Source organism: Aquimarina sp. I32.4, from assembly GCF_002924285.1.
Lineage (GTDB): Bacteria > Bacteroidota > Bacteroidia > Flavobacteriales > Flavobacteriaceae > Aquimarina.
In genome coordinates this window covers 1-57,671 of the sequence record NZ_PGUB01000016.1, presented here as the reverse complement: position 1 = coordinate 57,671, position 57,671 = coordinate 1, and the positions used below count along the sequence as shown (strand labels likewise).

The following is a 57,671-nucleotide window of genomic DNA, read 5'->3' as shown; positions in this document are numbered from 1 at the left end:
AATGCTTTATTGAAATTAGGAAAAAATGTTATTGGTTATCTATCAGATACTAGTAATCTGTCTGAGATCGATACCTTGGTAGCGCAACTTAAAAATACGTTTGGCAAAATTGATGGTTTGTTTATCAACGCGGGGATATTCAAGGCTTCTAGTTTTGAAGATACTTCTGAGTCCTTGTTTGATGAGACTATGAGTATCAACTTTAAAGGGGCTTTTTTTACGATTCAAAAATTTATTCCAATTCTTACTAATCCATCTAGTATTGTACTTAATACTTCTATTGTTGTTTTTAAAACTTTTGCTGATACAGCGGTGTACACTGCAAGCAAAGCTGCTTTAGAGAGTATTGCTAAAGTCTTGAACATTGAATTAGCACCAAAAGGTATTCGAACCAATGTAGTAAGCCCTGGGGTTACAGAGAGTCCTATTCAGAAAAAATCTGGTATGAGTGATGAAGCGATTACTAATTTACTGGATCATTTTTCTAGTACTTCTCCTATCGGAAGAATTGTTCAACCTAATGATATTGCTCCGATAGTTGAGTTTCTCATCTCTGATAAATCTCTGGTTTTACGAAATGAAAAAATAATTGTAGATGGAGGTACTACTTTGTAATATATCTTATCTTTTCTCTCTTAAACTAGTTAAATTAAAACCTGTCAATACTTATTGGCAGGTTTTATCTGGTTGCTCTATTTTTCTAATATTGGAATTAGATGTTCCCAATTTAACAATTTCGCATAATCAAGTGCTGTTTTTTCATCATCAGTTTTTACATTGACGTCTGCCCCTGCTTTGATTAATATTTCTACAGAACTTTTATTACCTGCGATGGTTTCATTGATAAGCATGGTATATCCATTATCATATTTTTTGTGAATTTCGTCTGGATTTTCTTGTAAAAATTCTTCTAGCTTTTCTTTCATATTGATAGACATTGGGTGTTCTATCAAGTTTTGAGGGTTTTCTTTTTCTTCAAATACAGTAAGAATATCTTCATAATCTCCAAAATCTAATCCCCAAGCTTCATCGTGGGCTTTTCTTTCTTGTTCACTCATATCTGATCTCATAGCTTGAATGGTAAACCCTCCGTAGGTTTTTCCTGCTATAGAGATCATCCAATCTGTGATTTCTTCCATAGAAATCGTTACTGCATCTCCTTGTTTTATATTGGTAAGTGCATTGGGTTGATTAACCAAAATACCATATATGGTTGCACCATCAAAGCTAATCTCATTAATCCACATATGCTCTGTTACAGGGGTGTCATCTCCCTCAAATTGTTGTGTAAAAGTTACTTTTACACAGGCAAAACCATGGGCTGGAATGATTCTTCTATGTTCCCATGATAATTCTCTCCAAAAATATTTAAAAGTTGATCGCGCTTTATCTATTGCTTGTTGCATTTTTGAATCTTTCTGAGCATAAAATATTGGTAGCTCTTCTTCTGATTCTTTATCTTGATCGTTTTTGTTTTTATTGAATAGATTTGAAAAAATCCCCATACTATTGATTGTTGTTATTGAAGTGATTTAAAACTTTTTTCAATTCGTTATAAAAATGTTCTTTTCACTTCATTGTATTCGTTTATTTAATTCCCTAATCTGACAGGTAAAGCTATGATTTTTTCCTGTATTTACTAGCCTCATGTTTCTGCTATTCCTCCTATAGCTACAATTTGATTATTTTTTACTCTCAATTCAAGTCCATGTTCACTATCTAACTTATAGTGAATCAAAATTTTAATTTCGTCGTTTTCTAAAATTCTGATATAATTAATGGTTGTTATGTATTTGAAATGTTTCTCTACAGAATCTATTTGCAGTGGTTTTTCTCCTGATTTGCTTTCATTTTCATAATAATGTGCATACAATTTTTTGTACCTATAGAATGTTTCTTTTTTTATCTTTTTTATGATATCTTCTATATGATCAAGAAACCGCATATACGTTTTTTGATATGCTGTAAGCTCTTTATCTGTAGGAGTGGTTTCTATCTCTTCTCCTTCTTCATCATATTCTTCTCCCAGAAATAGGATAACTTCTTTATCAAAATAATTTGAAACAAAGGTTATTCCTGCCGAAAACCCTGCCCAATCTTCTTCTACTCTTCCCCAAAAAACATGTTCCTTTTTACTCATTTGACATCCTCTTCTTTTTTATTTAATTGACTTATAATAAAAATGGTTATCAAGCTCATTTTCAGAAAAATATTTTGCGGGTGTCTTATTTGAAAAATATTTGAATTCTTTTATAAAATGACTTTGGTCGTAGTACCCATTTTCTAATGCTTCATGCAAATAACTTGTGTTTTTATTGAGTAGTATTTTTTTTGTAGTGTCTTGAAATCGTGTTATTTTTTGAAATATTTTTGGGGTAATACCAAACTGATCTTTAAAGGTTCTCTCAAATTGCCGAAGTCCTATCTTTGTTTTATCTGATGCTTCTTTGATAGTCATCTCATTAAAATGGTAATACAGATCATGTATTACAGTATCCCATTTATCATTTTTTGTTTGATGATACGTATTGAATGCGTGTAATAAGAATTTTTCTATTTCTTTTATTTTACTGGGTATTGCTAGAATGTGTTCTAGTTTACAGAGCAACTCCTTTCCTCTATTACCCCATATATCTTGTACAGATATATATGTGTTGTTTAATTCTGAAAAAGGGATGGAGGTAAAATGTCTAAATGCCCCGCTTTTGAACCTCACAGCTATAAATGCTGCGTTATCGATGTGATCAAAATAAGAGATGGTTCTTGGGCATACTATATGTCCTTTTTCTAATGGTTGCGAATCAACTGATACAGTCTCATTTATATGAAACAACAATTCTAAGCCTGTTCCTGGTAAAATAGGAGGTAGCCCAGAATTGTTATTATTGGAATGTTCTACGATATAAAACCGATCTATATATTTTGATAAATATGAAGTGGGTCTATATGTTCTTTTTGTGATCATTAAAAGGTTTCAATAGTCGGTTTTTTTGTCAAGAGTGGCATGACACTATTTAAGAATTCTTTAAAATGTCCTGATGCATTATGATCTGCAATTGCTTTTTCATTTTTATATTCTTCATATATAAAGAAGTCATTCTCTTTATCAAAATCATTCAACAATTTATAGGTTAAACATCCTGCTTCTTCATTACTTTTTGCCACCATTATTTTGGCATGGTCTAAAAAAATATTGACTTTGTTTTCTTGCACACTCAATTGAGCAATAATTACTTTTTTCATCTGTATGTTTTTATACTACAAATATGAGTGTTTGATATTGTATAAGATTGTAAAAAATCGACACCTATTGTTTTATGCAATATACCACAAGTATTCTTTATGTATACAAAGCAGTATGGCTATCTGTTTTTTTCAATTACTTCAATCCACTTCTGTGCATTTTCATTTTTTGGATTAAGTTTTACTGATTTTTTATAGCTTGTAAGTGCTAATGTATTATTACCTGCCAAAAAATATGCTTCTCCTAAGCTATCATATGCATTTGCAGATTTTGGATTTTCTTTTGTATTCATCTCAAATAGTGCTATTGCATTATTAGTTTTATTAATTGACAAAAAGTAATACCCCATTTCATTAAGAGCTCTTTCAAAATTTATTTCAGGGTTTTTACGTTTCTTTTGCTGGTATGTTTTTAATGCTTCATCATAAGTATTCAATAAAAATGCAAGTCGAACTTCTTCATTTAACATTCTATCTTTTCTGACTAGACTACTATCTACTACTCCAGAAATATAAGTTATCGCATTACTAATAATTGGTCTATTTTTGAATCCATTTGACAAAATGATTATGGTAATATCTTTATCAATAAATTTCATAAAAGCACCTACTCCGCCACCTGCAAATCCATAGTACTGCTTATCTTCTGGCCCATAAATCCCCCAACTATATCCAAATGGAGTGTTTTTACCTTGATATTCATAAGCTGTCATCATTTGTGTTTTTGTTTTTTCTGTAATAAGAATATTTTGATCCAATTGAGCATTCCATTTTATCAATGCATTCAAAGTTACATTCAATCCATTACCTGCATGAGATCGTTCTCCTGCTTTATGAGTGGTGATTTCGTAAGCATTATTTTTTTTATCAAACTTATATTTAGGGGTTCTATTAGGAATTGCAAGTAGAGAGTTTGAAGCATATATGGCTTGCTTTTTTACTTCAGAAAATTGATTTTCTATGCAGTAATCATGAAATTTCTGTTGTGTTACTTTTTCTATTATACGCTTAAGGAACCAAAAGTTGGTTTGATTATATTTAAATCGATTTCCTTTCTCAAATTGTAGCGTATCATCAAATATTTTTAACAATAATTCTTTATCAGACATACCTTGAGTTTCTTCTTTATATTCGGGTAGCCCAGAAGAGTGAGTCAAAAGATGGGCTATCGTTATGTCTTGCCAAGATTGAGGAAGGTCATCGATATATTTTGAAATCGAATCCTCTAATGAAAGTTTCCCTTTTTCTATAAGTTGAAATACGGCAACCGATGTGATTAACTTAGAAACCGAATATACCCTAAATAATGTACTATCACTTACTGGTACATTATGTTCTATATTTCCTAGTCCATAATTTTTTTTATGAATGACCTTTCCTTTTTGAATTACTGCTACCGCCATTCCTGGGATTTGATCTGCTTTTATCAAATCAGAAAGATAGGTGTCAATTTCTGTGTTGAATAGATTGCTTTCTGGTATTGTTTTTGGCTTTTCTGAACAAGATAGTATGATAGTTATTACAAAAACAGTCACTATAATTTTTGGTAAAGTGATGTATCTTTTCATGTTAGTATGATTTTGATTGATGATGAAATTAATAGTTATTGGTCTTACACTATCAAACTTTGTTACACTATGTTAGATCACATCACGCTAAAAGAAATCCTGTATATCAAGCTTTAATATACTAACAACATCAAAATCATCTTGTATGGATATACTCTTTTAACCTTGCTTACCTAATCAATAAATGGATACTTATATTATTTCTTGTTGCATGTATACTTATTCACTTTTTTACACCCTACATATATTAACAGGGTGCAGCCCCATATTACACCTATATCAATCATCAAACTTTTAAGATTCCAACCAAATCGAATATCATTATCATCTACAAAAAACCGATAATAATAGATACAAGGAAAACCTATTTCTAATCCAAGGTTATTGTTATTACAAATATAATCCAGAACACTAAAAAAAGACATCGTAAAAAACACTAAACTTGATAGTATTGTTATTTTAAGAAGTTTTTTTATTTCTAACATGACCTGACATTGTAATTGGATCAAAAATAGCACATACTATTTTCTTTATGTAGGATACCGTTTTCTCTAAGACGAATGGTTACTACTTGGGCTACATGTGAGTTATTGCCTTGCGTTTAATTTCTAAGCGGATTACTGCCTATTCTTTTGAGTTAAGCATTTTTTCAATCTTCAATAATCGATCGGATAATGATTTTAGTTTGTGATTCTCCTGTTCTAACTTTTCAAATTTCAGACATCGTTCCTAATTTAGACAAGGAGAAGGAAAATCACTTATATAGCCATCTGTTGTAATACTCATTTTATCTGCCCTAATTTTGAGTTTAGCGCGCATCTTTGTTTCTGAAAAATTACTATGCTCAATAGACAGATCAATACAATATCCTTTTTGAAAACTCAGAGAAAATTTTATACCTGTTTCATCTTCGTTAAAAAAAATGATTCTACCATTACGAGTAGCTGTATCACTTTCTGCCCAATCAACAAGTTCTTTTTGTTTATCAAAATCAATCAAAACAATAATGCTATTCTCTTTTGATTTGACTCTCTCTCTATCAGTATCATTTCTAGGCTTAGAGAAGTTAAAAAAACATTCCATTAGATTATACCTTTTATGATCAATGATTAGTTGTGTTTTTATTGGCATATTATATTATCGGTTTTACTATATTACATTAACTAATACTATCTTATTTCTAAAATGATATCAGGTTCAAAAAGTTTTGGAATGAAATAAATATAACTCAAATTCAGGTTTTATACTATCTTTCTATTTTAAATTTTGTGGTTTTTCATTTCTTTTCGTTATTTAATATTTCTACAAAACTATAATTTTAAGCTAAAAGCTGATCGATTGATACAAAAAGTATCTTAGTAAATACTTTTAGGTTATAAAAAGAAGGAAAAAGGTTATTATTTTAACCTAAAAGGTTCTTTGAAGAAGCAAAAAGCTTATAAAAAGAACCTAAAAGTATCTTCGAAGCACCAAAAAGGTTCAAATTAGCAGCTTTTTGGTTAAAAATCAGTTGGTTCTAAAAAAACTGGAACACTTAGCTTTTTCTTCTTTTAGAAAATCTTTGTTTTAAATCTTCATAGATAGGTTTTGCACTGGTTACTCCTTTGTTATCGGCTTCTCGTATTTGTCCGTAATACAAAAGAGAAGCTTTTAGAGCCTCACTACCTGCTAATAAGCGAGTATCATCTACATCAGAAAAAAGTTGCTCTGCAAGGTTGGCTATGGGAGTAAGTTGTGTTACCACGGCTTCGTCTTTTAAAAACTCTTCTTTCTCCATATATGCAGGTACAAATTCTGGATTGGTCTGGATATAGGATTTTACTTTTTGCACGGTAGATAATGATTTATCTCCCATTTTGAGCAACCCCATTCTGTCTTCTCCTGTTAATGCTTGTAAATAAGGAGCTAGATCATTTCTACATTCTTGTAGTTTGGTTGTGATATTGTCGATTATTTCTTGTGGGATCTCAATACTTATTTGATTTTCTGTTGCCATTAAAATGTTTTTTTAAGTGAATAATTATTGTTATAAATACTTTCTGTTTTTTACGCCAGTTTAAGGACGTATAGAAGTATATGTATAAACAATAAAAAATGTTACCTTATGATTACTAAAGTTTTACATTTTAAATAGCAATAAAAAATCAGTATTAAGTAATGAGAAAATGATATTCGATGTTTTTATAGTTCCCCACTTTACTCACTAAGTGAGGTTTTAATAATTTGAAGCTTGCCTTAAAAATTAAAGGTTTATTTCAAACGAATGCTTCATGGGCTTTACGTTATAATTTACACGTTGAGTTTACCGCAATAAAATTCTCTTTTCGTCTATACTTCAAAATAAAAATTAATCGTAACTATGGCTATACTGAATTTTCCTTTCTTCAATGCAATAATAATAGATGGGGCTACAAAAAGAAATTCCATACCACACCAAATCGTAATACGGCATCACGAGTAGCATAGCCTGGAGCAGAGAATTGATTGTTCTGACTAAAGGCTTCTCCTATATTTTCATATTTAAAATAGATACGTGTTTGGCGTACTTTGGCATTAAAAAAGATATCAAATTGTGGGAATCCTCCTATTTCTTCGGTATTCTGAACATAAAATTCTGATAATACGGGATCGTATGCGTCTGCTTTATAACTAGTAAAGTATTTGAGTGTTACTCCTGTTTGCAAAAACAATGCTTTCTTGAACCAATGGTCTTGATAATACAAACTGTTTCTGGTTACTATCTGCGGTACATTATATACCTGTTCTCCTCCTTGTGCATCCTGATACATTACGGTATTATCCAAACCTAGTTTCCAATACTCTAATCCTTGTGTAAGTTTTACTTTTAATAGTTTTATATCATTTGTTGCTTGCACAGGAGTTATCTCTGCATCTGCATTTTTGGTAAAATAGGTATAGTTATTTATGGTAGCATAACTAGCTTCTATAGTAGCTATTTTCTTTGCTTTGACTGCTACTTGTATTTTTTGAGTCTCTGTATTAGAAAAATCATTTTGCCAATTATAGTTTACATAATCACTTTGATACAGTAGGAAGTTGTAATTGGGCGCTACTGATTCTGAGCTTATTTTTGCCCACAACCCATAGTTGTCGTTCAACTCATATCCTGCTCCTGCATTAAAATAATTACCCGTAAAATCGCCAGATACAATCGTCTGTCCATCTGCAAACACTTCAAACCCTTTATAATTATTCTTATAGGTTCCTCCTACAGTATATATATCTCCTTTGATACGGTTTGTAATACTGGTAATATTTCCAGATTCATCTGCTTGATTAAGTATACTGTTATAGCCATAGTTATAATTAGAGCTTCCTCCTGATATACGCAAATCCCCCAACCATTTATTTTTAAACCCTAGAAACACCTGATTGTTAAAATCTTCTAATGCTACATTATCTGATAAATTGGCTGCTACATAGGATTGCCCCAAAAGATTCTCTGGTGCTATTGCCGTTTGCTCAAATTTAAATCTCTTATCGGTAAGATTCATAATATGCCCTATTGATAGGCTTGTACTACTACTATCAGTCTTTTTGAGTATATCAAACTCATGATTGAGATAAAATCGCTTACCCAAAAGGATATTTTCTGCATCTTCAAAATTTACAGATACCGATCCTCTATCTGCAAATTCATCTCCTTCTCCTACAAAATTTCCTGTAGCCAAATATTGATTTAACCCCTCTGTAGAAAGTCCTCCATTTTCTTCATTAAGCAAATCCTGTGATACAAAGTGTGTGCGTATCTTATACCGATCGTTCTTTGTTATATAACTTGCTATTGCCCTAAAATTACCAGTACTGGTTAATGCATGTTGATATTTACCCAATGACCGAACTCCTTTGTAAGCAATGGTAAGATTAAGCCTTGGTGAGGTATTAACCGTAAAAAAAGCGTCTAATTGTTGTCCTTGCTCAAAAGTGGTCTTGAAATACAATTCGGTAAATGGTGTGGCAACCTGATAATATTTGATATCATCTGCCTCCATAAAATTAAAATGTCTGGCCCTCGCACCAAAAAGTGGTAACAGATGATTTCTTTCTTCTCGTTTTGCCAAACTATTATAGGTTTGCCCTACATTATGAATCGGTATTAACTCAAAATCATCTCTTCGCAAATAATTGAACTTATAATCTTTTTGTATAGTCAGTGTAGTATCTACATAGGTAGTATCATTATCTATTGTAATGATCTTATATGCAGTTATCAGTGGTTTTTCTTTTTTTTCTTTGGACTGTCGTAATGACCTTCGAGGTTCTTTGGATTCATTATCTCCTATTGGAGATCGTTCTTTTATTCTTCCTTGATTTCTATCTTGCGCCCAAATCATCGTTACCGATAGTAGTGCAACTATAAATAATATGTGTTTTCTCATTAGCTTGTTGAACTGTGGCAAAAATATGCTTTTTTAACGAAATTAAATCATACTCATTGTTCGTTTAAATTAACTTTTCTAACAATTTCAAAAAATAGTTTTCAGGTATTCTATTCATACTGTATCTTCGTACTATGCTTACATTACAATTAAATCCAGATATTCTTGAGTGTGGCACTGATGAGGCTGGTCGCGGATGCCTTGCAGGACCTGTAACTGCGGCAGCTATTATCTTACCTGATGATTTTAGCAACGACATCCTCAATGACTCTAAACAATTGAGTGAAGCAAAAAGAAATACACTAAAACCACTACTAGAAGACTGTGCATTGACCTATGGTGTGACACATATTTTTATGGATAAAATTGATAAAATTAATATCCTCAATGCTTCGATCCTTGCAATGCAAAGGGCTATCAAACAATTGAATCCTGAACCAGCACATATTATTGTTGATGGAAATCGTTTTAAGCCTTATCATAATATACCCCATACTTGCGTTATAAAGGGTGACGGAAAATATTTGAATATTGCGGCTGCCTCTGTATTGGCAAAAACATACCGTGATGAGTTTATGGAAAAAATACATGAAGAGTTCCCTATGTATAACTGGAAAAAAAATAAAGGATATCCTACCGTAGAGCATCGAGAGGCTATCCGTAAACATGGAATTACCAAATACCATAGAAAAAGCTTTAGGTTATTACCCGAACAACTCGCACTGAATCTCAAATAATTATATCTTTGACAAATTCAAAGATATCACTTAATATATTGAGTTATATTTTGATTACTTAATTAGACTACATATTTTGCGAACCAGAATACTAAATTTTTTTATTTTGACAACAGAATTCAGGAATACAAAACACACTCTCATACTCAAAAAGGTTGTTACTGTTCTATTAGTTTTCATTGCTATTTCTTGTGATGATACTTCTAAGAAATCTAATTCTTTATTGGATCATATTCCTAAAGATTCTCAGATCATTGTAAAAATTAATAATCTAGAAGGGGCTACCAATACATTGCGGGACAACAACTTGATAAAAAACAATGGGCAAGTTGCTTTTTTTGAATATTTCAAAAACTTACCAGTACTTACTACATCCACTCAACCAGAAGGATTGCTCTGCTTTTCTCCGCTAGGAAAAAATGACTATGAGTATACCTATATTTCAAAATTTGATCCTTCTCTAATCAGTAACGACTCACTCAACACAAAAAAGATAGAGACCATCTCATACTCTAATCAAACGATCTATAAAATTCAAACACAAGGAAACTCATTTTATGCTACGCAAAAGGATAGTATTCTAATTGCTTCTTCTTCTCAATTATTGATAGAAAATGCAATTAGAACTCAAACTACTCCTATTCCTGTTGATAAGGATTTACAAAAAGTATACGAGGTTTCGGGTACAGAAAATGAGCTTTCTGTATTGATCAATGGTAAAAAATTACAAAATATACACAACTCTCTCTTGCCCAATATCGAACTTAAGAGTTTGCAAAATTTTAGTGGGTGGATTGCCGCTGATGCTACTGTAGATCAAAATGCAATCTATATGGATGGTATTGCTATAGAAAAAGATTCTTTATCCAGTACTATCGGAATTTTTGATAATACCACTCCTCAAGAGAATAAAATCGCAAAGGTAACCCCCATTACCGCAAAAGGATTTATATCATACACTTATGACAATTTTGATGTTTTAAAAAAGAATTTATCTTTTGCACAAGACAGAGCATTAGAAGATATTCCTACAGATCTGGATAATGTTTTATCAGGTGTATCAGAAATAGGTATGATTTTTTTAGAAAAAGAAAATGTATTGGTCTTAAACTCTCTCGATATTCCTGCAATAGAAGAAAGTCTGGCTGGTGATAAAATCGAGACATATAGAACTATCCCTATTTATACATATAAAAATATTGCAGATTTTGCACAAGTACTACACCCTTTGGTACAAGATTTTGCATCCAAATTTTATTTTACTCATAATGAATTTGTGATTTTTGGTTCTTCTATCAAAAGCCTCAAAGATATTATTGCTAATATACAGAATCAGACGTTACTCAACGATCAAGAGTATTACAAATCTACGATCCAGAATTTATCTGATGAATCTTCTATATTGATTGCTGGTACTGTAAAAAACATAAAAGAATACATTTCTAAAAATGCCAAAGAAACATATACCAAGCAATGGGAAGATTTGAAAGACAAAGGATATCAAATTGGTATTGTACAGATCATAAAAGAAAATGATTTTGCTCATCTGCATAGTGTTTTACAAAAAAACAGAGCCAAAGGAGCAGCTACTTCTGTAACTCAAATAGCATCGACAACACTAGAAAACAAAGTACTAACCAAACCTATTCTTGTAAAAAACCATCGAACCAAAGGAATGGATGCAGCAGTACAGGATATAGAAAATAATTTATATCTGATTTCTGACACAGGTTCTATTTTCTGGAAAAAACAAATTGATGGAGAAATCATGGGGGATATCCAACAAATTGATATCTATAAAAATGGTAGATATCAATTACTATTCAATACTGCTAACACCCTTTATTTGGTAGATCGTAATGGAAAAGATGTAAGCCCTTACCCTAAAGCTTTTGAAAAACCAATGACCCAACCTCTGGCATTATTTGATTATGACAAAAGTAAACGATATCGTATTATTACTACTCATAGTAATGATATCAAAATGTTTGATGCGCAGGCTAAAGTTGTTACTGGTTTCAGGTTTAAAAATACAGAGTCTGCTCTTATCTTACCTCCTAAACATATCAGAATCGGAAGTAAAGATTATATTTTGATTTCTGAAGAAAACGGAAAACTAACTATTCTCGACCGACTTGGTAAAACGAGAGTTAAAGTAAAAGAAAAGGTTGATTTTTCTAAAAATGAATGGTATCAATACCTAGATGAATTCACATCTACCACCAAAAGCGGTGCATTGATTCAGGTACAAAATGATGGTAATGCAGTAGAACAGAATTTAGGTTTACATGAAGATAACAATATCATAGCCACCAACAAGACTCTAGTTACCTTTTCTGAAAATACTCTTTCTATAAAAGGTAAGACTCTTGAACTTGACTTTGGAGTATATACTGCACCTAAACTTTATTATATTAATAATAAAATCTATGTTACAATTACCGATGCACAGGCAAAAAAAGTATACCTATATGATAGTAATGGCGAGTTATTTCCTAATTTTCCTGTCTATGGTAATTCTGTGTTAAGTTTAGGTAATATGGATAAAGATCCTAATCTAGAATTTGTAGTACAAGGAGAAGAAAATGGCATCCTTATTTATCAGATCAATTAATTTATTCTGAGTTAACTACGAAATAGTTTTAACGTTTCCTCAAAGCTAAAAAAGAAATCAAACCGCATGTTTTACTTTTAACATTACATTAGCATTTTACAGTAATTCTCTTTTCTTTTTGTTAAATACCACCCCTTGCATACTAAACGATATGATTTGTAGTTGTAGGCAGTAACTAATCACAAATTCAAACTCAATTATGAAAACAAGTATTTTCAGTAAAATACTAGTATTCAGCTTTCTGCTGTCTAGTATTGGCGCAAATGCGCAACTATGGAGCCCTGCTTCTCCTACAAAAACTCAAGCAAAATCAAAAGAGCTCAGAAAATCAACACCAACTCATTATCAACTATTTAACCTAAACACCAAAGAGTTGATTTCTATTCTGGAAAACACACCGTCTAGAGGGCAACAAAAAAATGCTGGTATTGTTATGGAACTTCCTACAAACGATGGGGTTTTGAAAAGATTTAGAGTTCTAGAAGCTTCGATATTTGAAGAAAGCCTTGCCAAAAAATTCCCTAACATTCGGTCTTTTGTTGGATATGGTATTGATGATCCTACAGCAATTGCTCGATTCAGTTTCTCAAAAATCGGACTGAATGCAATGATTACTTCGGGAACTCATTCTACTATCTATATTGACCCTTATACAAAAGATAGACAAAGTTATATCTGCTATGCTAAATCTAGCCTGCCTTCAAATCCTAATAGCTTTGAGTGCTTGGTTAAGGAGGAAGCAAAATCAGCTATCAATCCTCAACAATTAAATTCTGTAAAAAATGCGAATGATGGTAAACTTAGAACGTTTAGACTGGCATTGGCATGTACAGGAGAATATGCACAATTTCACCTCAACAATCAAGGAATAAGTCAATCGGCCTCTGATCAAGTAAAAAAAGCGGCAGTTCTTTCTGCTATGAATATATCCATGACCAGAGTAAATGGTATCTATGAAAGAGATTTGGCTGTAACTATGATTTTGGTTGCCAATAATGATGATATTATTTTCTTAAACGCCCAAACTGATAGCTATACCAATAATAATGGAGGATCTATGTTAGGTCAAAATCAAACGGTTTGTGACAATACTATTGGTTCTGCTAATTATGATATCGGACATGTGTTTAGTACTGGTGGTGGTGGTGTTGCTTACCTAAATTCTCCTTGTGGCAGTAGAAAAGCTGGTGGAGTAACAGGTAGTGGTAGCCCTATGGGAGATCCTTTTGATGTTGATTATGTAGCCCATGAAATGGGGCACCAATATGGGGGTAATCATACACAAAACAATAGTTGCAACAGGGCTAGTGCTTCTGTAGAGCCAGGAAGTGCGTCTACAATTATGGGGTATGCTGGTATTTGTGCTCCAAACGTACAAAATAATAGTGATTCATATTTTCATGCTATTAGCATACAGGAAATGTGGCAAAATATAACTCAAGGTACTAGTAGTAGATGTGGTACTCAAAGTAATACTGGTAATGCTGCTCCTACTGCAAATGCAGGACAGGATTATACGATTCCTGCTTCCACTCCTTTTGTACTAGAAGGTAGTGGGACCGATCCTAATGCTGGAGACAATCTTACCTATTGCTGGGAACAAATGGATGCGCAAGCTGCGACAATGCCTCCTGTAGCTACGTCTACAAGTGGACCAGCATTTAGATCTCTTACTCCTACTGCTTCTACAGATAGATATATGCCTGCATTATCTACAGTAATTGCAGGACAAACTTCTTCTACCTGGGAGGTTGTGCCTTCTGTAAGCAGAACTATGAATTTTAGACTTACAATAAGAGATAATGCCTCTGGCGGAGGTAGCAGTGCTAGTGATAATTCAAGAATTACTGTTGCGGGTGCAGCAGGACCATTTGTTGTTAACTCACCAAATACTAATGTGAGCTGGGCTGCTGGATCAACACAGACAGTTACCTGGGATGTTGCAGGAACAACAGGCAATGGTGTTAATACTGCTAATGTAGACATCTTGATTTCTACAGATGGAGGTAATACTTATCCTGTTACAATTGCTACTGCGGTAACAAATGATGGTTCTCATAGTATCACTGTACCTAATGCTACTGGAACACAAAACAGAATTATGGTAAGAGGGTCTGGAAATATCTTTTATGATATTTCTAATGCCAATTTTCAAATCACTGGCGGTGGCGGTGGAGATACACAGGCTCCAACGGTTCCTTCTGGATTAACAGCTTCTAATATTACAGCAACAACTGCAAGCCTTAGTTGGAATGCTTCTACTGATAATGTTGCCGTTACAGGATATGATATATATCAAGCAAATACGGTAATTGGCACTGTATCTAATACTTCATATCAAGTTACAGGATTATCTCCTAACACAACCTATAGTTTTAGTGTAAAAGCCAAAGATGCTGCTGGCAATGAGTCTGGAGCAAGTGCCCCTGTAAGCGTTACTACTTTATCAGGAGGAGGAACAGGTTGTAGTGCAGGAGTTTCCTCACTGCCGTATACAGAAGGATTTGAGAATACGCTAGGGTTATGGACTCAAGGAACAGGAGGTGATTTTGATTGGGCCGTAGATGCCAATGGAACTCCATCAAGAAATACTGGACCTTCTAGTGCTGTACAGGGTACTTACTATGTTTATATGGAGGCTTCTGCTCCTAATTTCCCATCGAAAAGAGCTATTCTTACTTCTCCTTGTTTTGATTTGAGCGCTACTACAACGGCAAAATTCGATTTTCAATATCATATGTATGGAGCTTCAAGTATGGGAACTCTTACTTTGGAAGCCAGTACAGATAACGGTGCTACATGGTCTTCTGTTTGGACAAAATCTGGAAACCAAGGAAATACATGGCAAACAGCAAATGTAGACTTAAGTACATATTCTGGTTCATCTGTACAATTACGCTTTAACGGGGTTACAGGTACTACATGGCAAGGTGATATTGCAATAGATGATATACGCCTTACAGAAGGGGGAGCACCTACTTGTAAAGATGTCGTATTATCTCTTACATTTGATAACTACCCTGCTGAAACTAGTTGGGAGATCACTAATATTAACAATCAAGTAGTTGCATCAGGAGGAACGTATAATTCTCAACCTAGCGGATCATCAATAACATTGACTGAGTGTTTAGCTTCAGGAACATATACTTTTGTAATCAATGATAGTTATGGTGATGGTATTTGCTGTTCTTATGGTAACGGGTCATATACTCTTACTTCTGAAGGTGCTACTATTGCTTCTGGTGGTTCTTTTGGCACATCAGAGTCTACGGCCTTTACTATTGGTAATCTTCTTGCCAGATCAGAAACAGGAATTACTATCGTCAATAAAATAACTACAGAACCATTAAAGACTTCTGTATTTCCTAATCCTGTAGGAGATACTCATGTACTAAATGTGGTAGTTTCTAAAAAAGATACTTCTTACGAGATCATCAATCTTTTAGGAAAAACTGTAATGGCAGGCAAAATTATTCAAAAAACGATCAATACAAGCGCATTACCTTCAGGCTTATATATTCTAAAACTAAATCCAGGAGGGCAAGGCAAATATCAATTCATACAATTCATACAAGAATAGATATTATTAGTTAATTACCTATTAAGCGGTACATTGAGAAATGTGCCGCTTATTTTTTATAAAGCTGATTTATCAGACACTATCAATAAAAGATTAATACTTGATTTCTTTTTGTACTCTCATAAGTTTATGAGTAACCTCTGGTATTTTGAAAGACAAATCTATGGTAATTTTATCGTTGGTTTGTAGAAGTAGTAAATTGCCTTCTTTGATCTTATAATATCCTGCTTCTCCTCTACAAAAGCAATGTTTGCCAAAAAGCAATTTTACTTGTTCCAGTTCTTTATTTTTTAAAGTCAGACGTTTTGTTGTTTTATCTATTTCAAAATGGATAGTTTCAGAATAATCACCATCTGCAGTACCTTCAGGGCCTTTTATCAAAAATGTAAATTCTATAACGCTATAATCTCCTTTTTCTAGTACTGGGTAATACTTTCCTGCAGTATCATTTTTTATGTGTATTATCGTATTTTTATGTATTGATATGGTGCAGTCTCCTTCTTTGGGGCAATACGCTTTATTACTTAGATATTGAGAAGTATCTTTTGTATCTGTGAATGTATTTATAAGATCAGAACTCTTGCATCCTGATATAAGAATAAGTATATATATATAAAGATGTGTCTTCATGAGTTTATACGTGTGTTCAAAAAAGTTTAAAGCACTTCTACATATAAAAACCTGATAATCTATTTTTTAGTATCGGAACTATACTATTTACTCAAATTCTGCTTCAAATAAAGTTTTGAAGTGTTTCAGTAACTTTTGTTTCACCTCTTCTTCATCTACTTTTTCTAATCCTAATTCTACATTGAGTGAGGTAACAGCTTTTCCTTTGATTCCGCAGGGAATAATATGATCAAAATATCCAAGGTTTGCATTTACATTTAATGCAAAACCGTGCATGGTTACCCATCTACTGGCACGTACTCCCATAGCGCATATTTTTCTAGCAAATGGGGTTCCTACATCTAGCCATACGCCTGTTTCCCCCTCGCTTCTTGTTGCACTGACACCATATTCTTCCAGTGTATGAATTACCATTTCTTCTAGAAAGCGTAAGTACTTGTGAATATCTGTAAAGAAATTATCAAGGTCAAGGATTGGGTATCCAACAATTTGCCCTGGGCCGTGATAGGTGATATCTCCTCCTCTGTTTATCTTATAAAAGGTGGCTTTTTTTTCTCTAAGCTGATCTTCTGTCAAAAGTAGATTACTCATATCACCACTCTTTCCTAATGTATATACATGAGGGTGCTCTACAAAAAGAAAATGATTTGGTGTTTCTATACCTGCATTCTCTCTTCTATTTTTAATTTTTATATCCAAAATTTCCTTAAAAAGTACTTCTTGATACTCCCAGGTTTCTTTATAATCTTTGAGTCCGAGATCACGAACCAGAATTTTTTTATTCATAGAGATACAAAGATACGATATAAAATGAAGGCTTTATTCAAGTCCATAAACATTAGCATTATTAACTCTCATCAATACTAAAACAATGCTTAGGATAAGTATCAATTATTTTATTGAAATCTAGAAGTTGAAGTTTTAATTATATATTTGAATTCAAAAATTAAATCCCTATCAATGAAAAATTCCTTAGTAACCTTAGCGTTCTTACTTATGAGCCTTCTTTCTTCTGCTCAAAAAGTGAAAGTAAAAAAAGGAGAAGTTTTTATCGACAAGATAAAAGTCGCTCATATTGAAAAAGTAAAAATAGATAGTTCTAAATACTATCAAGTAAGTGATGTTCATAAAAATCCTTTATTTAAAGCTCAGAAGATGTCACAGCAATCATTGCTTTTTCCTAAAGATAAAGAGTATACTTACCGTGCAATATATGGTGATAAGATACCAGATACTATTTCAATAAAAAAGAATTATTGGTTATCTGAAAAACGAGTTATTGCATATGCATTAGAAATTGGATTATTTTCTGCAACTGGTCTAGATTCTTCAAAGATTGAAGAAATTGTTTCAGAAACACCTAAAAAACCCTCTTGGATATTAAAAAACTTAGAAAAAGAAAAAGAATTAATCCAAAATAGAGGTCATAAGGTAGATCGAAAATTTGATGATATTAATATCTATGTAAAATCACATGCCCAAAAAGATGCCATTAGTCAGTTAAATAAAAGTATGGTTAGTCAAATGAAATTTGATATCTATCAAGAAGATCCAAATGGTGATGATATTTTAATAGGCCATGCAATTTATGAATATGGAACTGTAAAAGGAGAATATCTATTTGTTTTAAACACTAAAAAAGTGCCATTAGCATCTTACAGCGGTGCTGTATTAAAAATATATCAGCCTTTTCTAAAAGTAGGGCCACTAGAACATAACATTAGTCTTACCAACAATAAACGTAATGAAGCAGTTCGTAACATGGCAATAGAGTTAATACAAAGACAACTCTTATAGGTTTTCTTTGTATACCAATATGATGAATAAAAAGAAGAAGGTATGTTTAAACATACCTTCTTCTTTTTATTAAATTATTTAAGCTAAAGTATATCCTTTTTTTAGCTTAAAAATTATTTTTCTAATTCTACCTCGATATCCAATATTTTAGGATTATCCAAATACTCCATAAAACCAACTTCGAGAATAAAGGTTTTCATATCTAGACTAAACGTAGCTTTATCAGATGATATTTTCACAATTTTTCTAGGAAAAGTATACTTTAGTGTATACTTAGAAGTAGAGAGAAACATTCGTGCTTCTTTAAGACTATCTAAACTTCTTTTCATTTTTTCTTCATCGATAATCTCTGTAGTTCTACTAAACTTATTTTTCACAAAACTATATCTCACCTCTGTTCCTTCTTCTTCACTTAGCATTTCTAAAGGGTTAACAGCTCCTTTACTTTTAGTTTTTTTACTATTAGCCTCTTCTAGAACCATTCCTGTTTTAAAGTCTGATAAGAGATCACCTAATTTAGAGATATCTTTAAAATCTCTAGACATATCTATATTCATCTGCTTGGATTCAGAGTTCATTACAACATGCATTGTATAATCTTTTAATTTCTGTAATCGCTCTTGCTCTTTCTTTGATAGCTTAGAGATACTATCTTTATTTTTTTCTAGAAAATCTTTAAAAACAACCAGAGAATCTACATTCTCTTTTCCTTCTTTAGAAAATTCTTCTCCCCCCATCTTCATCAACTCAGACCCATCAAAATTGATTGTTATTTTTCCTGAACCATCTTCTTTTAGTTCAAGATTCTCAGAAAATTGACATCCCGTCAATAGCATTGCAGATACAATAGTCAGGACACAAAGACAAATTCTTCTCATACTATATTTTTGTTATTTATTGGGGTTATTTAATATTACTAATGCCGCTATTACTCCAGGAACCCAACCGCAAATAGTTAATAATAAAACAATCACGACAGATCCACAACCTTTATCCAATATGGCCAGTGGTGGAAAAAAAATAGCTAATAAAACTCTCCAGATACTCATAATTTATGTTGTAAAAATAATTTAAAATTTATACTTAGTCATTATATGTCATACGCAAATACATATAAATATATAATAGACATCTACTTATATGTAGGTAACATTTTTATTCTGTTACAATATCATCATAAAATTAATTTCTATATTTTTAGACAATCCTATTATCCTATGATGATACCACAAGTAAAAACACTGATCATCTTGAGAGTAATACGACTAACCATTAAAAAAAATAACACCGATAAACTGATGAAATTTTATTTTCTAATAGTGTATTGTATTGTACTGCTTTTTCCCAAAATAGCATCTTCTCAATACGAGTTTTCTGGCTATGTAGATAAAAAAAACTGGACTGGAGATGTCTACTTATCACTCATCGAAGATTATAGACAGCTATCAGGAGTATATCCTGAACAAATTATTGCTAAAACTACAAGTGACACGACTGGATATTTTAGTTTTACAGGAGATAATCTCCCTGTGCAAAATCATATGTATAGAATTCATATCGAGGGTTGCTCAGAAAAGGATAAAAAACCAATTCATTTTAATGGTATTTGCCCTGATAGCAAAGAGGTGCTTTTTATTGCCAATAATACCGACACCTTAACACTTCCTTTTTCTTTTGACGATGAAATGTTTTGTAGAATCGTTTCTGATAACGAAAAAAGTAATGCTTTTATCAAAGTAGATTCTATCATAGATGAGATGCACTTTGCTTTTGCTTCTTATCGTAGTAATACCAATCGTAAAATAAATACCAAAAAATGGTTTACTAGATTACATAAGTATGTAAAAAATCAAAATGAACCACTCACAGAATTATATGTACATGCTTTTTTATCTGATAAAGCAAATAAATTGTATGCTTATTACCTAAAAGACCTAAAAAATAATGTGTATTATGATCACCTAGCAGAACGGCTAGAGCAAAAATATCCTAACAGCACCTATACAGAGCAATATAGAGCTGAGTTGGCTTCTGATAAGTTTTTAGTCAATTCAAAAGAAGGAACATCAAACATATCATGGTTATGGCTCATATTGTTGCTACTACTTCTTTCTGTACTCATGAATATTTTTCAGTTTCTGAAATATAGAAAAAACAAAAACTCAGAGAGCGTAATAGACATGAACCTGACACAGCAAGAACAAAAAGTATTGAACCTAATTCTTGCTGATAAAACCAATAAAGAGATTGCTTCTACCATGTTTGTAAGCATTAGTACCATAAAAACACATATTAATAACTTATACAAAAAACTAGGCGTACGCACCAGAAACGAAGTTAAATCAATGTATATCAATAAACAATAAAAAATCCACCTGGGTTCTAGTCCCCTTTTCAAACCTGTTTTTATTGTTATTAATCTCTTTTGTTTTGATTTTTGATATCAACTAATCAAAATCAAAGTAAATGAAAAGTATCTCTGCAAAAGTGATAATGGTATTCTTGATTATATCTTTTTGTAACCTACAAGCACAAGATAAACCTGTATTGTTATCAGAAAATATATGGTTGCCCAAGGATTCTATTACTACCCAAGTACTAATCAAATCATTTAATGAGTTTATTTATAGCAAAAACAACCCTGCTACTCAAAATGAGTATGTTTTACCTAAATATATTCTAGAAACTTCTGTATTACTAGACGAACTAAAAGATATTGAGAAAAGTACCAAATACAAAAGTGATACTTTTTATACATGCTATATTCATAATATCCTTAAACTTACTTCTACAGAATATTTGATTCAATTTTATTATATAGGGCAAGATCAAAACACCCCTATACTAAGAGCCAATTATAACATTCTTGCACAGAAAAAGCAGGGTCGATTTTATTTTTACTCTCCTTTAAAACAAAATACAATATCCTGGCAAACAAAAACGATTGATCACACTATTGTTTTTTACAAAAAGGATTTTGAATTCTCTAAAGTAGAAGCATACCTCGCCAAAGTAAATGAATATGATAAGATTCTTGGAGTTCCTAAACAGCCTACTCAATTATATTGTGCAGAAAATTTTAACGAAGCATTAAAATTAATTGGTGTTGACTACAAATCAGATTACAACGGGTATAGCTATAATACACTAGTAACAAAAATAGATGACACTTCACTAATCATTGATGGAATTCTAGCATCTGATTATGAAAATTTTGATCCACACGACCTATGGCATAGTAGATTACGTAACATACTACCTAGGAAAAAAACCTATAAACCTGTTGATGAGGGTTGTGCTTTTCTTTTTGGGGGCAGCTGGGGATATAGTTGGGATGAGATTCTCAATAAATTCAAACGATTTATTATCGCTACTCCAAATACTGATTGGCTCTCCCTTTATAATGAAGGCAAAAATTATGGAGATGAGACAGGAAAAGCACTTAGAGTAGACTATACAATCAATGCATTATTAGTAAAGAAAATAAAAAAAGAACAAGGCTTTTCTGAAGTATTCAAACTACTAAGTTGCGGTAAAAGAGATGAAGATTACTTTCCTGTATTAGAAGAAGTAACAGGCATCACCAAGGACAGTTTTAATCACGATATATCAAAACTGATTCAAGAAATCAACTAATTTTCAAAGAGTACATATTATGACAATAATAAACATGATAGAGATGATTTTTCTATCTCTATCACTTATCAAACAATGTTTTTAACCCTTTTTACTAATCTAAAAAATCAAAGTAATGAAAAAACAAATTTTATTTTTAGCCAGTCTATTTGTAATAACCATGACAGCTTGTACTAATGACAGTACCAAAAAAACAGAAAAAAACACTGCCTCTGTAACTACTTCTCAAGAGAAAAAAAACGCTGAGTATGCGGTATTATCTTTTGCCGAAAACGAATATAATTTTGGTACAATTAGCGAAGGTGATATTGTAAATCACAAATTCTCATTCACCAATACAGGCACAGTTCCTTTAATAATCCTTACTGCCAAAGGTAGTTGCGGGTGTACAGTTTCTAAGTGGTCAAAAAAACCTATTGCTCCTGGAGAAAAAGGAGAAATGTTGGTTACATTTAATTCTAATGACAAGCCAAACCAACAGATCAAGCAAGTAACGATTACTGCGAATACAAAAACAGGAAAAGAAATACTCAAAATCAAAGCGATGGTTACTCCAAAAACCAGAACAGTAACTAGTGCCACTCCTGTAAGTAAATAATTATACCATTTACACTTTGAATTTACCGCAATAAAATTCTCTTTTTCGCCTATGCTTCAAAATAAAAACTAACCATAGCTATAGCTATGCTAACTTTTTCTTCTTTGCATAAACGAAAAAATAGCTGATTTTCTTTTTACAGTAAATTCAAAGTATAACTGGTATTACCTCAGGGTAAGCTTCGTAGTATTAAAGTCTCACTTGGTAAGTAAATTTAATACTAATCAAAGTAATACTTTTTACTATACCAACCACCAAAAAACCAGAAGAGTAATACTCCTCTGGTTTTTTTTGTTTCACCCTAGCTACTATTTCTTGTTCTCAAAAAACAAAACAACCACATAAAACAATAATTATCAACACATTAAACATCCCACCAAAGCACTGTTTAAAAACAAAAATTTAATATAAAATCACAATAATAATTATTAGTTTTAACCAAGGGAAACATTAAATCTTCATGCAAGAAATAAGCATACATCTAAAACGACTTGGGAAAAAGAAAGTTCATTCTACTACAATTCATACAAACGAAGTTGTCAAGACCCTAGAGGACTTGCTGGTAGCTTGTGTAAAAAGTGAGCTTTCAAAGTTTAATGAAAAGCGAGAAAATCCCCACTTACTTCCTTTTTTAACCCCATCAGATATACAAAAACAATCCACATCTGGAAAAATAGGTTTTGGCGAAATCCATAATTTGGACAAAGCAACTATAGAAGAAAGTATACAGGTCGCTATTCAAGGGTTTAAAGATGGACTTTTCATCATTTTTATAAATGACAACGAAGTTCAAGAGCTTGAACAGGAGATACATCTTGACCAAGAGAGTATCGTTACTTTTCTCAGAATGACATTTTTAACAGGAACTTATTGGTAAACGCTAAATTATTATGATAAAATCAGAGCAAGCAAACGCTTTTATTGAAAGTAAAAAAACAAAAAAAATAGAGACCAAAGATTTTAATGGTTTTAGTGAAAAATATAAAGTCCTTGGGTTAATCATTACTCAATTATTAAAAAAACACAAAAGAAGTCACTATTCATATAATGTGAATATCAAACCTTTTATTGAGCAGTTTGGCAACAACCCTCTGGTAAATCCATGGAAAGAAATAGAGGGTAAAAAATTAGCCAAACTACTTTTTGGAGAACATCAAGCTATACATATTCCACAAATATGGGATTTGATTCTTACCACTCCATATCAAAATGGGTATTCTCGCAGGTCTTTTCGATCCAGACCTACTGAGACCTATACTACCAATAGAATAACATACTTGCAAAATATGTATCAATCAGGAATCAATGGATACTCTGGTATGACGATTCTAGAATTGGCTCAATATGATGTTTACAATGAATTGTATTATAAAAACAATGCATACCTCTATGCTACAGCATTGGATCACACAGATACATCCACACCTCTTTATCAATTAATCAAAGATATTTTTATTGGGGAAGATGATATAGGAGGAGTTACCAGAGGATTAATAAAGGGATTACTACTTACCAATGACGTAAAAAATTGGGAATTGGTAAAAGATTTATTACTTGCCGCCCAAAGGCAAGAAGGGTTAAGACAAACTATACTAGAATCACTGGATGAAACATCTATCGGAGCTCTGGAGTATTTTATAAAAATCATTCTAGAGCATAATCTTACGCGATTCAGTAGTGTTATTAGAGCTGTAGACACTTGGTTTGGATTTGGATGGGAAACTCCAAAAAGCGCAACTATAAAAAGAGTATTATCTATAAGTCTTTCCTTTTTTGAAGAACGTACCTTAGTGCAGAAAGCACTACAAAGTAATGATAATCTAGAAGTATATGTAGCCTTATGGTTTTTGGGATTAAACGATGTAGATGAAGCTAATCTAGAAGCAATCAATTTGATTAAGAATGGTCATAAAGAAAAAAAGATTCTGGCATGTATGTTTATCACCCAGACTCAAAGAACAAACCATAAAATTCTTGAATGGGTAAAAACAGATTTTGGTAAAGATCTTGAAACAGATTATTGGGTATTAAAATCAATCCCCGAAAAACCTGTTATCGATCAAACATTATTTAATACGATAAAGCAATACGGTAATGAACTCCCTACCAAGGGAAAAAGTATAGAGGGTCAAGTATTCTCATGGACTCATTATACGATCAAGCCTGACCATTTCTATAACTTTATTATAGCGTACGCCGATGACAAGCAAGATAAATTATTGGCTCAGGACATCAGTAAAATCCCTTCAGAAGAAAGACAAACTTTTATCAGAAAAATATTCCCAGATCATTATATATGGTCTTATCGATATCAAGATAATAAAAAGTTACCTAAAATTGATCTTCAAAAGGAACCATGGAAAAGAGATCTCATACATCAAACAATCAAAGACAGAAACGAATCTGTAATGAGTACTGGTATACAGTTATTTGAATCTATTACTCTTGCTGATGAAGATATTCGAGTTCTTGAGGACTTACTATCACGAAAAAGCAAAACATTAAGAAAAAATACAATCCGCCTAGTCTTACAGCAAGAGCAACAAAAGATAATATCTATCACCTCTAGCCTTATTACTTCTTCTAAAATTGATCAACGATTGGCGGCACTAGAGATATTGACTATACTGCATGAAGAAAATCGATTGTCTGAATATATTGCAGATACAATCAATCAATATCTAGAACGACCTAAGTTTTCAAAAAATGAACAGGTATTTTTGGATAAGTTTTCTAAGAACACCCAAGAATATTCTTTTAGTAATGGTTTTGGGGTAATTGATTATAACAACTTAAAACCACTACCCACACCAAAACTCATTTTTAATCAACAAAAAAAATCTTTATTAACGAGTGTTTTTTCTAAAATAACATCAAAACAGAATTTCCTTTTTGCGAATTTAATTGATCCAAAAAAAACAGCTAAAGCTATCAATACCCTAGTTGATTTGTTTGATGTACATAAAGATTTTGAATACGAAGCGATTTATAAAAATGGTTATAAAGAAATTGTATTACTTGCAAATACGGTAAGCCTAACAAATGATAAGGCTTATGAAATGCCTTATAAAGAAAAGGTTAACTACTTACCATTACATGATATCTGGCAAAATTGGTATGAGCAATCCAAGCTCAATGATTTTGAAATGCTTACTGTTCTTCATTATTGCCAGCATTTTCCTAAACCTTTTAAATATTATAACTCCTTAATCCCATTTGTAAAACAATATGTTCCTGATCTCAAAGAATTAAAACTTAGCAATTCTTCAAGTTGGGATTCTATTAATAAAAAAATATATACTATCGTTAGTACTCTATATGATGCTTTTGCAGATCATCCTACTATATTACAATTTAGGTTGGATGTTATAGAAGACTTGATTGCTAGACTGCCTGATGATCTCAAAACAAAAGTAACCTACAAAGACAGATGGAGTAGAAAAGAAACTATTTGGTGTGATATTATAGAATATCTAGGTATAGGGGTATATGGGGTAGAAAACGAATTACAAGAATACAATGCTGATATACAATTACTAGAAAGGTATTGGAACATAAAGATGTTTCTTTTGGCTAATAAGCTAACATATCCTAAAATTCCTGAATCTATAACAGCTATTGCGCAAATAAACCCTCTTTCTATAAAACCAACAGTACCACCCGCATGGATTACAATAAATTTATATAATGCAGGCGTTCTTAATGAGGATGATGTTATGTATCAAATACTCATAAATCCTGAATTACTGAGGGCATTAGACGGTCGTTTTGACTACAGATCAAAAAACTTAGAGGGCAAGAAATTACCTACAGATTTACTAGAAAAAATCAAGAAAAACCTGCTGTCTATAGAATTAGAGCGAGGAGACTTGCCTACAGAAGCTAGCCCATATATGAGTAATTTGAGTAAAATAGAAGGGAGCTTTTATTTGTTTGAATTACTGAGTAGGCTAGGCAAAGAAACATTTCACAGAGGGTATTATTGGGGTGATAACGATTCTAAAAAAAATACATTCAGTAGTCTTATAAAAAAATGTATTCCTAAAGAAACCGAAGAGGTTTCTACTTTTCTTGCACAAGCACAAACATCCAAAATCTCAAAAAAGAGATGGATAGAAACTGCTATATATGCTCCACAATGGGCACATTGGATAGAGGCTCACTTAGAGATTAAACATCTTGAAGATGCTGTATGGTGGTTTCATGCGCATGCGTCAGATTATATGAATGCAGAAAAAGAAACCTTGATCTCTAGATATTCTAGTATAGACCGTTCTGATTTTGCACAAGGAGCAATAGATATCAATTGGTTTAATGATGTATACCCCGATGTAGGCAAACAAAATTGGAAATTACTACATGATGCCGCCAAATATATTTCTGATGGTAATGGACACAGATTGGTAAAGCTATACTCTGGTGTGATGCTTGGAGAAGTAAAAATTAGAGAAACTCTTGCCAAAATAAATGATAAAAGGGATAAAGACTATGTAAGGGCATTGGGGTTAATCCCGCTTAGCAAAGCAAACCCTCAAAAAGATCTATTAAATAGATATAATACGTTACAAAATTTCTTGAAAGAGAGTAAACAGTTTGGTTCGCAACGACAAGAAAGTGAGAAAAATGCGGTTGGTATTGCTATGGATAATCTTGCACGGAATGCTGGATATGATGATAGTATTCGTTTCTCTTGGGCGATGGAAGGAGAAGCTACCCAAAAAATTATGAAAAAAGCCAACGTGTCTATCGATAATGTAATCGTTGAGCTTTTTGTTGATGAGCAAGGAAAAGCCGATATCAAGGTAACAAAAGATGGAAAGTCGCAAAAATCCATTCCTGCAAAACTCAAAAAAGACAAAGCAATTGTAGCATTACAAAAGAATAAGGCATATCTAAAAAAGCAGTATTCCAGAACTCGTGTTTCTCTAGAAAATGCCATGTTACAAGAAGAAGAGTTTAGCGCAGAAGAAATTACTAATATCCTATTACATCCTGTTGTAAAAGCCATGTTATCAAAACTTGTTTTGTTTGATAAAAAGAATAAAAAGCTTGGATTTTGGGAACAAGGATATCTGATAGGGATAGGTGGTAAGAAATTAGCAATAAATGACACCGATACTTTTGTTATTGCACACCCCTCTCATTTATACGAAAACGTAGTATGGGACTTATATCAAAAGTATGCTTTTGATCATAAGCTGGTGCAACCATTCAAGCAGATTTTCAGAGAACTATATGTTATCACTCAAAACGAAATCGAGACTAGCACAAAATCCGAAAGGTATCAGGGTCATCAAATTCAACCTAAAAAAACCATTGCGTTGTTACGATCCAGAGGATGGACGGTAAACCATGAAGAAGGCTTACAAAAAGTATATCATAAAAAAGGATATATCGCTACCATGTACGCTATGGCAGATTGGTACTCTCCTGCAGATATCGAAGCGCCAACTCTAGAACATATAAGTTTCTTATCTAGAAAAGATTATACAGCTATTCCTTTACAGGAAATTGATGCCGTAACCTATAGTGAGGTTATGCGTGATATTGATCTAGTAGTAAGCGTTGCTCATGTAGGTGGTGTAGATCCAGAGGCGAGTCATTCTACCATGCAGATGCGTGCAGTACTAGCAAGAGAGACTGCTAGATTATTTAAGGCAGAGAATGTAGAAATCAAAGAAAGACATATTATCATCAAAGGTACACTTGCAGAATATAGTATTCATTTAGGTAGTGGAATCGTGAGCAAAAATGGACTACAATTATCTATAATTCCTGTTCATAGCCAGCACAGAGGTAGGTTATTTTTACCATTTATAGATGATGACCCTAAATCTGCCGAAATTATTTCTAAAATGAAATTATTATCAGAAGATAACAAAATAAAAGACCCTACAATTTTGGCACAAATCAATCGATAATAGCAAAGCTATTTTTTGTTTTTTCACCTTGAATAATTTGAGGTGAAATTTTTTAAGAAGACCTTTCTTTAAATTCTTGAAATAGGCTATTTTTGTCTCTTCAAAAATGACGAATCTATGCAATTATCAGAACAAGAACTTGTAAGAAGAGAGAAATTAGGCGCACTGCGCGATTTAGGTATTGACCCATATCCGGCAGAATTATACCCAATAGACCATACGTCTAAACAGATAAAGAACAAGTTTGAAGAAGGAAAAAAGGTAATTGTTGCAGGTAGATTAATGTCAAGAAGAATACAGGGTAAAGCTTCTTTTGCAGAATTGCAAGATTCTAATGGCCGTATACAAGTTTATTTTAATAGAGATGAGATTTGTACTGGAGAGGATAAAACCTTATACAACGAAGTTTATAAAAAGTTACTGGATATTGGTGATTTTATCGGTATCGAAGGAGAGCTTTTCACTACTCAGGTAGGAGAAAAAACCGTATTGGTAAAAAACTTCTCACTACTTAGTAAAACTCTTAGACCCTTACCTCAACCTAGAACTGATGCAGATGGTAATATCTTTGATGCTTTTACAGATCCAGAGTTACGATACCGTCAACGCTATGTTGATCTTGTGGTAAATCCAACGGTAAAAGATACATTTATCAAACGTACACAAATAGTAAATACTATTCGTAGTTTTTATAATGATATGGGCTTTCTAGAAGTAGAAACTCCCATTCTTCAACCGATTCCAGGAGGAGCGGCTGCCAGACCATTTATGACCCATCATAATGCACTAGATATCCCGTTATACCTGCGTATTGCTAATGAATTATACTTAAAACGTTTGATTGTAGGCGGATTTGATGGAGTATATGAGTTTGCAAAAGATTTCAGAAATGAAGGAATGGATCGTACACATAATCCTGAATTTACGGTAATGGAGATGTATGCTGCTTACAAGGATTACAACTGGATGATGGATACTACAGAGAAATTGCTGGAAAAAATAGCAATTACTCTACATGGTACTACCAAAGTACAATTTGGAGATAATGTTATCGATTACAAAGCTCCTTTCAAACGTATTGGTATTCTTGATGCCATAAAAGAATATACAGGTTATGACCTGTACCAAAAAGGAGAAGAAGAAATCCGTGAAGCATGCAAAGCACTAGATATCGAGGCTGATGAAACTATGGGTGTCGGCAAAATGATAGACGAGATTTTTGGAGAAAAATGTGAAGGAAATTACATCCAACCTACATTTATCACCGATTATCCTGTAGAAATGAGTCCGCTAACCAAAAAACATCGATCCAAAGAAGGACTTACCGAGCGTTTTGAATTAATGGTCAATGGTAAAGAGTTGGCAAATGCATACACAGAGCTTAACGATCCTATAGATCAATTAGAGCGTTTTGAAGATCAACTTAAATTATCAGAAAAAGGAGATGATGAAGCCATGTTTATAGATCATGATTTTATAAGAGCACTAGAGTATGGTATGCCACCAACTTCGGGAATTGGTATAGGAATCGATCGACTGACTATGTTTATGACCAATAATGAGTCTATACAAGAGGTGCTATTTTTCCCGCAAATGAAACCAGAACGCAAAGCTGTTGCTATTAGTGATGATGCAAAAGGCATATTAGAAGTCTTGCGCAAATCAGAAAAATTAACCCTTGCTGATTTAAAAACACAATCTGGTCTGTCTAATAAAAAATGGGATAAATCGATCAAAGAGTTAACCAAAAACAATTTGGCAAAAGTTGAAAAAACAGAAGAAGATCTTTTTGTAGAACTTATATAACGGTTCTATTTATAAAGAAGAATTTATATAAAAAACGCGATCGTAATGATCGCGTTTTTTTCTTAAACAAACAGTTCTAAACTATATAAAGCAATGCTCTCTATCGTCTCTGCATCTCCTTATTACACAATAAACACATACTTCTCTATTGTCTACAAACAATTTTGATTATCATACTTATACCATTTAAAAAAACCACTATAAGGCCATAGCCAAAAGTGATTTCTAAAACGCTCTTTCTATTTACAGTTGTCGTTTCTTACTGCAAATATATAGTTGCTTTTATGAGTAAATATTATATCTCTGTGTTAAATAAACCTTACCATTAATATGTACTGGATATCACAGTAAATTCAGAATCATTTGAAAGTTTTTTTATATTGGCCTTGAATAAAGAAAAGGTATAACAATAAAAAAACAGGAAATCTGCACAAATTCATCAATATAGACAGGTAACAATTTTTACTAGTAAGACACATACTTGTGGCACTATATTAAATCTAAAAAAACATAGTGCTTTTTAATGTAAAATCAATCAAACAGAAACAATGAAAAATAATTACTACCAACCATCAAGAAAATTCTCTCCAATATCATTATTATATTTTGCAGCTTTATCAATTATAGGGCTCCCATTATTAGCATTAATCTACTCATATTGCATTTGGTATATCCCTTTTGTATACATTAATCTTTTTATTACAATAGGCTTTGGTATTGGTACAGGGATTATTATTAGATCCTTAGCAATCAAAATTGGAAAAGTTAGAAATCCAACTATAGGTTTTTTATTAGGTATAATCGGTGGGTGTATTGCATTATACTTTAATTGGGCTATTTGGGTTGATTTGGCCATAAATTCTGGGGAAAGTTATGGCAACTCCAGAATTGGAATTACTGTAAGTAATATTAAGTTCTTACAAGTATTCTCTCTGATAGCACAACCAGGGGTCTTATTAGAATTAATCAAGGAAATTGGTGAATACGGTACCTGGGGAATTAGAGGAACAACAGTTAGTGGTGTATTTTTATACATTATTTGGACCATTGAAGCTTTGATTGTAATTGGTCTTTCAGCATCATTGCCTTGGCAAAAAGCAGGAGAACCATTTTGTGAATTAAGCAATCAATGGTACCCTGAAAAAGAATTGCCAGCACTAACCAAAATAGAAGATAAAGAACAATTTGTTGCTGATCTGGAACAAAAAATAACACCAGAAGCACTTTCAAACCTAAGTAAAATTGAAAATATTGAGAAACAAAGTCACAGTATTTTTACTTTACACACATCTGATCAGGGACCAAATTACTTGTCTGTAAAAAACAAAACTGCTACAACAAACAAAAAAGGGGAAATTAAATTTGAAAGTGATACTATAGTAGAATATATCACTATCTCAAAGGCAATGATTCAACTATTAGAAGCTAAGTAAAAAAGTATAATACCAGTTCTGATTTAAATTTACTCATAAGAAAAATGATGGGTTTTTAACTTAGATGAAAAAGAAAATTCTAGCATAGTAGGGCTATGGTCGTGTTTTATCTTGAAATATTAGACAAAAAGGCGCAGTTTTATTGAGTAAATTTAAGTTGGAAATGGTATAAAACAATGTAAAGGGTAATTGTATAAAAAAGCTATACGATTACCCTTTATGTTTTTAAAAAATAACTACTACCCTATCTTGAACCTACCGCACTTGTAGTCACAATATCATTTTTGATTTGAATTTCTCTAAGAAAATAAAATCAGGAATGGTACAAAATCTTGGAGTTTTGACAGAATCAATTATATTTGAACATCTTAAAACAGCAATCAGATGCCTTTTATAACAGACGAAGAGTTACAGAATTATAAAAATCAAGTAGAAAAAGCCGAAGAATCAAAACGAGCAATCGATTATGCTCGTAATGTAGCTGTCAAAGATGAGCGAGATATCTCTAGAAAGCTTAAAATCGCAACTATCATACTCGCTATTTTGGCTGTATTAGGAATTGCTGGAACGGTGTATCTTATGAATTTTAATACTCCTCAAAATATGATCTCTCAGAAAAAACATAAGTCTGAGATGCTTGAACGCGACAACAAAATAGCTGAACTCAATGAGACTATACAGAATTTATCTATGAATCAAGAATTGCAATCAAATCCTGATGGTGAATCGGGAAATGGTCGTTCTTTACAGGGAGAATTGATATATGCTGTACAAATCGGAGCTTTTGAAAACATGGATTTATCTATGTATTCTGAAAATTTTGTAAATTTTAAAGAGATTAGAAGTGGTAACTTTAATAAATATGCCTTAGGGAATTTTGCCACCCTTGATGAGGCAAAAAAATTCCGAAGAGCATTGGTTCGATTAGGATTCAGAAATGCTTTTATTGCTTCATATCAAAATGGTAAACGTATCAAAATAGAAGAAGCTTGGTAATCTTCTGACGTATTGTATCACTCAAAAAAACAGAAAACCCTCGACATATCCATATCGGGGTTTTCCATACAACTAACTAACTTAACTAATCAAACTCTTATTACTGCATATCCTCCCTATACCAGTATATTTTTATAATGAAATAGGCTATACAGTAACAACAACATATTGTTTACCTGATCTTTTATAATATACTCCTTTACAGGTATAATATTTTACTCCTCGTACTCTTACCACCTTATATCCTCTAGGTAATGTGGCTACTCGCACTCCTACTGGCACTCTTACTTTTTTATAGACTTTATTCTTTTTTACATACCATACGCCGCCACTTCTATAATAATTCACTTTTCTGTGTACAGCTACTTTTTGGTGATGTGCTTTGGTAACGACTACTCCCCTAGCAGGTCTCACTCGTACCGCTGTTGCACAAGAGGTTATCAAAAATCCAACTAATAAAACCAGCATCACTATTCTCATTATACTTTTCCATCTGTTTTCTTATTTTGATTTCTATTTAATAAGACTTGAGTAACAGGAAAAGGTTTAAATCATGAGCTATAAAAAAGAACTAGTCAGGTAATTCTACATACTCTTGTATCGGTATTCCTGCAATAATCACATCTTCTATTACTGCATTCCCCTTTTTTATACGTACCAGTGCATATACGGTATCCTTTGTACTATCGCTATTAACCTCTGTATATGCTCTTTCTGCTGCGTAAGCCTTAGTTTCTTCCATATAAAACCGATCGAATACCAGTTCAAATCGTACTGTTCCATTATAATAACTTTGTACTCTGGCTTCAACATATTCCTTTTTTATAGCTATCTCTTCTTTACTGATAGCAACAGCCTGAGCAAAACCTTGGTCATCATTTTCTATATAAACCTTTATATTATCACCTCTTACATAGGTCGTATCTTCTGTTTTAAAAGAATCCATCTCATACCTGAGTGTTATATATTTTCCTCTAAATGGATCTGTAGGATCTATAGGTTGGGTTTTAAACTTATAAGCAGTACCAAACTGTAATGCATCTTCATTATCATAAATCATCTTTAGCGGGACTCCTATTTGTGCTATTGCGATTATCGCAAATACTATACATGCATAGATTACTTTCATCTCTTTCTATTTTTTTGGTTGTTACTCCCTTGTTGTTTTAACATGATATAATTGGTTAAAAAGAACCCTACTCCCACTGCTATAAACAAAATCCCTCTAAGTATAAAGCTCATGTCGGTATCAAAAAATCTACAAATAATAAGTATTGAGACAATGAGCAACCCGTAATTAAGAATTGCAAAATTAAACTTATTTGCTCCTATCTTAATGGCAGAAATCCCCAATGCAAATACCAATATATTAATTATAATAACGGGCAATATTCCACTAGCAAAAAAGATAGCATACACTCCTATAAAAACCATAAAAGCAACTTGGAATAAGGTAATCGTTTTAATTCCTTTCTTAAAAATAGTATATCCAAAAACAAGTATACTTACCACCAATAGTCCTAATGTTATATACATCTCCTGATTGTCATAAACAAATCTACCTGGTAGCAATTCATCCCACATTAATTGGAATGTAAATATCATTAATAATACGACTGTCCCCAATGATCCAATGATCAAAAACCCATTTCTTGCCGTTCTTGTCTCTGCAAAGACAGGAAGCTTTCCTATATTATAAAACAGGCCAAACAAAATGATATACATTATAAACCCTAGGTCATCACTAGCTCCTACAAAGGCTCCTAGTGCTATTGTACCACTCATGGGTAACAGCCAATTAAAAATCGTGACTGCATTACTAGAAATATTTTTTGTAAGAAGCCTGTAGTAATAAGGTATAATTGCTATCATAAAAATGATATATAACCAAGGTACCTTGATACTCCAATGATTCCAAAAACCTAATTCTACTGCATAGTATGTACTTAACACAATTGATAATAGTGTTATTACGTGTGATCGCAACACATACAGCAATGGCAAACAGAGTACAATCCATGTAAGCAAAAAAGAGCTTAATTTACCTGGGATATTATAAATCTGACTTACTAGTGAGATGGCTGCTCCTACAGAGAAGAAAAGAAACGTTCCTGAAGCCTCTTTCCATGTAACGCTTTTATTTTTCAGGACAGAATACCCTGTCAGTATTTGCCCTATAATCAAAGGGATAAATGCAAGTATAGTTTTTGTTAACCGAGTAAAATCATCCCAATTATGCGCCAACATTAGTATAATTCCTGAGCCTATTAGCAATGCTCCAAACACTCCAAAAATCATAAATAACCTATTAGGCCTCTCTATATTTTTGGTTGCGTAATACCGTTCTATCTTATCTGCAAGCTCAGGAGAAATTACTTTATCTCTGATCAAGACTTGCAATTCTTTATTAAATTTTGAACTCATTTTCGTTTTTTTTTAAAATTTAATCTATAATGAATTATAGCATTATCTCCTTCTTTTGTTTCATATTAAGATATGTAATCACTGTAAAATAGGTTGCGATACTCATAGGGATTACCTTCCAAAAGACTACGTTATTTAGATCATAAGAGGTAAATGCTATATCTATTACTAAGTGAGACATCCCATATAACAATACTATACCCCAGTAGATCTTTAAATACTTTTTTACAATAGCCTTATGTTGCTTCCATTTAATAAATAATCCCAAGGCGATAATAATCTGAATTACTCCTAAACAAAATTGAGCTGCCATCCCATCCCCTGATGAACTCATGGTATGAGATATAACTGTAATTCCCAAAGTCAATACACAAATAATAAATATGATTTTTTTCATTTCTTTATTTTTTTAAAAGATATAAAAAAGACAACCGCAAACCACGCGGCTGTCTTTTTAATCATCAAAACAAGAGACCTCAAGCCCCCCTAAGGTCCCTTCTTTTGATTTGGCTAATTACATGATTATACCTTTGCGCTATTATCAATAAACTTCTTATCTCTAGTGTTTTTCTGTACCGCAATAGCAGCAAATAAACTCAGTGTAAATGACATCCCATAGAATCCTTTCTCACTCAACTCTAAATCAGCGTTCCACAAACCGATAATCAATAATAAAATAGAAATCAAGGTGGTAAACCAGCTAATTCCATAATACATATCTGTTACAGGAATCCCCTCTAATCTATCTCTTACACTTTTTTGTACAGATACTGCAGAGAATAAACCAAATAATAGAATGGTGAAATAGTATCCTTTTTCATTAAGCAACATACCTGCATTCCACAACCCTGTACAGTAAGATATCATCCCTATAAACAATGCCATCCATGAGGCTGATATAAAAGCTGGGGTTGGCTTTTGATCGTATACTTTATTTTCTTTCTTTTCTACTTTTTCTACTGGTGCATCCTTAGACACATCGTTACTAAAATTGTAATTCATAATTAATTTGTTTTGATGATTAAATTATTAATTCGAACAGTACAAATGTGGGGAGATCTGTTCTGATACAAAATTCAATTTCTACAAAAAACTTACGATATATTTTATCATAAAATTAAATTTTATCAATATTTAATGTAATTTTACTTAAATTAACTTACTATATAATGCACACAATATCATCTATAATACGTACTCTTTCTGATGAAGAGAAGCGAAGTTTTGTTTCTTTATTACGTCAAAAGAATAAGAGAAACGACACCAAAAATATTCAGTTATTCAAACTTCTTGATACTACCACAGCTCATAAAGATCCAGATATCATCATTTACGGAAAAAGGTCAAAAGGTGCTTACCATGCTCTATGTAAAAGGTTACACGATACTTTAATTGACTTTATTGCTTCTAAAAGTTTTGAAGGAGAAACTTCTGAGGAGATCGAAATCATCAAATTACTTCTGGTAAGTCGTCTTTTTTTTGAGCAAAAACAATATAAAATAGGTTTCAAGACGATTGCCAAAGCAGAACAAAAAGCAACGACTTATGCTCTTTTTAGTATTCTTAATGAAATCTATTATACCCAAATTCAATATGCTCACCTCAACCCTCTATCATCTCTAGATAAATTGTTAATTAGCTTCAATTACAATAAAGCTGCATTACAACAGGAGGAGAACTTAAACCTTTTTTATGCCACCATACAACATGAACTTTTATTACAAAAACAAGATATTGTATTGGTCATAAAAAACACCTTAGCTAGGTTTGGCATCTCTATCACTAGAGACCTTACTTTCAGGTCTTTGTTCAAGATTTTAGAGATTACCAATAAAACGGCCAATATAACCCGAGAATATTATAGCATACTTCCATTTGTAGAGGATATATATAGACAAATTGATGCCAAAGAAATGTTGAGGGATAAGCATATGTTCTACCATATTCAAATCCTATATTATGTTGCCAACTCTTATTTTAGAAATAGGAATTTTACAGTATCTCAGCAATATCTACTCATTATGAGAAACCATCTGGGTAATCATACCCATAAATACCATAAACGTTTTTTACCTCAATATACCTTACTACAATCTCTCAATCTTAATTACACAGGGCAAGCAAAAGAAGCTATTGCCATGCTAGAAAATTTTGAGTATGATAAATACAAGGATCAGATTGCATATCTCTTGGATCTCAAGCTGAGTCTTATTGTATACTATCTTCAGCAAACACAGTTTAAAGAAGCTCTTGGCACCCTAAATGATTTTTATCACAGTGACCAATGGTATACCGATAAAGCTGATATCACTTGGGTGATAAAAAAGAACCTTATAGAAATTATTCTGTATATAGAACTCGATCATATTGATTTGGTAGAATCTAGGGTAAATAGTTTCAGAAAAAAACACGGGGTATATCTTAAAAAAAATAACGAAACCCGAGTATTAGAGTTCTTAAAACTGGCAATGTCACATTATCGCAAACCAGAAGCTGTAATCACAGCTGAGTTCAAAAATAAGATTCAAAATTCATTGACTCCCTCTAATCGTGGACAAGAAGATCTTTTTGACATGAGTTTTTATGCCTGGTTAAAATCTAGAATAGAGGGGACTAATCTCTATGAAACTACTTTGTTCCTTATAGAACTAGTTGCACAAAATAAAGCCACCAGTGATTGAAAAATCTAACAGTTACCTATACTACCATCCTGATGTAGACTAAATTTATTTTTTAGATTCAATGAATTTCTCTATTTTACCCAACCTTTTTTCTATTGATTTTAATCTTTCAATTTCTTTTTGTTGCGCTATTGTATAAAGCGTTAATTCTTCAATTTTTTGAAGTAATTTTATCTGAAAACTTCCAATATTCAATCCTTTTTTCTTCATTTCTTCTGCGGAAGCGATTTCAGGTAGGTGTTTTTTTCTTTAATATGATTTTCAATAAATTCAAGAGTAGGTACATCATAATCCTCCTCAAACACAAAGTCTGCAGTTGGAGTATGGGTTACTTTTATTTCTTTTGACTCCAACTTACCATTAAATTATAACATCTCTAATTATACGTAAATTATACGTATATTTATCATATAAAATATCAAGTTATGATACGTAAAGAATTACACCTCGATCAAAAGACTATTGAGACTTTGGAGAAAGAAGCAAAATTCCAAAACCGTAGTTTAAAAAACTACTTAGAAAACCTCGTTATTGAACAAGCAAAACGCCTAAAACCTCCTTCAAAAGAATACATGGATATGATGGACGATTTACTAGAGCGTTTTGATAATAATAAGATAGAATTTTCTCCAATAGAAGAAGTACAAAAGCGTAATGGGATATCAAATTCAAGTATCTAAAGAAGCAGAAAAAGATTTAGCTATTGCTAAATGCCATTATAAAGCTTCTGGATTAGAACGGGAATTTACAGAAGATTTTTCAATACAAATTAAATATCTTAAGGCTAATCCATACCTCTTTCAGGTTAATTATAAAAGAGTTAGAAAAATTCATTTTGAAACCTATAAGTATTCTATACATTATGTTATTGACAATAATATTGTTTACGTACTTAGGATTCTTAGTCACTCACAAGAATACGATAACACATAAATGAAATATATGAAAAGCTTTTATAAATGTGATAAAGTTACTTCATTAATCGATCTCTTGTTTATAAACTATTAACAATCATTATATATTAATTAACCAGCATATAACAACAAAACTTATAAATCAGTCGTTTGCTACCTGTATAAAGCCATATTCTAAACCAATGAATATTCTACCTAAATACGGGTTATTACAGTATAGAAATACTGCCAGAATCTATAGCAAGCCTATTGCAGAGAGCTTACAACTATTTAGAGAAGAAACAAAGTTTCTAAAAGTATCTTTATTTCTTTCGTACAAGCATGATGAGCTAGAAGAACTGGATAGTGCTATTAATTTCTTAAAAGGATTTGGGGTACTGATTTACACCGACTATCTGTTTAATAATAACAATCCCACAGAAGAAAAAAGTACAACAGAGATGTCTGATCAGCAGATACAACAAATAACAGAGCAAAAAATAAAGGAGAACAAAAAGTTTATTTTTCTGGCTACAGAAGAGGCTATCAGCTCAAAACGATGTAAGTGGGAATTGCGTTATGCCAATACCCAAAAAGCAATAAATGATATTGCTATTCTACCTATTCGAGAGGATTATGCTGATTATGGGGGCGCAGAATACCTGCATAAATACCCATTTATACAAAAAAGTGATAGCGATCCAGAGGGGTATGATGTTAAATTCCCTAACGGAAATATCACCTCATTAAGTGCATGGCTAGTATCATAATGACATGTAATAAAGATACGTGAACTAAAAACAGTGTTGCCAAAGTATGACTACACCTCTTTTTATTTCTTCACTATATGTCTAGATTCTTGCCTGCGCAGGAATGATTTTACTCAAAATATCTAATACCAATTTATGTAGGTTGAAAATCATCTCGGAAAACCTGTGGTGTTTTCCAGTTTGATATAATTATTATAATAAACTAGATTTAAAATGAATCGAGGGGCCAGATTCCTGCCTGCGCAGGAATGGTTTTACTCTATTACTTTTATTACATTATCTATGTAATCAACTACCAATTTAAACGCCACCTCATTATTGGATAAATATTCATCCATTTCGTTTCTGATCTCTACAAACGGCTGAATTGCTTCTGGGTTATTCTCTACTCCTCGCACTACAGAAATGTAAATTACAAACTTATTTTCATCTTTCTCTACATAGATATATTTAGCAAATGACCGGTCAAAAAAACCAGTTTCTGTAAATCCTTCTGCTATTTTATCAATTTCTTGTTCGGATATATTAGACTGATCAAAATCAATTTCATGCCTAACTGCTCCATACGTTTTTGTTGTAATAGTTGCTTGTTGCAATGTATCAGATGTATACACAATAACAAAGAGTGACACTAGGGTTATTAATAACCCAATCACTCCAACGCCAATCACTCTCCACCAGCCATATACCAAACCTCCTTTTTCTATATGCACAGTTGCTTTTTCTTCCTGGTATTTTTTGAAGAGCCCAACTGCAATTGCTGTATAAGCAATTGGAATGATTTGATTAGGGATATTTATATTTTCTGGAATTAAGAAGATAGCCCCAAAAAGCGCAATCGTTACTGCTATTGTAATTACCCAAGTTAATTTTACTTTTTCTGGTTGCCCAAGTGATTTAAAGTTTTCAGAGAATAAATATCCTGCAACCATTGGCCCTCCTATAAATATTCCTATCCAAAACGCTTTGTCTTTATATATTTTTCCTGTTGGGATTATTGTCTTATCTATTGTTTCTGTCATAGAAGTAATTTAAACTTTTCAATTGGCTATAAAAATGCTCTTTTTATCTCTAATAAATACTATTTATAAATAAAAATTATTATTTGTTTATAGGACTAACGGGAACTGGCATAATTACCTTATAATTTTTTAAATAAGAAACATAATATATTTTTGGTATCATATTATCAATCATCTCTTTTTCTTGCTGAGTAATCATATCATATTTCTTCTTCAATATTGTTTTTGAAAAATCTCTTCGAGCATTATCTATACTACAATTTAGCTTATTCAGAAGTAATAACATAGAATATGATTGATCTTTGCTTATTTCCACATCTTCTTTTGAAAAATCTGAAATTTCAAACAAAAGTCCAGAATTTTGATTTCTATGTCTTTCTAGAGTCTCTTTGTTCATAGCGATTCCTTGAGTAACAAAATACGCTCTTACTTTATTCTTTACTATAGAATCTAATTTGGATATATCTTCTATTTTTTCATCAACTAAAAAATGATTTTTAGTATAAAAATAAGTCAACTTAATACTTTTTTCCTTATAAGAATAATTAATATTGTAAGGCTCTATATATAATTGACCTTTACTTTCTATAACAGTAAAAAAATCATTGCTTTCTGACATAAAAGAACCAAAATCATTAATTAATGTTTTTAAATCATTATTAGGTTTACAATTTAATTCATTAATAAATGAATTCTCACCTTCTTTACATCCAACCAAAAAAATTAATAGTATTTGTACATATAACAATTTATTAATAAGGAATATACTTCGAAGGTTCATAGTTAATGATTTTATATTTAGGTTGTAGTGTATATGTATTGACTTTTCCTTTTATAACATTGTTATATCCATCTTTAGTTATCAAAGGTGAAAATATTGAAAACTTAGCATTGGAGTTAGTTCTTCTAATTATTGCGGCATAAACCCTATCCTCATCTGACGGTTGAAAATCATGTAGAGCCGTTCCAAAATGTGTATGACTATCTTCTAGTATAGAAAAGTAACCAAAACCATCTTTTTCAGAAACTGGAGTGAACCCTTGATCAAGGGTTCTTAATGTACCAATAAACGACTTTTAACATAACATAATCTTTCCTTGTATATTAATACAAAGAGAGGTTCTCATTTCATATTATTATCACATAAAGAATGCTCTATAAATCATTACTAAAAACATTATACTAATTATTACAAAAAGTATCAAATATTTAATTTTTGGTTTTCCATTTTTCACAATCAATATTATCCCACAGATTGTAGCAAAAAATGATAAGAAAAAACTTGGAACAAAGATTATAGAATTTAGAGGACTAACTATCGGTCTGTAAAAACTTTCATTTCCTAAAACTAACTTAATTAATAATCCAATCATTGATAAGGTAAAAAATAGAAATGCTACACGGTAAAAGAAACTTAAATTGATTTTCATCATCTCTATTTATTGATTAAAAAAGCCTTTTTTTTATATATTTTACGCTTATCTTATTACTTCAATTGGAATAAGGGCATAATCAATAGGTAGTTCCTTTTGACTTGTTAAAAAACTCAACAATTCTTTCTGGACAAACTGTATTGCCTCTATTGACATTTCATTCTTGATACAAGACACAGATACCCTACCTTCTTCGTATATAAACAATGCTCTTTCTTCTTTTCTCAAAGAACCTTTTCTGATAAACATTGGGACTCCCAATGTGTCTTTAGACACCTCTATTATTGCATCATGGATTTTTCTCATAAAAGTACTTTCAAAAACTAGTTTCATATTTTTTGAGTAAAACCCCATAACCATTCTGTCTCCCTCACATTCTCCCAGAACGGTAATAGCATCATCATCAAGATTAATTGTCGCCTTTGATCCCCACAAGCCGTCTTTGCTTTCCACAGATAATACTCTGGTTACAGAATCTAAGTGTATTGTGTATTTTTCTTCTTTTACTATATCTAGCTCATTAGCATGATTTGCATTTACATATTTTGTAAATCGCTCTACATCTTTGCTGTTTTTTATAAAAGGGTACTTAAAATAATATTGCATTAAAAAAGATGAAAATTCTTTTTTCAGCAATTTATCATTCATATTTTTTTTACAGCCTAAACAGAGACTTAACATCAAAACACTTGCTGTTTTCAATAATAATTTCATAAACTATTCTTTATCTTTTATCTCAATGGGAATAAATGCAAAATCAAACGGCAACTCATCTCTACTTTTTAAAAAATCGACTAAATGTTGCTCTATAAAAGCTACTGTTTTTGGGGCTACATTATTTTTTACACAATATACAGACAACTCATTATTATCATAAAGAAACAATACTTTAGATTTTGTAGTATAGGGCCCTTTTTTATTAAGTATTGGTACGCCAACACTATCATTAGATACAACACTCATTAAAGTATGAACTTTTCCTAAAAAGTAATACTCATTTATTGGTCTTAATTTTTTTGATTGAAAACCAGTACTCATATTATCACCTTCTGCGCATTCATCTATATTATCTGAATATACTTTTAAATCAATACTAGACCTATACTTCACATAGTCTATAGTAATATCTACGTGCAATACCTTTGCGATAGAATCTAGCTCAAGATTATACTCTTGATACCTAACAATTTTATAATCTTGAAAATTAACTCTTAAAAACTCATTAAATCGTTCTACATCATTATTGCTATTAATCAAAGGATAATCCAAATAATACTGCATCAAAAAGGATGAAAACCTTTTTTTTAGTGTCTTATCTTTTTCTTTTTTATTACATCCTAAAAACACACATATTATTAAAACACCAATTATTTTTATAATCAATTTCATACTACCACAAGTTCTTTAAAAATTCCATGTAAAGTCTTTAACATATTTTACTGTCTCTTCATCTCCCAAACTAACTACAACTACCATTTTTGTACTACCTTTAAAAATAAATGCATTTTTATATATTCGATGCCCTCCTCCTGTTACAAAATTTCTTTCATAACTAATAGAATTTACCAAATGGTTATCATCGTTTCGAACAACATAATATGCCTTATAAGGTATAATTCTACCTCCTAAATCCATAGCTCCAGTAAGTTCATACTCATTCTCAGCTATAAAACTAGGTAACCTACCTACTTTCTCTACATTAAAATCAATAGGGTGAAAAGTAAAATTAGGAAGATGATAGGATCCACTTGTTGTTCTTTTATTACTCTCTCGTTGTCGCAAAAATGCATTCTCTATTTTAGGACTTAGTTTTCCTGCTATATAACTTGAGATATTAATACGTGGTCCTCCTGAACCCATAAAATCTTTTACCTTATCCATCCATCCCGCATTTTTATCAAAATCTGTTCGTATAGCTTTATTCCCTTTTCCTACATAAGTATATCCATGAGGTAAATCGGGATCAGTAGCAGAGGTTACATTTTCATCCCATACATATTCCCCTGTTTTGTTATTGCGTATCCAATCATTGGGAGATAGTGTTTTTCTCTCCTTAAAATATTCTTTTATCTCACGTTCTAGATGTTTTTTTACATAGGCATCTACATATTGCTCTATATCATCTATACTATAAAACACCCCACAATAAGCAGTTTGTATAGTAAGACTCATTTTTGTTCTTTCTACACTAAGAATAGCTTCTAGTTTTGTAGCTATCTCATCTAGGGCTTCGTTACGTATCGCATCATCAAAAGCTTCTTTTACAATACCTTGAATCTGATCATCTAGATATTGATTGACCAGTCCTAGTTTTAGTCTTATGTCAATATTCATCGCTTATCTTCTGGTTGGCCAGTTATTGGCATGTTTGGCAGTTCCTACCTCTATTTCTTTTGCACTGATTACTACCTGCATTAGCATGGTTTTGTTATTTCTACTGTGGTAGTTCTGTACATAATCCAGACAATATGCCTCATTGAATGCAATGGTTTGCATGATAGACATAGCATCGTTATTAAAAAATTGTATTTTCCCACTTTTGGACATTGTAGGCGATACCGCCCACTCTGCAAAGACATTGGCTTCTTTATGATACGCGATACTAATAGTAAATTTTCCTGCCACTGGTCTGGCACATGGTTTACCACTATAGTCACTGTTTTGACTAATTGCTACTGTACAGTCTTCTAATGTAAAGGTTGTGCCCTCTAATTCTAATTTTCCTAAAAATGACATAGGTAATAAGGTTTTAAAAAATTATATATACAAAATGTATGGAGTGCTTATAAAAGGCAGGGTAGGAAACGTTTAGCACACCAGATATACGAAGCTGTCATAGCCAATATATTGCTTACTACAACTCCTATTACTATCAAAAATAGGGTATTTATGGTATAAAAAAAATAATTATTTACTTAATTTATGCCACATTTATATTTTTATGTAAGAAATACTATTATTTTTCCCAAATCATATAATCGTAGTGCTATATGATTTGGGGTCAAAATTCTACCAGCAAAGTATGCTGATTATGTGAGTAAGAATAAATTTATCTATAATGTTTGTGCTACTGTGCGTACTGCTTGTATGGTATCATCTAAATCTTGATAGCTCAATGCATCTGTGATAAACCAAGTCTCGAATGCGCTTGGTGCGATGTACACTCCATTATCAAGCATGCCGTGAAAAAACTTTTTGAAGGTATCGTTGTTACCTTCTGCGGCTGTCTCAAAATCTGTTACTGCTTCCTTAGTAAAGTGTACCGAGATCATAGAACCTATTCTATTGATGGTATGTATTATTTTATGATCTTGCAAAGCTTGCGCCATACCTTTGTGCAGGTATTCTGTTTTTTCTGCAAGGCTTGTAAATAACTGTGGGCTTTCCTGAATCTCTGTAAGCATTGCCAATCCTGCAGCCATTGCCAATGGATTTCCGCTTAGAGTTCCTGCTTGATATACAGGTCCTATTGGCGCCAGATAATCCATAATTTCTGCTCGTGCGGCAAAGGCTCCTACGGGTAATCCACCACCTATTACCTTACCAAAGGTTACGATATCTGCGGCTACTCCTGTAAGTTCTTGTGCGCCTCCTTTTGCAAGTCTAAATCCTGTCATAACCTCATCAAAAATCAGCAATATATCATGAGCATCACATAATGCTCTAAGACCTTCTAGAAATCCTTTTACTGGGGGAATACATCCCATATTACCTGCAATAGGCTCTATAATAATACAAGCTATCTCGCCTTTGTTTGAGGTAATGATACTTTCTACATGATCCAGATCATTGTATCGTGCCAAGAGAGTATCTTGTGCGGTTCCTTTGGTGACTCCTGGACTGTTTGGGCTACCAAAAGTAACAGCACCACTTCCTGCTTGAATTAAAAAAGAATCACTATGCCCATGGTAGCATCCTGCAAATTTTATGATTTTATCTCTACCTGTATATCCTCGTGCCAATCTCACGGCACTCATACAGGCTTCTGTACCAGAGTTTACAAAGCGTATTTTATCTATATTAGGCACCATTGCTACTGCAAGAGCAGCAATCTGTGTTTCTATCTCTGTGGGCATCCCAAAACTGGTTCCTTTTTGGGCTTTATCGATAACCGCATTTATTACTGGTGGATGCGCATGCCCTAAAATCATAGGCCCCCAAGAGTTGATATAGTCTATGAGTCGATTGTCATCTTCATCATATAGATATGCTCCTTTTGCATGGGTTACAAATATGGGATCACCTCCAACTGCTTTGAAGGCTCTTACAGGAGAATTAACACCTCCTGGAATTACTTTTTGCGCCTCGTGGAATAGTGCGCTGCTTCTTTTGTAGATCATACTTAATTAAAATCTTCTTCTTCCTCTTGGTCTACTTCTGTTATTTTGAGAACCTGACCAACTGCAATATTATTATTTGCTAGGTTATTAAATGTTTTGAGTGCTTCTACCGAGATTTTATACCTTCTAGAGATTGAGTACAGGGTATCTCCTTTTTTCACCACATATCCATTACCACTGGTATTAGGAGAGCTTATTACTGCTTCTACTATTTTTGGTTCTCTTTTTTTGGTTTTTGTTCTTGGTACTTGAGTATCGTATTCATATAAACGATATCGTTCTATTATCGATATCAATTTTTGTGGGTATTTCTTATCGGTAGCATATCCTGCTTCTCGCAAGCCTCTTGCCCATGATTTATAATCTTTTTTATTAAAGGTAAATAACCTTGAATACCGTTTTCGGTTTTTGAGAAATAAGGAATGATCTCTAAACGATTGGCTGGCAGAATCGTATTTTCTAAAACATTCTTGAGAGAGATCATCATCATGATATACACGATCTCCTTGCCAATCATGGCATTTAATCCCAAAATGATTCTTTGCTTTTTGGGTTAGCTCACCGTATCCTGCTCCTGATTCCAAAATCCCTTGTGCCAAGGTAATACTTGCAGGAATACCATAGGATTTCATTTCGCTTTTGGCTATATCTGAGAATTCATAGATATAGTGTTGTACTTTGTCCTTGTATGATAATACAGCTGAAGGTTTTTTCCTTTCTTCTTCAACAGTTTTTTGTGTAATTATCTCTCTAGTGCTGCGCTCAATACGGGTAACACTTTTTTGTCTTGGTGTTGTTTTTTTTGCTCTTGGGGGAACTGAAGTTACTTTTTTACTTCCTCCGCAAGAAATCATAAACGAGGCAATGCCTACTAGTAGAATTAATTTCTTCATTATTACTATCAAATTGTGATCAGGGGCAATTTCTTCTTCTCTAATCTTTTGTTCATTCCAGCTATCCCTTGCAAACCACCTGTATGAATGGCTAAAATACGAGTATTTTTCTTAAAAATCCCTTTTTGTACCATGTCAAAAATTCCAAAAATCATCTTAAAAGTATATACAGGATCCAAAGGTATATTTTGCTGAGCACCGAATGTATTTATAAACTCTACTCCTTGTTGATTTATTTTGCCATATCCTCCAAAATGATACTCGTGTATGAGCTTCCAATTGGTTTTTGAGGTGTACTTTTTAATTTCTTCTGCAAGAAAATCCCCTTTCAATGCAGGAAAACCTAGTACTGTTTGATGCGCCTCTGCACTATTAATGATCCCTGCAATCGTACCTCCTGTACCTACAGCGCTGCATATAATATCGTAGTTTGTATCTTCTGGACTCAATATTTCTTGACATCCTTTGATGGCTAATGTATTGGTACCACCCTCTGGAACGATATAACATGCTCCAAATTCATCCTGTAATTGCTGTAAAAAAGAAGGGTCTGTTTTTTCTCTATACTGAGTTCTTGTTACAAACTTAAGTTGCATTCCTTCTGATACTGCAAATTGTAGGGTATCGTTCTCTAATAAGGTTTTTTCTATATTGTTTGCTAATTCTTCTCCTCGTATGACACCTATGGTTTGTAAGCCTAGTATTTTTCCTGCGGCAGCTGTTGCGGCAATGTGGTTACTATAGGCTCCGCCAAAGGTGAGTATGGTGGTATATCCTAATTTTTGAGCTTCTGCAAGATTGTATTTTAACTTTCTGAATTTATTGCCTGATACGTGGGGGTGAATCTGATCTTCTCTCTTAATATCAAGAGAAATTTTGGCACTCTTCAAAATAGAATGGGTAATCGGTTGATTTGGTGAAGGAGAGGTTTCCGAAGAAAAAATATGCATTTACAAATATTTAATAAAACTCCAGATTTTTCTGGTTTTGAGGTAATCAAGATTATCCTCATTGTAGTACGCCTCTCTCTCAAAAGAGATATTACGATATGCTTGTTGTGAGTTTCTATATTGTATACACCTAATGATATATTCTATAAAATAGAGAACATAAAAAGGAACTACCAGCAATTCTGCTTGTTGCCTCAAGTGAATTTTTTCATGATTAATAAAGGCTTCATCGTCTTTAAGAAATGAATTCTTAACGACAATAAAAGGCCAAAGGGCAATGCCTACAAAATGGCGACCTATCAAATATTTGTTAACAACAACGGGCATATAACTGCAAGATACTTATTTTTGTATTTGAAGTGGTTTAAAACTTCCTTCAATTAGCTATAAAAATGCTCTTTTGAGTTCAATTTTCGTATTTTTCTTACTTCGTAGTACTACTATGAACCATAAAAAACCTTTAATTGAATAAAAAATAACTATTTTTCGCTAGAATCAAAAAAGTTTAAACGACTTCTATGAACAATCGTAAAAAAGTATTAACTCCAAAAGATGGAGATTATTATCTAACACCAGAAGGTTATCGATGTTTTACAGAACAATATCACCTGAGAAGAGGCTATTGCTGTGAGAGTGGTTGTAGGCATTGCCCGTATGGATATGATAAAAAAACGAATAGTTATTCTAAAAAATAGGGTTTCTATCTATCTCATGGTATGATTGTTGTGGGTAAAAAAAGAACAAAAGCTATTGTTAAATGCATATCAAATCAAAAAAATAATGATAAATAAAGTGGTGTTTATCGTGTGTATAGTTGCTTTGATATAATAAAAACCAGGACTATGAAAAATTTTTCACTTTTATCATTACTCCTTATCATAACTCTGAGTTCCTGCTCTTCTGTGCGTGTCGCTTCTGATTATGATAAGCAAGCTGACTTTAATACGTATAAGAGTTTTGCCTTTTATAAACCAGGAATCGATAAGGCAGAAATCAGTGATCTTGACAAGAAACGTATTTTGCGTGCGATCGAAGCTGATATGACTGCAAAGGGTTTTACAAAATCTGAAACTCCTGATGTATTAGTAAGTATTTTTACTAAAACAAAACAGAACGTAAATATCTACCAAAATAACTTTGGATGGGGATATGGCTGGGGATGGAATCCTTGGTTTTGGGGAGCTGGTTATAATACCGTTTCTACCACGACAGAAGGCACACTTTATATCGATCTTATAGATGCATCTAAAAAAGAATTAGTTTGGCAAGGCATGGGGTCATCTGCTTTGACCAGAGATATCAATAAAAAGCAAGAGAAAATGAATGAGATCGTTACTGCAATTATGGAAAAATACCCTCCGCAAGAGCGCTAATTTTCAAAAAAACGTATTTGAATTATATGAATAGCCTTTTTATTAAAAGGCTATTTCTTTATGCTCTTTTTATGTTGAAAACTGAAATGACACTTTTTTTTAACTTTGAAAATAAATATTTGTTGTTCTATCATCTATAGAGTACTTTTATACATAGAAATGGGTTATCTTTTTGATAATACAAACCTCTCTATAATCTGATATTATATATGCGTAATTTTTTACTTGGAGTACTTTTGATGGCTCTTTTGGCATTGGGTGTAAAATATATTATTGATCTATCTGATAATGAAAAGACAGAGATAGAATCCTCTGGACTTATTTTGAATCAAATCAAAAATGTAGGTAAACTTATCGTTACAGAAGGGCATTTTTCTGATATCATTACTTACAAGAATGACAAGACTTATTTTAAACTACTTTCTTCTAAGAAAAAAATAATTGTCATGGTCAATGCTAATATACAGGTATCTTATGATCTCAAAAAAATAGAACATACGATTGATGAGGAAACAAAAACACTTACAATTACACAAATCCCTGAGGCCGAAATCACGATCAATCCTGAGATCAAATATCATGATATCGAAGAGGGTATTATGAATAAATTTAATGCTAAGGATCATAATTCTATTCGAAAGATTGCTATACAAAAATTGGATAAGAAGATACAGGAGTCTACTCTTATCAAAAATTCACAAAACCGACTTATTAGCGAATTACAAAAATTATATATTCTTACCAATTCACTTGGTTGGTCATTAAAATATCAAGATACCGCAATTGATAGTCAGGTAAGTATAGAGAAATTAATAACTCCTTAATGTTTGTTATAGCACTGAAAAAGAAATAGGGCTATTTATGATATGGAAAGGTCATAGTGAATTAAATTCACTATTTCTTTCTACACAAGGCTATTTGCTATCATTATAAACCAATATGACAATAGAATGAAAAATATAAAGAAGGTTACACCTTTTAAATCATCAATCAAAAAGATAGATCTTGGTGTATTGACTACATTGAGTACCGATGTAGAAGTTTCAACTAAAGATAGCATTTCGTTTGAAGAGAAAACTCTTTCAGCCAACTATATCTATGATGAAGAAGGAAGCTATAGTTTAGTATATACAGTTATAACCACAGATGGAAATTCTGAAAGTTTTGTTGAGAATGATGGCATATTGCCTACACTGTTTTTAAGTCCAAATCAAGAAACTTATATTTCTGTAGTTCCTTATCATCCTAATAAGGAGTTAGAAATAAGCATTCCTGTTTTTAACAGAGAAAATATAGAACTCCCAAAAGGTAATAGGCCATTTACAGGGAAATTTATCGGAATTCTAAATCAATTTTCAATCTTTTATGATGTAGATATGTGGTCAGACACAAAGCAAGATAAACTTCTTGCTATAGAATTTAAAGACGATAAAATAAAGAAGAAACATAATTTAAAAGTCGATCTTCCTAGAAACAATAAAATTTTTATCGCAGGTAATGAAATTCACCTATTAGCAAAAAATGACAAGAAATGGTTACATAGGCAAATTGATGAGAAAGGGAATGTAAAACACCAAAGGCATATTTTGCCTAATCAAGAGTTTTTTTGGCAAATATTATGTTTATCATTTGAAGAATACTCTTATGTTTTATGTGAAGAGAATGGAAAAATCTCTATTGAAATCATATCGACAGATGGTACATCTAAAACCAAAGAGTTGATTACTATAAAAGATGAGTTTTTTAATACGTGGCAACCTATAAAAATTTCAAAAAATACTTTTATTACGCAATTCAATAGTGAGTTTGGAAATGGTTGGCTGACAACAAAAAACGACCAACTTTTAGAGATTTTCTACAGTAAAGGAGAAAACGGATACAAGAATCTACTAACAAATGAGATTTTAGAAATGGATAAAAGAGACTTTGTTATTTCTAGCATAAACAAAACAACCGAAAATAGTTACTCTGTTATTTTTTACCCAATGACCGATAGACAATCCTGTAATCAGGAATTAATCATATTAAATCGTGAAATTAAATAGCTCTTTTGCTCACTCCTAGATTACTAATCAGTTTTAATACACCAGCAACTAATTTACAAGTACTACTTATTGTGATTATGCACAAAAACAGTACCCTAAATTCATTATCATGCTATTGCGTAGCGTAACTCAACTACTCCTGTTGTATATTTTTTACTTTCTAGCAATTGCAATTGACTTTCTACTGGAATGGACTCAAAAAGTGAAATTCCGTCAGGAATAACTACAGGCATTACAAAAATTCTTATTTCGTCTATCATTTTTGCATTAAATAGTATTGTATTAATCTGCCCTCCTCCTATTAACCAAATATCTTTGCCTTGTTGTTGCTTTAATTGATTCACAAAATCAATGTGATATTCTGATACAAATTCTACATCTTGAGTGTTTTCTAGTCCTTTTTGTCTTGTAAATACGTAGTTTTTCTTATCGGAATATGGGAAATCAATCCCCCAACTCATTATTTGATCGTATGTATTTCTACCTTGTATGGTTGTATCGATTGTTTTATAAAAATCTTGATACCCATAATCAATTTTATCAGGATTTGGGATAGATTCTAACCAGTGAACGTCTCCATCTTTTTTGGCTATTTTGCCATTAAGACTCATCGCTATATATAGTTTAATTTTTCTCACGTTGGTTTTTTATCTTTAATGACCTCATCAAGCGAAAATTCTTGTCTCGTTTTACAGGACACTGAATTTTTCTTACAGAAATAATGTCAACTTTTTTTAATTAATATTCTCGATATGCTTTATATTTTTGCTCTAGAGTGTTTTCTTTTTGAGAATATGATTCTTCTATATATTTCATTTCCTTTTGCAAAATACACATTGATCCTATATTTTCTTTATCTACATAGGCTGTAAGTTCTGGTAATCGCATGGTATCAAAACAATAGTTTATCAATGCTTTTGCTATTTCTTTCCCGAATCCTTTTCTTCAGAAACATTCTCGTAATCGATAGGCAATCTCATATTCTGAGTACTTATTTTTATATACCCCACATATCCCAACGAATTGTTGGGTTTTGTTCTCTACTACTGCCCATATATTATAGAAGGTTTTATCTTCTGTATAATAGGTGATAAAACGATCTAACTCTTTCTTGCTTTCTTCAAAATTCATGGTTTTTTTGATATATCGCATCACATTGGGGTTGCTTTGCATGTCATAAAAAGCGTCTTGATCTTCTTTTTTTAAGTACCTGACGTATAGATTTTTTGTTTCAAACAATGTCATTTTGTAACCTTTTTGTTTTATAATCATCAAAAACATACTATGAGATAACAGCAAGTAGTGTGTAATTTTATAAAACTACTAACAAAAGATACATAAACTCTAGAGGAGTCCTCTTGCTTCTACATGCTTTTGTTATGTCTTCTTATAGGTTAATTTAAGATTTTTTTAATATATTATAACTATGGTATTCAGAAATACAATCCCGATTCAAAATTTAAAATGTTCTAATTGCGCAATAATATTAAGGAGTAAAATACTTGAAATTCAGAATATTTCTGATGTATACATTGATGCCGATTATTCTCGAATAACCTTTAATCATAAATCTGTCAATGATTTATCTGTAATAGAAAATACACTAACTTTTTTAGGGTCCCCTCCTGTTGGCGAAAAAATTCTAATAAAAAACAACATTGGTTATCATTGTAAAAACGTATCAGATAGATTTTGTATTACCTCTAATGGTAAGCTATAAAACTTTGATTGTTATCTTTCTAACGCTATGCTATTCATAAAATACTGCTACCTCATCCAGCTCTTTCCTTTTCAAATCTGGAACATATGTAGGTTGTTTAGCATACCCAACAGGAAGTAACATAAATGCTCGCTCATTTGATGGTCTACCTAGTACTTTTCCTAAAAAATTCATTGGACTTGGAGTGTGAGTCAGAGTAACTAAACCTGCATTATGAATTGCTGATATCAGCATTCCACAGGCTATTCCTATAGATTCATTTACATAATAATTATTATGCTTGTTTCCTTTGCCATCATATTCATATGCTTTTTTAAAAACAACGATCAACCAAGGTGCTACTTCTAGAAATGGCTTGTTCATATCTGTATCAAATGGTTCCAGTTCTTTTTTCCATCGTTTACTCATTCGCCTCTCATAATTTTCTTTTTCTTCTACCTCTGCTTCTTTACGAATTTTCGTTTTTATTATTGGATCAGAAACTGCGCAAAATGCCCAAGGTTGTTTATGCGCTCCTGAGGGGGCTGTTGATGCACTCTTAATAAGGTTTTCTATTAGTTCTCTAGGTACAGGCTTATCACAAAATTCTCTTACTGACCTCCTTTTATCTAGCCACTCATAAAAAGAGTTACTTTTTATAACAGATTCTTCTGCTGTACATGTATCTATATGATAAGGAATATGAGTATATCCTTTGATACTTATATTATCTGATTCCATCATGTCGGTTTATTAGTATTTTGCTTCGGCTTGATCTATGGTTTTATGTTTACAAAAGCTTTCTCTACACAAAACACAACTCACTACCCATCAAACTCTTATCTAAATTTACGGATTTTATAGACATAATTATGGTCTTTTGCTTAGAATTGCTTGTTTTATACGATAACCTCTTACTATTTTGAGGCTGAACTAAAAATAAATTCCGTTTTTTATAATGGCTTGGATTGCTTTTTTTTCATGCTGAATCAAAGCTTCGTATTCATCTTTTTTGAGGTTACTCGCTACTCCAATATATTCTATATCGTATTTTTCTAATAGTTGATTAAAGATTAATTGCACGCGATCATGGTGATAGTCTGAGGTGATAACTACTAGATTGACAACTTCTATTTTTGATAGAATTGGTTTTATTTTTACGGCATCATCTACTGTATTTTTTGACAGAGCGGGATCCAGAAAAGATTCGATATCAATTCCTTTACCTATCAGATATTTTTGAGCATGGATAGCATGGGCGGTATCTGATGTATTAAAATGTGCTCCCCACCCTCCTGTGCATAGTATACGGTTTCCTTTTTTATAACGGTCTACACAGTAATTCAACCTGCTCACAGCCATAGCACTCAATTGCCCTGAAGGGGAGTTTGGAGATCCTAAAACAATAAGAATTTCACTTTGCATTGATTTTTTTATAAAATAGAATCGTATATATTGATATAATTGGCTTTGTATATCTTGCTCTACAACCCCTTTAAAAATACAAAATCAAAAATTATATTTTTTCTAGAACACATTTACTTATACAAACCTCTAATTTGATACCTTATCCCGTAAAGAGTACTTTATAAAACTATTCTCTCTCCACGTTTTTAAAATTTTCTATGTTATGCCCAAAAGCCCAAATGAGCTTTCCTAAAGTATCAAAATAAATTCTTATTAGTTTTTCCCCTTTTTCGATTTCGCTTCCTTTTTCTTTGTCTCGTTTTAATATATAAACAAATGAAAACCCACTCACATTATCTTCTGATTTAGTTTTAACCCATTTATACGTTAAATTGACTTCATCTGGGGCTGTCAATAATTCAATCACTTGTTTTTCACTCATACCTTTTTTGAGCGCATTCATAGTATTTAATATGACTTTTTTTCTTTTCTCTGATGCAGTATAAGGGTATGGTATTACTTCTTGAAAAAGCTTCACATCATCTATATTCATAGTATTATTGTTTTGTTGGTCACAACTTGTTACTGATAGATATATGAGTATTAAAACTACTAATTGTTTTATCATATTTTTTGTTTTGTTAGCACTATATATTCTATGCCTATTCACTACATAGAGATACAAAATCGAAAAGTGTAAAACCCTACAGTTTTTTGAGGAGCGTACCTTATCTGCTATAGCATCATACGCTTGGCATTAGGCATTCTTTTTATTCAATTGCAAATTTGACGTTTACTTTTGCTGAAAATTTAATTTTTCTAAAATTACTCATTATTGGTTCACTTGCTTGGTTTCCATAAACACTAGAAATCCCTCGTATCTGAATTCCAGCTACTTTTCCTTGTAACTGATTCGATATTGAATTCAAATCTGAAATAAAAATTGCTTTTCCAATATTTTGATTGAGAGGAGCCATCATACTTTCAGCATTTAATTTTGCTTTTAATATTGCCTTGGATTTCAACTCCAATAATAGCTGTTTTGATTTTGAGTATTCAGTTTTTGATATGGATATATTCGAAATATTTTCTTGTTCTAAACCTGCAAGGACTTTTCCTGCCTTTACTGCATCATACACAATTAGAGAGTACATTTTTGATTTCAATACTTTTTGCTTGCTCATAAAATATTTTTTGAAGCCACTACTAAAATCTAAAAGAGATAAATTATTTTCGACATCAACATTTAACGATGTTAAAACTCTGTGCATCGTACTCTCTAATTGCTCAGCAGACATTCGATTGTGGCTATCTTCTTCGTTTAAAATTATGGTTAAATATATTTTATCTGGCACGACCAAAGTATCAACTTCGGCCTCTGTTTCTAAAAAGGCTTGGTCTATAAAATTTTTGGTTTGTGAATAACCTTGTATAGTAAAAAACCCGATACTGATTAAAAGTCCGATTTTTTTCATTTGATGTAATTTAGTTTATTGATCATTTATTTTCTTTCATCAAAACTATTATATCAATTGGTCTTTCAAAAGCTTAAATGAGTGAACAACTCATCTCAGTTAGTATAGTTATATCCATGCTTGTTTTTGGGTGCAATAAATCATCATAACCCTTATATAAAAAATAGCATAGCTATAGTACCAAGAAAACGTGTACTGTTATATTAAACTTGGTTCCTAAATTCATCATAATAGTTGATAAATTAACAAGGATTCTTTCTAAAAGAGAGTCAAATAATATTTTTTGATCTGTAAATCAGATATTTAGTTATAAATATTAGTTTTTTATTCGATAGTATAATTTCATTCCAAAAGTGAATTCTACTCTAATTTTATATCCTTCATTTCTATAATACGGCCGAAAATGTTCAGTATTATATTGATCTTCTATCAAATTTACAAAATTACTGTACTTATTAATCCGGTAACTTATACCTATTCCTGTATATAAATTCAGTCCAATTTGGTTACTTAAATTTATAAACATTCCAAATTTTGGAATAACTCCGAATTTTTGCCGACTATAATCGGCTTTATCAAAAGTTCGATAATTATTTTGTTCATCAAAGAAGTGTTGAGAAATAAACCTCTCTTTTTGGTTAATATAAAATGCCTCTACGGCAAAATATTTTAATGTTTTTCTTTTCGGGTTAATTATACGATAATATTCTGGTCGTATTTCCCAAAGCGAATATTTATCTCCAGTATTTATTAATGAAATATTTGCATCTCCATAACCAATGTCAATTCCAATTTTGGCTTTTTCATTAAGGTTTTTTATGTACCCTAACCTCCATCTTGGTGTATAATATCTCCCTCCATAATGGCTAAAAAACGGTGATAAAATATCGATCGTAATAAAACTTTCATTTCTTGGTTCAATATCCTTTTTTGTTTGAGCAAATAATCCTATTGGCATTAATAAAATCAGAAAGAGGATGTTTTTCATAAATAAATATGCAGAGTAGAGCCCGATAGCTCGTTCATTAATTTTTGATAAAGATATTAATATTTTAAAACTATCCAGCGCTTATATTCATTAACTCTTATTAATAAATTAAGGATATAAAAATCATATCTAATCAAATTCTCATATGATATTATTAATCGTTAGGGTAATTAGTTCTTATAAATCTTTCAGGCGGCGTATTTGGCGTGCTTATGATGGAAATATTTTTTTACCTGCGGTTTGTCTGCCTTCCTTTTTTTCATAAATCCTTTGATATTTTCCTTGAGTTGTTCTTGGTTAATGGCTCTTTTCTTCCCTA

Annotated in this window: 56 protein-coding genes and 2 pseudogenes (1 of these 58 running past the window's edge); 22 read left to right on the top strand and 36 right to left on the bottom strand. The window is 32.1% G+C overall.

Going from position 1 to position 57,671, the window contains the following annotated elements:
* Positions 1–615: the 3' portion of an SDR family oxidoreductase gene (locus tag CVD18_RS05645; RefSeq protein ID WP_103864473.1), read on the top strand. It extends 123 nt beyond the left edge of the window; 615 of the gene's 738 nt are visible here — the last part of the coding sequence; its start codon lies beyond the left edge, outside the window; the stop codon is at positions 613–615.
* A 77-nt stretch (positions 616–692) separates the two neighbouring features.
* Here the strand turns inward: CVD18_RS05645 and CVD18_RS05640 are convergent, their stop codons facing one another.
* From CVD18_RS05640 to CVD18_RS05600, 9 genes are all read right to left on the bottom strand, one after another.
* Positions 693–1,505, bottom strand: coding sequence for a DUF2314 domain-containing protein (locus tag CVD18_RS05640; RefSeq protein WP_103864472.1), 813 nt, complete (start codon positions 1,503–1,505; stop codon positions 693–695).
* 140 nt (positions 1,506–1,645) lie between these two features.
* On the bottom strand, positions 1,646–2,140 hold the full coding sequence (locus tag CVD18_RS05635; RefSeq protein ID WP_103864471.1) for a hypothetical protein: 495 nt from the start codon (positions 2,138–2,140) through the stop codon (positions 1,646–1,648).
* 18 nt (positions 2,141–2,158) lie between these two features.
* Positions 2,159–2,965 carry an AraC family transcriptional regulator gene (locus CVD18_RS05630; RefSeq protein ID WP_103864470.1) on the bottom strand — a complete coding sequence of 269 codons (807 nt, stop codon included), beginning with the start codon at positions 2,963–2,965 and terminating at the stop codon, positions 2,159–2,161.
* Positions 2,965–3,243 (bottom strand): putative quinol monooxygenase, encoded by a 279-nt coding sequence (locus CVD18_RS05625; protein ID WP_103864469.1) that lies wholly within the window; start codon positions 3,241–3,243, stop codon positions 2,965–2,967. Before CVD18_RS05625 ends, CVD18_RS05630 begins: the two co-directional genes overlap by 1 nt.
* Before the next feature lie 119 nt (positions 3,244–3,362).
* Positions 3,363–4,811, bottom strand: a complete 1,449-nt coding sequence (locus CVD18_RS05620; protein ID WP_103864468.1) for a serine hydrolase domain-containing protein — start codon at positions 4,809–4,811, stop codon at positions 3,363–3,365.
* A 197-nt stretch (positions 4,812–5,008) separates the two neighbouring features.
* A complete protein-coding gene (locus CVD18_RS05615; protein WP_103864467.1) occupies positions 5,009–5,296 on the bottom strand; it encodes a hypothetical protein in 288 nt (95 codons plus the stop codon).
* 244 nt (positions 5,297–5,540) lie between these two features.
* Positions 5,541–5,942 carry a type VI secretion system tube protein TssD gene (gene tssD, locus CVD18_RS05610; RefSeq protein WP_103864466.1) on the bottom strand — a complete coding sequence of 134 codons (402 nt, stop codon included), beginning with the start codon at positions 5,940–5,942 and terminating at the stop codon, positions 5,541–5,543.
* Positions 5,943–6,345: 403 nt separating this feature from the next.
* Entirely contained in the window at positions 6,346–6,807 is a 462-nt protein-coding gene (locus tag CVD18_RS05605) for a hypothetical protein (RefSeq protein ID WP_103864465.1), read from the bottom strand.
* Between the two features lie 412 nt (positions 6,808–7,219).
* The gene (locus tag CVD18_RS05600; RefSeq protein ID WP_103864464.1) at positions 7,220–9,211 is read right to left on the bottom strand and encodes a putative porin; all 1,992 of its coding nucleotides are present in this window, start codon (positions 9,209–9,211) and stop codon (positions 7,220–7,222) included.
* A gap of 134 nt (positions 9,212–9,345) precedes the next feature.
* Between CVD18_RS05600 and CVD18_RS05595 the strand changes: the two genes are divergently transcribed.
* The 3 genes from CVD18_RS05595 to CVD18_RS05585 all read left to right on the top strand — a co-directional run bounded on the left by CVD18_RS05595 (position 9,346) and on the right by CVD18_RS05585 (position 16,142).
* A complete protein-coding gene (locus CVD18_RS05595) occupies positions 9,346–9,948 on the top strand; it encodes a ribonuclease HII (RefSeq protein WP_103864463.1) in 603 nt (200 codons plus the stop codon).
* Between the two features lie 106 nt (positions 9,949–10,054).
* Positions 10,055–12,562, top strand: coding sequence for a hypothetical protein (locus tag CVD18_RS05590; protein WP_103864462.1), 2,508 nt, complete (start codon positions 10,055–10,057; stop codon positions 12,560–12,562).
* A 199-nt stretch (positions 12,563–12,761) separates the two neighbouring features.
* Positions 12,762–16,142 carry a zinc-dependent metalloprotease family protein gene (locus tag CVD18_RS05585; RefSeq protein WP_103864461.1) on the top strand — a complete coding sequence of 1,127 codons (3,381 nt, stop codon included), beginning with the start codon at positions 12,762–12,764 and terminating at the stop codon, positions 16,140–16,142.
* Between the two features lie 93 nt (positions 16,143–16,235).
* Here the strand turns inward: CVD18_RS05585 and CVD18_RS05580 are convergent, their stop codons facing one another.
* Positions 16,236–16,772, bottom strand: a complete 537-nt coding sequence (locus CVD18_RS05580) for a hypothetical protein (protein WP_103864460.1) — start codon at positions 16,770–16,772, stop codon at positions 16,236–16,238.
* An 87-nt stretch (positions 16,773–16,859) separates the two neighbouring features.
* A complete protein-coding gene (gene lipB / locus CVD18_RS05575; RefSeq protein ID WP_103864459.1) occupies positions 16,860–17,558 on the bottom strand; it encodes a lipoyl(octanoyl) transferase LipB in 699 nt (232 codons plus the stop codon).
* A 174-nt stretch (positions 17,559–17,732) separates the two neighbouring features.
* Here lipB and CVD18_RS05570 point away from each other — a divergent pair, with 174 nt between their 5' ends.
* Positions 17,733–18,569 carry a hypothetical protein gene (locus tag CVD18_RS05570; RefSeq protein WP_146052715.1) on the top strand — a complete coding sequence of 279 codons (837 nt, stop codon included), beginning with the start codon at positions 17,733–17,735 and terminating at the stop codon, positions 18,567–18,569.
* 113 nt (positions 18,570–18,682) lie between these two features.
* Here the strand turns inward: CVD18_RS05570 and CVD18_RS05565 are convergent, their stop codons facing one another.
* A complete protein-coding gene (locus tag CVD18_RS05565) occupies positions 18,683–19,447 on the bottom strand; it encodes a hypothetical protein (protein ID WP_146052714.1) in 765 nt (254 codons plus the stop codon).
* Positions 19,448–19,459: 12 nt separating this feature from the next.
* A complete protein-coding gene (locus CVD18_RS05560; RefSeq protein WP_103864456.1) occupies positions 19,460–19,618 on the bottom strand; it encodes a YqaE/Pmp3 family membrane protein in 159 nt (52 codons plus the stop codon).
* Between the two features lie 168 nt (positions 19,619–19,786).
* On the opposite strand from CVD18_RS05560, the gene CVD18_RS05555 reads away from it, so the two are divergent.
* The 8 genes from CVD18_RS05555 to CVD18_RS05520 all read left to right on the top strand — a co-directional run bounded on the left by CVD18_RS05555 (position 19,787) and on the right by CVD18_RS05520 (position 32,959).
* Entirely contained in the window at positions 19,787–20,935 is a 1,149-nt protein-coding gene (locus CVD18_RS05555) for a response regulator transcription factor (protein ID WP_233194479.1), read from the top strand.
* 100 nt (positions 20,936–21,035) lie between these two features.
* Positions 21,036–22,205: a hypothetical protein gene (locus CVD18_RS05550; protein ID WP_103864455.1), complete on the top strand. Its 1,170-nt coding sequence runs from the start codon at positions 21,036–21,038 to the stop codon at positions 22,203–22,205.
* Positions 22,206–22,320: 115 nt separating this feature from the next.
* Entirely contained in the window at positions 22,321–22,803 is a 483-nt protein-coding gene (locus CVD18_RS05545) for a DUF1573 domain-containing protein (RefSeq protein WP_103864454.1), read from the top strand.
* A gap of 460 nt (positions 22,804–23,263) precedes the next feature.
* The gene (locus CVD18_RS05540; protein WP_103864453.1) at positions 23,264–23,680 is read left to right on the top strand and encodes a hypothetical protein; all 417 of its coding nucleotides are present in this window, start codon (positions 23,264–23,266) and stop codon (positions 23,678–23,680) included.
* Positions 23,681–23,693: 13 nt separating this feature from the next.
* Positions 23,694–28,724, top strand: a complete 5,031-nt coding sequence (locus CVD18_RS05535; RefSeq protein WP_103864452.1) for a DUF4132 domain-containing protein — start codon at positions 23,694–23,696, stop codon at positions 28,722–28,724.
* A 117-nt stretch (positions 28,725–28,841) separates the two neighbouring features.
* Positions 28,842–30,530 (top strand): lysine--tRNA ligase, encoded by a 1,689-nt coding sequence (lysS, locus tag CVD18_RS05530; protein WP_103864451.1) that lies wholly within the window; start codon positions 28,842–28,844, stop codon positions 30,528–30,530.
* Positions 30,531–31,078: 548 nt separating this feature from the next.
* A complete protein-coding gene (locus CVD18_RS05525; protein WP_103864450.1) occupies positions 31,079–31,963 on the top strand; it encodes a hypothetical protein in 885 nt (294 codons plus the stop codon).
* A gap of 384 nt (positions 31,964–32,347) precedes the next feature.
* Positions 32,348–32,959: an SPOR domain-containing protein gene (locus CVD18_RS05520; protein WP_103864449.1), complete on the top strand. Its 612-nt coding sequence runs from the start codon at positions 32,348–32,350 to the stop codon at positions 32,957–32,959.
* 147 nt (positions 32,960–33,106) lie between these two features.
* On the opposite strand, the gene CVD18_RS05515 is transcribed toward CVD18_RS05520, so the two are convergent.
* The 5 genes from CVD18_RS05515 to yiaA all read right to left on the bottom strand — a co-directional run bounded on the left by CVD18_RS05515 (position 33,107) and on the right by yiaA (position 36,385).
* Complete coding sequence (locus CVD18_RS05515) at positions 33,107–33,439, bottom strand: DUF6515 family protein (RefSeq protein WP_146052713.1); 333 nt, start codon at positions 33,437–33,439, stop codon at positions 33,107–33,109.
* A gap of 91 nt (positions 33,440–33,530) precedes the next feature.
* Positions 33,531–34,088 (bottom strand): GDYXXLXY domain-containing protein, encoded by a 558-nt coding sequence (locus tag CVD18_RS05510; RefSeq protein ID WP_103864447.1) that lies wholly within the window; start codon positions 34,086–34,088, stop codon positions 33,531–33,533.
* Positions 34,085–35,383 carry a DUF2157 domain-containing protein gene (locus CVD18_RS05505; protein WP_103864446.1) on the bottom strand — a complete coding sequence of 433 codons (1,299 nt, stop codon included), beginning with the start codon at positions 35,381–35,383 and terminating at the stop codon, positions 34,085–34,087. The genes CVD18_RS05510 and CVD18_RS05505 overlap by 4 nt, the downstream gene beginning before the upstream one ends.
* 34 nt (positions 35,384–35,417) lie before the next feature.
* On the bottom strand, positions 35,418–35,780 hold the full coding sequence (locus CVD18_RS05500; protein ID WP_103864445.1) for a hypothetical protein: 363 nt from the start codon (positions 35,778–35,780) through the stop codon (positions 35,418–35,420).
* A gap of 125 nt (positions 35,781–35,905) precedes the next feature.
* On the bottom strand, positions 35,906–36,385 hold the full coding sequence (gene yiaA, locus CVD18_RS05495; protein WP_103864444.1) for an inner membrane protein YiaA: 480 nt from the start codon (positions 36,383–36,385) through the stop codon (positions 35,906–35,908).
* Between the two features lie 167 nt (positions 36,386–36,552).
* Between yiaA and CVD18_RS05490 the strand changes: the two genes are divergently transcribed.
* The gene (locus tag CVD18_RS05490) at positions 36,553–38,064 is read left to right on the top strand and encodes a hypothetical protein (protein WP_103864443.1); all 1,512 of its coding nucleotides are present in this window, start codon (positions 36,553–36,555) and stop codon (positions 38,062–38,064) included.
* Between the two features lie 45 nt (positions 38,065–38,109).
* Here the strand turns inward: CVD18_RS05490 and CVD18_RS23480 are convergent.
* Positions 38,110–38,423 (bottom strand): annotated as a pseudogene (locus CVD18_RS23480) (hypothetical protein); the annotation flags it as partial.
* Positions 38,424–38,489: 66 nt separating this feature from the next.
* Between CVD18_RS23480 and CVD18_RS05480 the strand changes: the two are divergent.
* The 3 genes from CVD18_RS05480 to CVD18_RS05470 all read left to right on the top strand — a co-directional run bounded on the left by CVD18_RS05480 (position 38,490) and on the right by CVD18_RS05470 (position 39,727).
* Complete coding sequence (locus CVD18_RS05480) at positions 38,490–38,744, top strand: hypothetical protein (protein WP_103864442.1); 255 nt, start codon at positions 38,490–38,492, stop codon at positions 38,742–38,744.
* The gene (locus CVD18_RS05475) at positions 38,719–38,997 is read left to right on the top strand and encodes a type II toxin-antitoxin system RelE/ParE family toxin (RefSeq protein ID WP_103864441.1); all 279 of its coding nucleotides are present in this window, start codon (positions 38,719–38,721) and stop codon (positions 38,995–38,997) included. Before CVD18_RS05480 ends, CVD18_RS05475 begins: the two co-directional genes overlap by 26 nt.
* A 163-nt stretch (positions 38,998–39,160) precedes the next feature.
* Positions 39,161–39,727 (top strand): TIR domain-containing protein, encoded by a 567-nt coding sequence (locus CVD18_RS05470; RefSeq protein ID WP_103864440.1) that lies wholly within the window; start codon positions 39,161–39,163, stop codon positions 39,725–39,727.
* Between the two features lie 254 nt (positions 39,728–39,981).
* Here CVD18_RS05470 and CVD18_RS05465 read toward each other — a convergent pair whose 3' ends face one another.
* The 10 genes from CVD18_RS05465 to CVD18_RS05415 all read right to left on the bottom strand — a co-directional run bounded on the left by CVD18_RS05465 (position 39,982) and on the right by CVD18_RS05415 (position 48,692).
* On the bottom strand, positions 39,982–40,749 hold the full coding sequence (locus tag CVD18_RS05465; protein ID WP_103864439.1) for a hypothetical protein: 768 nt from the start codon (positions 40,747–40,749) through the stop codon (positions 39,982–39,984).
* Between the two features lie 79 nt (positions 40,750–40,828).
* Positions 40,829–41,530, bottom strand: coding sequence for a hypothetical protein (locus CVD18_RS05460; RefSeq protein WP_146052712.1), 702 nt, complete (start codon positions 41,528–41,530; stop codon positions 40,829–40,831).
* Between the two features lie 697 nt (positions 41,531–42,227).
* Positions 42,228–42,896 carry a hypothetical protein gene (locus CVD18_RS05450; RefSeq protein WP_146052711.1) on the bottom strand — a complete coding sequence of 223 codons (669 nt, stop codon included), beginning with the start codon at positions 42,894–42,896 and terminating at the stop codon, positions 42,228–42,230.
* A 3-nt stretch (positions 42,897–42,899) separates the two neighbouring features.
* Positions 42,900–43,571: a hypothetical protein gene (locus CVD18_RS05445; protein ID WP_103864435.1), complete on the bottom strand. Its 672-nt coding sequence runs from the start codon at positions 43,569–43,571 to the stop codon at positions 42,900–42,902.
* 15 nt (positions 43,572–43,586) lie between these two features.
* The gene (locus CVD18_RS05440) at positions 43,587–44,516 is read right to left on the bottom strand and encodes a hypothetical protein (RefSeq protein ID WP_103864434.1); all 930 of its coding nucleotides are present in this window, start codon (positions 44,514–44,516) and stop codon (positions 43,587–43,589) included.
* Positions 44,517–44,519: 3 nt separating this feature from the next.
* Positions 44,520–44,918, bottom strand: coding sequence for a type VI secretion system tube protein TssD (tssD, locus tag CVD18_RS05435; RefSeq protein ID WP_103864433.1), 399 nt, complete (start codon positions 44,916–44,918; stop codon positions 44,520–44,522).
* Positions 44,919–45,235: 317 nt separating this feature from the next.
* A complete protein-coding gene (hemL, locus tag CVD18_RS05430; RefSeq protein WP_103864432.1) occupies positions 45,236–46,522 on the bottom strand; it encodes a glutamate-1-semialdehyde 2,1-aminomutase in 1,287 nt (428 codons plus the stop codon).
* Between the two features lie 2 nt (positions 46,523–46,524).
* Entirely contained in the window at positions 46,525–47,415 is an 891-nt protein-coding gene (locus CVD18_RS05425) for a glucosaminidase domain-containing protein (protein WP_103864431.1), read from the bottom strand.
* An 8-nt stretch (positions 47,416–47,423) separates the two neighbouring features.
* Entirely contained in the window at positions 47,424–48,365 is a 942-nt protein-coding gene (locus CVD18_RS05420) for a 1-aminocyclopropane-1-carboxylate deaminase/D-cysteine desulfhydrase (RefSeq protein WP_103864430.1), read from the bottom strand.
* Complete coding sequence (locus tag CVD18_RS05415) at positions 48,366–48,692, bottom strand: hypothetical protein (RefSeq protein ID WP_103864429.1); 327 nt, start codon at positions 48,690–48,692, stop codon at positions 48,366–48,368.
* 191 nt (positions 48,693–48,883) lie between these two features.
* On the opposite strand from CVD18_RS05415, the gene CVD18_RS22500 reads away from it, so the two are divergent.
* The 4 genes from CVD18_RS22500 to CVD18_RS05400 all read left to right on the top strand — a co-directional run bounded on the left by CVD18_RS22500 (position 48,884) and on the right by CVD18_RS05400 (position 51,783).
* Entirely contained in the window at positions 48,884–49,060 is a 177-nt protein-coding gene (locus CVD18_RS22500; protein WP_158250397.1) for a DUF5522 domain-containing protein, read from the top strand.
* A 147-nt stretch (positions 49,061–49,207) separates the two neighbouring features.
* Complete coding sequence (locus CVD18_RS05410; RefSeq protein WP_103864428.1) at positions 49,208–49,738, top strand: DUF4136 domain-containing protein; 531 nt, start codon at positions 49,208–49,210, stop codon at positions 49,736–49,738.
* 209 nt (positions 49,739–49,947) lie between these two features.
* Complete coding sequence (locus CVD18_RS05405; RefSeq protein ID WP_103864427.1) at positions 49,948–50,562, top strand: DUF4230 domain-containing protein; 615 nt, start codon at positions 49,948–49,950, stop codon at positions 50,560–50,562.
* Between the two features lie 126 nt (positions 50,563–50,688).
* Positions 50,689–51,783, top strand: coding sequence for a hypothetical protein (locus CVD18_RS05400; RefSeq protein WP_103864426.1), 1,095 nt, complete (start codon positions 50,689–50,691; stop codon positions 51,781–51,783).
* Positions 51,784–51,890: 107 nt separating this feature from the next.
* Here the strand turns inward: CVD18_RS05400 and CVD18_RS05395 are convergent, their stop codons facing one another.
* Together CVD18_RS05395 and CVD18_RS23075 are read right to left on the bottom strand one after the other, a co-directional pair.
* Positions 51,891–52,421 carry a dihydrofolate reductase family protein gene (locus CVD18_RS05395; RefSeq protein ID WP_103864425.1) on the bottom strand — a complete coding sequence of 177 codons (531 nt, stop codon included), beginning with the start codon at positions 52,419–52,421 and terminating at the stop codon, positions 51,891–51,893.
* 100 nt (positions 52,422–52,521) lie between these two features.
* Positions 52,522–53,028 (bottom strand): annotated as a pseudogene (locus CVD18_RS23075) (GNAT family N-acetyltransferase).
* 181 nt (positions 53,029–53,209) lie between these two features.
* On the opposite strand from CVD18_RS23075, the gene CVD18_RS05380 reads away from it, so the two are divergent.
* Positions 53,210–53,503, top strand: coding sequence for a hypothetical protein (locus CVD18_RS05380; RefSeq protein WP_103864422.1), 294 nt, complete (start codon positions 53,210–53,212; stop codon positions 53,501–53,503).
* Between the two features lie 30 nt (positions 53,504–53,533).
* Here the strand turns inward: CVD18_RS05380 and CVD18_RS05375 are convergent, their stop codons facing one another.
* The 5 genes from CVD18_RS05375 to CVD18_RS05355 form a co-directional block, all read right to left on the bottom strand.
* Positions 53,534–54,226, bottom strand: a complete 693-nt coding sequence (locus CVD18_RS05375) for a nitroreductase family protein (protein WP_103864421.1) — start codon at positions 54,224–54,226, stop codon at positions 53,534–53,536.
* A 189-nt stretch (positions 54,227–54,415) separates the two neighbouring features.
* The gene (locus CVD18_RS05370; protein WP_103864420.1) at positions 54,416–54,907 is read right to left on the bottom strand and encodes a YdcF family protein; all 492 of its coding nucleotides are present in this window, start codon (positions 54,905–54,907) and stop codon (positions 54,416–54,418) included.
* Positions 54,908–55,076: 169 nt separating this feature from the next.
* A complete protein-coding gene (locus CVD18_RS05365) occupies positions 55,077–55,442 on the bottom strand; it encodes a hypothetical protein (protein WP_103864419.1) in 366 nt (121 codons plus the stop codon).
* A 217-nt stretch (positions 55,443–55,659) separates the two neighbouring features.
* Positions 55,660–56,364, bottom strand: a complete 705-nt coding sequence (locus tag CVD18_RS05360) for an SIMPL domain-containing protein (RefSeq protein ID WP_103864418.1) — start codon at positions 56,362–56,364, stop codon at positions 55,660–55,662.
* Positions 56,365–56,680: 316 nt separating this feature from the next.
* Complete coding sequence (locus CVD18_RS05355) at positions 56,681–57,352, bottom strand: hypothetical protein (protein WP_146052709.1); 672 nt, start codon at positions 57,350–57,352, stop codon at positions 56,681–56,683.
* Positions 57,353–57,671 lie beyond the last annotated feature (319 nt).

Bases quoted from the DNA above. Each gene is read 5' to 3' on its own strand.
- CVD18_RS05605 (WP_103864465.1), bottom strand. From the start codon at position 6,807: ATGGCAACAGAAAATCAAATAAGTATTGAGATCCCACAAGAAATAATC.
- tssD (WP_103864466.1), bottom strand. From the start codon at position 5,942: ATGCCAATAAAAACACAACTAATCATTGATCATAAAAGGTATAATCTA.
- CVD18_RS05370 (WP_103864420.1), bottom strand. From the start codon at position 54,907: ATGCAAAGTGAAATTCTTATTGTTTTAGGATCTCCAAACTCCCCTTCA.
- CVD18_RS05365 (WP_103864419.1), bottom strand. From the start codon at position 55,442: ATGAATATAGATGATGTGAAGCTTTTTCAAGAAGTAATACCATACCCT.
- CVD18_RS05560 (WP_103864456.1), bottom strand. From the start codon at position 19,618: ATGAGTATCTGGAGAGTTTTATTAGCTATTTTTTTTCCACCACTGGCC.
- CVD18_RS05410 (WP_103864428.1), top strand. From the start codon at position 49,208: ATGAAAAATTTTTCACTTTTATCATTACTCCTTATCATAACTCTGAGT.
- CVD18_RS05440 (WP_103864434.1), bottom strand. From the start codon at position 44,516: ATGAATATTGACATAAGACTAAAACTAGGACTGGTCAATCAATATCTA.
- CVD18_RS05470 (WP_103864440.1), top strand. From the start codon at position 39,161: ATGAATATTCTACCTAAATACGGGTTATTACAGTATAGAAATACTGCC.
- CVD18_RS05505 (WP_103864446.1), bottom strand. From the start codon at position 35,383: ATGAGTTCAAAATTTAATAAAGAATTGCAAGTCTTGATCAGAGATAAA.
- CVD18_RS05400 (WP_103864426.1), top strand. From the start codon at position 50,689: ATGAAAAATATAAAGAAGGTTACACCTTTTAAATCATCAATCAAAAAG.
- CVD18_RS05525 (WP_103864450.1), top strand. From the start codon at position 31,079: ATGAAAAATAATTACTACCAACCATCAAGAAAATTCTCTCCAATATCA.
- CVD18_RS05475 (WP_103864441.1), top strand. From the start codon at position 38,719: ATGGGATATCAAATTCAAGTATCTAAAGAAGCAGAAAAAGATTTAGCT.
- CVD18_RS05545 (WP_103864454.1), top strand. From the start codon at position 22,321: ATGAAAAAACAAATTTTATTTTTAGCCAGTCTATTTGTAATAACCATG.
- CVD18_RS22500 (WP_158250397.1), top strand. From the start codon at position 48,884: ATGAACAATCGTAAAAAAGTATTAACTCCAAAAGATGGAGATTATTAT.
- lysS (WP_103864451.1), top strand. From the start codon at position 28,842: ATGCAATTATCAGAACAAGAACTTGTAAGAAGAGAGAAATTAGGCGCA.
- CVD18_RS05480 (WP_103864442.1), top strand. From the start codon at position 38,490: ATGATACGTAAAGAATTACACCTCGATCAAAAGACTATTGAGACTTTG.
- CVD18_RS05500 (WP_103864445.1), bottom strand. From the start codon at position 35,780: ATGAAAAAAATCATATTTATTATTTGTGTATTGACTTTGGGAATTACA.
- CVD18_RS05415 (WP_103864429.1), bottom strand. From the start codon at position 48,692: ATGCCCGTTGTTGTTAACAAATATTTGATAGGTCGCCATTTTGTAGGC.
- CVD18_RS05375 (WP_103864421.1), bottom strand. From the start codon at position 54,226: ATGATGGAATCAGATAATATAAGTATCAAAGGATATACTCATATTCCT.
- CVD18_RS05445 (WP_103864435.1), bottom strand. From the start codon at position 43,571: ATGAAATTGATTATAAAAATAATTGGTGTTTTAATAATATGTGTGTTT.
- CVD18_RS05420 (WP_103864430.1), bottom strand. From the start codon at position 48,365: ATGCATATTTTTTCTTCGGAAACCTCTCCTTCACCAAATCAACCGATT.
- hemL (WP_103864432.1), bottom strand. From the start codon at position 46,522: ATGATCTACAAAAGAAGCAGCGCACTATTCCACGAGGCGCAAAAAGTA.
- CVD18_RS05465 (WP_103864439.1), bottom strand. From the start codon at position 40,749: ATGACAGAAACAATAGATAAGACAATAATCCCAACAGGAAAAATATAT.
- CVD18_RS05550 (WP_103864455.1), top strand. From the start codon at position 21,036: ATGAAAAGTATCTCTGCAAAAGTGATAATGGTATTCTTGATTATATCT.
- CVD18_RS05380 (WP_103864422.1), top strand. From the start codon at position 53,210: ATGGTATTCAGAAATACAATCCCGATTCAAAATTTAAAATGTTCTAAT.
- lipB (WP_103864459.1), bottom strand. From the start codon at position 17,558: ATGAATAAAAAAATTCTGGTTCGTGATCTCGGACTCAAAGATTATAAA.
- CVD18_RS05635 (WP_103864471.1), bottom strand. From the start codon at position 2,140: ATGAGTAAAAAGGAACATGTTTTTTGGGGAAGAGTAGAAGAAGATTGG.
- CVD18_RS05425 (WP_103864431.1), bottom strand. From the start codon at position 47,415: ATGAAGAAATTAATTCTACTAGTAGGCATTGCCTCGTTTATGATTTCT.
- CVD18_RS05630 (WP_103864470.1), bottom strand. From the start codon at position 2,965: ATGATCACAAAAAGAACATATAGACCCACTTCATATTTATCAAAATAT.
- CVD18_RS05565 (WP_146052714.1), bottom strand. From the start codon at position 19,447: ATGAGAAGAATTTGTCTTTGTGTCCTGACTATTGTATCTGCAATGCTA.
- CVD18_RS05585 (WP_103864461.1), top strand. From the start codon at position 12,762: ATGAAAACAAGTATTTTCAGTAAAATACTAGTATTCAGCTTTCTGCTG.
- CVD18_RS05355 (WP_146052709.1), bottom strand. From the start codon at position 57,352: ATGAAAAACATCCTCTTTCTGATTTTATTAATGCCAATAGGATTATTT.
- CVD18_RS05570 (WP_146052715.1), top strand. From the start codon at position 17,733: ATGAAAAATTCCTTAGTAACCTTAGCGTTCTTACTTATGAGCCTTCTT.
- CVD18_RS05490 (WP_103864443.1), top strand. From the start codon at position 36,553: ATGCACACAATATCATCTATAATACGTACTCTTTCTGATGAAGAGAAG.
- CVD18_RS05510 (WP_103864447.1), bottom strand. From the start codon at position 34,088: ATGAAAGTAATCTATGCATGTATAGTATTTGCGATAATCGCAATAGCA.
- CVD18_RS05540 (WP_103864453.1), top strand. From the start codon at position 23,264: ATGCAAGAAATAAGCATACATCTAAAACGACTTGGGAAAAAGAAAGTT.
- CVD18_RS05625 (WP_103864469.1), bottom strand. From the start codon at position 3,243: ATGAAAAAAGTAATTATTGCTCAATTGAGTGTGCAAGAAAACAAAGTC.
- CVD18_RS05360 (WP_103864418.1), bottom strand. From the start codon at position 56,364: ATGAAAAAAATCGGACTTTTAATCAGTATCGGGTTTTTTACTATACAA.
- tssD (WP_103864433.1), bottom strand. From the start codon at position 44,918: ATGTCATTTTTAGGAAAATTAGAATTAGAGGGCACAACCTTTACATTA.
- CVD18_RS05600 (WP_103864464.1), bottom strand. From the start codon at position 9,211: ATGAGAAAACACATATTATTTATAGTTGCACTACTATCGGTAACGATG.
- CVD18_RS05595 (WP_103864463.1), top strand. From the start codon at position 9,346: ATGCTTACATTACAATTAAATCCAGATATTCTTGAGTGTGGCACTGAT.
- CVD18_RS05520 (WP_103864449.1), top strand. From the start codon at position 32,348: ATGCCTTTTATAACAGACGAAGAGTTACAGAATTATAAAAATCAAGTA.
- CVD18_RS05580 (WP_103864460.1), bottom strand. From the start codon at position 16,772: ATGAAGACACATCTTTATATATATATACTTATTCTTATATCAGGATGC.
- CVD18_RS05405 (WP_103864427.1), top strand. From the start codon at position 49,948: ATGCGTAATTTTTTACTTGGAGTACTTTTGATGGCTCTTTTGGCATTG.
- yiaA (WP_103864444.1), bottom strand. From the start codon at position 36,385: ATGAATTACAATTTTAGTAACGATGTGTCTAAGGATGCACCAGTAGAA.
- CVD18_RS05450 (WP_146052711.1), bottom strand. From the start codon at position 42,896: ATGAAATTATTATTGAAAACAGCAAGTGTTTTGATGTTAAGTCTCTGT.
- CVD18_RS05535 (WP_103864452.1), top strand. From the start codon at position 23,694: ATGATAAAATCAGAGCAAGCAAACGCTTTTATTGAAAGTAAAAAAACA.
- CVD18_RS05615 (WP_103864467.1), bottom strand. From the start codon at position 5,296: ATGTTAGAAATAAAAAAACTTCTTAAAATAACAATACTATCAAGTTTA.
- CVD18_RS05640 (WP_103864472.1), bottom strand. From the start codon at position 1,505: ATGGGGATTTTTTCAAATCTATTCAATAAAAACAAAAACGATCAAGAT.
- CVD18_RS05460 (WP_146052712.1), bottom strand. From the start codon at position 41,530: ATGAACCTTCGAAGTATATTCCTTATTAATAAATTGTTATATGTACAA.
- CVD18_RS05620 (WP_103864468.1), bottom strand. From the start codon at position 4,811: ATGAAAAGATACATCACTTTACCAAAAATTATAGTGACTGTTTTTGTA.
- CVD18_RS05555 (WP_233194479.1), top strand. From the start codon at position 19,787: ATGATGATACCACAAGTAAAAACACTGATCATCTTGAGAGTAATACGA.
- CVD18_RS05515 (WP_146052713.1), bottom strand. From the start codon at position 33,439: ATGAGAATAGTGATGCTGGTTTTATTAGTTGGATTTTTGATAACCTCT.